Origin of the sequence: Amycolatopsis sp. NPDC026612 (assembly GCF_040638285.1) — a bacterium.
In the GTDB taxonomy this organism is placed as follows: domain Bacteria; phylum Actinomycetota; class Actinomycetes; order Mycobacteriales; family Pseudonocardiaceae; genus Amycolatopsis.
Genome location: NZ_JBEZYB010000035.1, coordinates 1 through 56,621 on the forward strand (window position 1 = coordinate 1; position 56,621 = coordinate 56,621).

At 71.6% G+C, this 56,621-nt stretch carries 52 protein-coding genes (1 of these 52 running past the window's edge); 28 read left to right on the top strand and 24 right to left on the bottom strand.

Annotated features, from left to right (window positions below):
* Positions 1 to 111 precede the first annotated feature (111 nt).
* The 6 genes from AB0F15_RS27320 to AB0F15_RS27345 all read right to left on the bottom strand — a co-directional run bounded on the left by AB0F15_RS27320 (position 112) and on the right by AB0F15_RS27345 (position 5,583).
* Positions 112 to 1,956: a glycosyltransferase family 39 protein gene (locus AB0F15_RS27320; RefSeq protein WP_360275972.1), complete on the bottom strand. Its 1,845-nt coding sequence runs from the start codon at positions 1,954 to 1,956 to the stop codon at positions 112 to 114.
* Positions 1,956 to 3,212, bottom strand: a complete 1,257-nt coding sequence (locus tag AB0F15_RS27325; protein ID WP_360275975.1) for a bifunctional glycosyltransferase family 2/GtrA family protein — start codon at positions 3,210 to 3,212, stop codon at positions 1,956 to 1,958. The genes AB0F15_RS27320 and AB0F15_RS27325 overlap by 1 nt, the downstream gene beginning before the upstream one ends.
* Positions 3,213 to 3,306: 94 nt before the next feature.
* A complete protein-coding gene (locus AB0F15_RS27330; RefSeq protein WP_360275977.1) occupies positions 3,307 to 3,930 on the bottom strand; it encodes a hypothetical protein in 624 nt (207 codons plus the stop codon).
* Positions 3,927 to 4,199: a hypothetical protein gene (locus AB0F15_RS27335; protein ID WP_360275980.1), complete on the bottom strand. Its 273-nt coding sequence runs from the start codon at positions 4,197 to 4,199 to the stop codon at positions 3,927 to 3,929. The genes AB0F15_RS27330 and AB0F15_RS27335 overlap by 4 nt, the downstream gene beginning before the upstream one ends.
* A 79-nt stretch (positions 4,200 to 4,278) precedes the next feature.
* Positions 4,279 to 4,941, bottom strand: coding sequence for a Crp/Fnr family transcriptional regulator (locus AB0F15_RS27340; protein WP_360275982.1), 663 nt, complete (start codon positions 4,939 to 4,941; stop codon positions 4,279 to 4,281).
* Between the two features lie 21 nt (positions 4,942 to 4,962).
* A complete protein-coding gene (locus tag AB0F15_RS27345; RefSeq protein WP_360275985.1) occupies positions 4,963 to 5,583 on the bottom strand; it encodes a hypothetical protein in 621 nt (206 codons plus the stop codon).
* A 234-nt stretch (positions 5,584 to 5,817) separates the two neighbouring features.
* On the opposite strand from AB0F15_RS27345, the gene AB0F15_RS27350 reads away from it, so the two are divergent.
* Together AB0F15_RS27350 and AB0F15_RS27355 are read left to right on the top strand one after the other, a co-directional pair.
* A complete protein-coding gene (locus tag AB0F15_RS27350) occupies positions 5,818 to 6,888 on the top strand; it encodes a helix-turn-helix transcriptional regulator (protein ID WP_360275988.1) in 1,071 nt (356 codons plus the stop codon).
* Entirely contained in the window at positions 6,885 to 8,063 is a 1,179-nt protein-coding gene (locus AB0F15_RS27355; RefSeq protein WP_360275991.1) for a hypothetical protein, read from the top strand. Before AB0F15_RS27350 ends, AB0F15_RS27355 begins: the two co-directional genes overlap by 4 nt.
* On the opposite strand, the gene AB0F15_RS27360 is transcribed toward AB0F15_RS27355, so the two are convergent.
* The 3 genes from AB0F15_RS27360 to AB0F15_RS27370 all read right to left on the bottom strand — a co-directional run bounded on the left by AB0F15_RS27360 (position 8,008) and on the right by AB0F15_RS27370 (position 12,169).
* On the bottom strand, positions 8,008 to 8,565 hold the full coding sequence (locus AB0F15_RS27360; RefSeq protein WP_360275994.1) for a GNAT family N-acetyltransferase: 558 nt from the start codon (positions 8,563 to 8,565) through the stop codon (positions 8,008 to 8,010). The two genes, AB0F15_RS27355 and AB0F15_RS27360, sit on opposite strands and share 56 nt — an antisense overlap.
* 108 nt (positions 8,566 to 8,673) lie before the next feature.
* The gene (locus tag AB0F15_RS27365) at positions 8,674 to 10,527 is read right to left on the bottom strand and encodes a glycosyltransferase family 39 protein (protein WP_360276160.1); all 1,854 of its coding nucleotides are present in this window, start codon (positions 10,525 to 10,527) and stop codon (positions 8,674 to 8,676) included.
* A gap of 106 nt (positions 10,528 to 10,633) precedes the next feature.
* A complete protein-coding gene (locus AB0F15_RS27370; protein WP_360275997.1) occupies positions 10,634 to 12,169 on the bottom strand; it encodes a HAMP domain-containing sensor histidine kinase in 1,536 nt (511 codons plus the stop codon).
* Between the two features lie 186 nt (positions 12,170 to 12,355).
* On the opposite strand from AB0F15_RS27370, the gene AB0F15_RS27375 reads away from it, so the two are divergent.
* Complete coding sequence (locus AB0F15_RS27375) at positions 12,356 to 12,928, top strand: hypothetical protein (protein ID WP_360276000.1); 573 nt, start codon at positions 12,356 to 12,358, stop codon at positions 12,926 to 12,928.
* Positions 12,929 to 13,023: 95 nt separating this feature from the next.
* Here AB0F15_RS27375 and AB0F15_RS27380 read toward each other — a convergent pair whose 3' ends face one another.
* Entirely contained in the window at positions 13,024 to 15,129 is a 2,106-nt protein-coding gene (locus AB0F15_RS27380) for a fatty acid desaturase (RefSeq protein ID WP_360276003.1), read from the bottom strand.
* 138 nt (positions 15,130 to 15,267) lie between these two features.
* On the opposite strand from AB0F15_RS27380, the gene AB0F15_RS27385 reads away from it, so the two are divergent.
* The 7 genes from AB0F15_RS27385 (at position 15,268) to AB0F15_RS27415 (ending at position 21,763) form a co-directional block, all read left to right on the top strand.
* Complete coding sequence (locus tag AB0F15_RS27385; protein WP_360276006.1) at positions 15,268 to 15,858, top strand: TetR family transcriptional regulator; 591 nt, start codon at positions 15,268 to 15,270, stop codon at positions 15,856 to 15,858.
* 129 nt (positions 15,859 to 15,987) lie between these two features.
* Positions 15,988 to 17,379 (top strand): trigger factor, encoded by a 1,392-nt coding sequence (gene tig / locus AB0F15_RS27390; protein WP_360276008.1) that lies wholly within the window; start codon positions 15,988 to 15,990, stop codon positions 17,377 to 17,379.
* A gap of 137 nt (positions 17,380 to 17,516) precedes the next feature.
* Positions 17,517 to 18,122 carry an ATP-dependent Clp protease proteolytic subunit gene (locus AB0F15_RS27395; protein WP_285985190.1) on the top strand — a complete coding sequence of 202 codons (606 nt, stop codon included), beginning with the start codon at positions 17,517 to 17,519 and terminating at the stop codon, positions 18,120 to 18,122.
* 25 nt (positions 18,123 to 18,147) lie between these two features.
* A complete protein-coding gene (locus AB0F15_RS27400) occupies positions 18,148 to 18,804 on the top strand; it encodes an ATP-dependent Clp protease proteolytic subunit (RefSeq protein WP_285985189.1) in 657 nt (218 codons plus the stop codon).
* 229 nt (positions 18,805 to 19,033) lie between these two features.
* Positions 19,034 to 20,329: an ATP-dependent Clp protease ATP-binding subunit ClpX gene (gene clpX, locus AB0F15_RS27405; RefSeq protein WP_360276013.1), complete on the top strand. Its 1,296-nt coding sequence runs from the start codon at positions 19,034 to 19,036 to the stop codon at positions 20,327 to 20,329.
* A 50-nt stretch (positions 20,330 to 20,379) separates the two neighbouring features.
* The gene (locus tag AB0F15_RS27410; RefSeq protein WP_360276016.1) at positions 20,380 to 20,790 is read left to right on the top strand and encodes a hypothetical protein; all 411 of its coding nucleotides are present in this window, start codon (positions 20,380 to 20,382) and stop codon (positions 20,788 to 20,790) included.
* A 52-nt stretch (positions 20,791 to 20,842) separates the two neighbouring features.
* On the top strand, positions 20,843 to 21,763 hold the full coding sequence (locus AB0F15_RS27415) for a sensor histidine kinase (RefSeq protein WP_360276019.1): 921 nt from the start codon (positions 20,843 to 20,845) through the stop codon (positions 21,761 to 21,763).
* Positions 21,764 to 21,804: 41 nt separating this feature from the next.
* On the opposite strand, the gene AB0F15_RS27420 is transcribed toward AB0F15_RS27415, so the two are convergent.
* Both AB0F15_RS27420 and AB0F15_RS27425 read right to left on the bottom strand, forming a co-directional pair.
* On the bottom strand, positions 21,805 to 22,761 hold the full coding sequence (locus AB0F15_RS27420) for an alpha/beta hydrolase-fold protein (protein WP_360276023.1): 957 nt from the start codon (positions 22,759 to 22,761) through the stop codon (positions 21,805 to 21,807).
* Between the two features lie 75 nt (positions 22,762 to 22,836).
* Positions 22,837 to 23,562 (bottom strand): TetR/AcrR family transcriptional regulator, encoded by a 726-nt coding sequence (locus AB0F15_RS27425; RefSeq protein ID WP_360276026.1) that lies wholly within the window; start codon positions 23,560 to 23,562, stop codon positions 22,837 to 22,839.
* A gap of 71 nt (positions 23,563 to 23,633) precedes the next feature.
* Here AB0F15_RS27425 and AB0F15_RS27430 point away from each other — a divergent pair, with 71 nt between their 5' ends.
* Positions 23,634 to 25,073: a carotenoid oxygenase family protein gene (locus AB0F15_RS27430; RefSeq protein ID WP_360276029.1), complete on the top strand. Its 1,440-nt coding sequence runs from the start codon at positions 23,634 to 23,636 to the stop codon at positions 25,071 to 25,073.
* Positions 25,074 to 25,108: 35 nt separating this feature from the next.
* Positions 25,109 to 25,234: a hypothetical protein gene (locus tag AB0F15_RS27435; RefSeq protein WP_360276031.1), complete on the top strand. Its 126-nt coding sequence runs from the start codon at positions 25,109 to 25,111 to the stop codon at positions 25,232 to 25,234.
* A 7-nt stretch (positions 25,235 to 25,241) separates the two neighbouring features.
* On the opposite strand, the gene fdhD is transcribed toward AB0F15_RS27435, so the two are convergent.
* On the bottom strand, positions 25,242 to 26,066 hold the full coding sequence (gene fdhD, locus AB0F15_RS27440) for a formate dehydrogenase accessory sulfurtransferase FdhD (RefSeq protein ID WP_360276034.1): 825 nt from the start codon (positions 26,064 to 26,066) through the stop codon (positions 25,242 to 25,244).
* 102 nt (positions 26,067 to 26,168) lie between these two features.
* Here fdhD and AB0F15_RS27445 point away from each other — a divergent pair, with 102 nt between their 5' ends.
* From AB0F15_RS27445 to AB0F15_RS27465, 5 genes are all read left to right on the top strand, one after another.
* On the top strand, positions 26,169 to 27,518 hold the full coding sequence (locus AB0F15_RS27445) for an OFA family MFS transporter (protein WP_360276036.1): 1,350 nt from the start codon (positions 26,169 to 26,171) through the stop codon (positions 27,516 to 27,518).
* Positions 27,518 to 27,643, top strand: a complete 126-nt coding sequence (locus AB0F15_RS27450) for a hypothetical protein (RefSeq protein ID WP_360276039.1) — start codon at positions 27,518 to 27,520, stop codon at positions 27,641 to 27,643. The genes AB0F15_RS27445 and AB0F15_RS27450 overlap by 1 nt, the downstream gene beginning before the upstream one ends.
* Complete coding sequence (locus AB0F15_RS27455) at positions 27,640 to 28,392, top strand: SDR family oxidoreductase (RefSeq protein ID WP_360276041.1); 753 nt, start codon at positions 27,640 to 27,642, stop codon at positions 28,390 to 28,392. The genes AB0F15_RS27450 and AB0F15_RS27455 overlap by 4 nt, the downstream gene beginning before the upstream one ends.
* A 48-nt stretch (positions 28,393 to 28,440) precedes the next feature.
* On the top strand, positions 28,441 to 29,850 hold the full coding sequence (locus AB0F15_RS27460; RefSeq protein WP_360276044.1) for an LCP family protein: 1,410 nt from the start codon (positions 28,441 to 28,443) through the stop codon (positions 29,848 to 29,850).
* 286 nt (positions 29,851 to 30,136) lie between these two features.
* Positions 30,137 to 30,718 (top strand): hypothetical protein, encoded by a 582-nt coding sequence (locus AB0F15_RS27465; protein ID WP_360276046.1) that lies wholly within the window; start codon positions 30,137 to 30,139, stop codon positions 30,716 to 30,718.
* Here AB0F15_RS27465 and AB0F15_RS27470 read toward each other — a convergent pair.
* The 5 genes from AB0F15_RS27470 to AB0F15_RS27490 all read right to left on the bottom strand — a co-directional run bounded on the left by AB0F15_RS27470 (position 30,709) and on the right by AB0F15_RS27490 (position 36,344).
* The gene (locus AB0F15_RS27470; protein WP_360276049.1) at positions 30,709 to 33,033 is read right to left on the bottom strand and encodes an FdhF/YdeP family oxidoreductase; all 2,325 of its coding nucleotides are present in this window, start codon (positions 33,031 to 33,033) and stop codon (positions 30,709 to 30,711) included. The two genes, AB0F15_RS27465 and AB0F15_RS27470, sit on opposite strands and share 10 nt — an antisense overlap.
* Positions 33,034 to 33,075: 42 nt before the next feature.
* On the bottom strand, positions 33,076 to 34,377 hold the full coding sequence (locus tag AB0F15_RS27475; RefSeq protein ID WP_360276052.1) for an MFS transporter: 1,302 nt from the start codon (positions 34,375 to 34,377) through the stop codon (positions 33,076 to 33,078).
* Between the two features lie 72 nt (positions 34,378 to 34,449).
* Entirely contained in the window at positions 34,450 to 34,887 is a 438-nt protein-coding gene (locus tag AB0F15_RS27480) for a MarR family transcriptional regulator (RefSeq protein ID WP_360276055.1), read from the bottom strand.
* Positions 34,888 to 34,968: 81 nt separating this feature from the next.
* The gene (locus tag AB0F15_RS27485; RefSeq protein WP_360276058.1) at positions 34,969 to 36,000 is read right to left on the bottom strand and encodes a hypothetical protein; all 1,032 of its coding nucleotides are present in this window, start codon (positions 35,998 to 36,000) and stop codon (positions 34,969 to 34,971) included.
* 50 nt (positions 36,001 to 36,050) lie between these two features.
* Complete coding sequence (locus AB0F15_RS27490; RefSeq protein WP_360276061.1) at positions 36,051 to 36,344, bottom strand: hypothetical protein; 294 nt, start codon at positions 36,342 to 36,344, stop codon at positions 36,051 to 36,053.
* A gap of 58 nt (positions 36,345 to 36,402) precedes the next feature.
* Between AB0F15_RS27490 and AB0F15_RS27495 the strand changes: the two genes are divergently transcribed.
* Entirely contained in the window at positions 36,403 to 39,024 is a 2,622-nt protein-coding gene (locus AB0F15_RS27495) for a valine--tRNA ligase (protein ID WP_360276063.1), read from the top strand.
* A 55-nt stretch (positions 39,025 to 39,079) separates the two neighbouring features.
* On the opposite strand, the gene AB0F15_RS27500 is transcribed toward AB0F15_RS27495, so the two are convergent.
* Both AB0F15_RS27500 and AB0F15_RS27505 read right to left on the bottom strand, forming a co-directional pair.
* Positions 39,080 to 39,400: a hypothetical protein gene (locus AB0F15_RS27500; RefSeq protein WP_360276066.1), complete on the bottom strand. Its 321-nt coding sequence runs from the start codon at positions 39,398 to 39,400 to the stop codon at positions 39,080 to 39,082.
* Positions 39,401 to 39,449: 49 nt separating this feature from the next.
* Positions 39,450 to 40,355, bottom strand: coding sequence for a LysR family transcriptional regulator (locus tag AB0F15_RS27505; protein ID WP_360276068.1), 906 nt, complete (start codon positions 40,353 to 40,355; stop codon positions 39,450 to 39,452).
* Positions 40,356 to 40,425: 70 nt separating this feature from the next.
* Here AB0F15_RS27505 and AB0F15_RS27510 point away from each other — a divergent pair, with 70 nt between their 5' ends.
* Positions 40,426 to 41,190, top strand: a complete 765-nt coding sequence (locus AB0F15_RS27510; protein WP_360276071.1) for an alpha/beta hydrolase — start codon at positions 40,426 to 40,428, stop codon at positions 41,188 to 41,190.
* 11 nt (positions 41,191 to 41,201) lie between these two features.
* Entirely contained in the window at positions 41,202 to 41,984 is a 783-nt protein-coding gene (locus AB0F15_RS27515; protein ID WP_360276074.1) for an alpha/beta hydrolase, read from the top strand.
* Here the strand turns inward: AB0F15_RS27515 and AB0F15_RS27520 are convergent.
* Positions 41,968 to 42,828 (bottom strand): SGNH/GDSL hydrolase family protein, encoded by an 861-nt coding sequence (locus AB0F15_RS27520; RefSeq protein WP_360276077.1) that lies wholly within the window; start codon positions 42,826 to 42,828, stop codon positions 41,968 to 41,970. The genes AB0F15_RS27515 and AB0F15_RS27520 overlap by 17 nt on opposite strands.
* A 70-nt stretch (positions 42,829 to 42,898) precedes the next feature.
* Entirely contained in the window at positions 42,899 to 43,534 is a 636-nt protein-coding gene (locus AB0F15_RS27525) for a methyltransferase domain-containing protein (protein WP_360276080.1), read from the bottom strand.
* A 73-nt stretch (positions 43,535 to 43,607) separates the two neighbouring features.
* Between AB0F15_RS27525 and AB0F15_RS27530 the strand changes: the two genes are divergently transcribed.
* Complete coding sequence (locus AB0F15_RS27530) at positions 43,608 to 45,263, top strand: folylpolyglutamate synthase/dihydrofolate synthase family protein (RefSeq protein WP_360276082.1); 1,656 nt, start codon at positions 43,608 to 43,610, stop codon at positions 45,261 to 45,263.
* On the top strand, positions 45,260 to 45,655 hold the full coding sequence (locus tag AB0F15_RS27535; protein WP_360276085.1) for a DUF4233 domain-containing protein: 396 nt from the start codon (positions 45,260 to 45,262) through the stop codon (positions 45,653 to 45,655). The genes AB0F15_RS27530 and AB0F15_RS27535 overlap by 4 nt, the downstream gene beginning before the upstream one ends.
* Positions 45,656 to 45,659: 4 nt before the next feature.
* On the opposite strand, the gene AB0F15_RS27540 is transcribed toward AB0F15_RS27535, so the two are convergent.
* Positions 45,660 to 46,553: an SDR family oxidoreductase gene (locus AB0F15_RS27540; protein ID WP_360276087.1), complete on the bottom strand. Its 894-nt coding sequence runs from the start codon at positions 46,551 to 46,553 to the stop codon at positions 45,660 to 45,662.
* A gap of 88 nt (positions 46,554 to 46,641) precedes the next feature.
* On the opposite strand from AB0F15_RS27540, the gene AB0F15_RS27545 reads away from it, so the two are divergent.
* The gene (locus tag AB0F15_RS27545; protein ID WP_360276090.1) at positions 46,642 to 47,211 is read left to right on the top strand and encodes a TetR family transcriptional regulator; all 570 of its coding nucleotides are present in this window, start codon (positions 46,642 to 46,644) and stop codon (positions 47,209 to 47,211) included.
* A 22-nt stretch (positions 47,212 to 47,233) separates the two neighbouring features.
* On the opposite strand, the gene AB0F15_RS27550 is transcribed toward AB0F15_RS27545, so the two are convergent.
* Entirely contained in the window at positions 47,234 to 49,591 is a 2,358-nt protein-coding gene (locus AB0F15_RS27550) for a penicillin acylase family protein (RefSeq protein ID WP_360276092.1), read from the bottom strand.
* A gap of 124 nt (positions 49,592 to 49,715) precedes the next feature.
* Between AB0F15_RS27550 and AB0F15_RS27555 the strand changes: the two genes are divergently transcribed.
* The 5 genes from AB0F15_RS27555 to AB0F15_RS27575 form a co-directional block, all read left to right on the top strand.
* Positions 49,716 to 51,272 (top strand): alkaline phosphatase D family protein, encoded by a 1,557-nt coding sequence (locus AB0F15_RS27555; RefSeq protein WP_360276095.1) that lies wholly within the window; start codon positions 49,716 to 49,718, stop codon positions 51,270 to 51,272.
* Positions 51,273 to 51,343: 71 nt separating this feature from the next.
* Positions 51,344 to 51,754: a nucleoside-diphosphate kinase gene (gene ndk, locus AB0F15_RS27560; RefSeq protein ID WP_360276098.1), complete on the top strand. Its 411-nt coding sequence runs from the start codon at positions 51,344 to 51,346 to the stop codon at positions 51,752 to 51,754.
* A gap of 52 nt (positions 51,755 to 51,806) precedes the next feature.
* On the top strand, positions 51,807 to 52,520 hold the full coding sequence (locus AB0F15_RS27565) for a maleylpyruvate isomerase family mycothiol-dependent enzyme (protein ID WP_360276101.1): 714 nt from the start codon (positions 51,807 to 51,809) through the stop codon (positions 52,518 to 52,520).
* Positions 52,521 to 52,626: 106 nt separating this feature from the next.
* Complete coding sequence (locus AB0F15_RS27570) at positions 52,627 to 55,926, top strand: phosphodiester glycosidase family protein (protein WP_360276104.1); 3,300 nt, start codon at positions 52,627 to 52,629, stop codon at positions 55,924 to 55,926.
* A 30-nt stretch (positions 55,927 to 55,956) separates the two neighbouring features.
* Positions 55,957 to 56,621, top strand: the 5' portion of a protein-coding gene (locus AB0F15_RS27575; RefSeq protein ID WP_360276106.1) for an ABC transporter ATP-binding protein. 292 nt of this gene lie beyond the right edge of the window; the window shows 665 of its 957 coding nt (coding positions 1-665); the start codon lies at positions 55,957 to 55,959; its stop codon lies beyond the right edge, outside the window.

The following is a 56,621-nucleotide window of genomic DNA, read 5'->3' on the forward strand; positions in this document are numbered from 1 at the left end:
GTCGGTTCCGGTGCTCATCGCGGTGACGGGACTGGTCATCAAGTCCCCCACGGTCTTGCCCGCGGACGCGGCTTCGTGGTGCTCGTGGGCATGCCCGGGGTGCGCGATCTTTCAGCTCTGCAGGTCGTACACCGTCTGGCCGTCGACCGTGGTGGCGGTGAAGTTCGCCGTGACCCAGTCCGTGATCTCCGACGATCCGCCGCCCGGGCCGCCGCCGCGGCCGCCCTCGACGTAGTACTCGACCTCGCCCGCGGCGACGTACGCCTTGAACTCCGCGAGCGTCGGTGCCGGGTCGGAGCCGCTCCAGCCGCCGATGCCGATCACCGCCTTGCCGCTCGCCAGCTCCAGCGAAGCCGCGCTCTGCGAACCCGTCGTCGCCGCGGCCCACTTCGTCGTCGTCTTCGCCAGCAGGGCGCCGATCGCGCCGGACGCCGAATCGCCGCCGCCGCCGAAGCCGCCGCCCATCGCGCTCGACGTCGGGCCGGACGTCGGGATCGACCCGCTGTGCGCCACCGACGCCGTCTCGACGCCGTACGCCGCCGTCGACACGCCGATCGTCAGCACCAGCGCCGCCGCGATCACCGCGGCCGCCCGGCGGACACGGGGGACGCCCATCACCAGCACCGTGCCGACCAGCACGCCGAGCACCGCGACGATCCAGCGCAACGCCGGGAACCACTCCGGCGTCCGGTCCAGCAGGATGAACGACCACACCGCCGTCGCCACGACCATCCCGGCCAGCACCGCCCGCGGCGCCGGGTGGGCCCGGCCCTGCCACAGCGCGCGGCCCGAAATCGCGACCAGCGCGGCGATCGCCGGGGCGAGCGCGACCGAGTAGTACGGGTGCACGGTCCCGCTCATGAAGCTGAACACCAGCGCCGTCACGACCAGCCAGCCACCCCACAGCACCAGCGCGAGCCGCGTCCGGTCGGTGCGCGGCGCCCGGCGCGTGAACCACAGCCCGGCGACCAGGCCGATCAGCGCGGCGGGCAGCAGCCAGGAAATCTCCGTGCCGAAGCTGGCGCCGAACATCCGGAACAGGCCCGTGGACCCGCCGAACCCGGTGTTGCCGCCCATGCCGCTGCCACCCATGCCGCCGCCGTTGCCCTCGCCGCCGAAGATGCGGCCCAAGCCGTTGTAGCCCAACGCCAGTTCGAGCAGGCTGTCCCCTTCGGACCCGCCGATGTAGGGCCGCGACGACGCCGGCCACAGGCCCACCAGCGCGATGAACCAGCCCGCGGAGACGACCAGCGCCACGACCGCGCCGCCGAGGTGCAGCAGCCGCTTGCCCAGCGACGTCGGCGCCGCGAGCAGGTACGCCAGGCCGAACGCCGGCAGCACCAGGAACGCCTGCATCATCTTCGTCAGGAAGGCGAACCCGATCGCGACGCCGGCCAGCGCCAGCCACCCCGGGCCGGCCTTTTCCGTGGCGCGAACGACGAAGTAGGCACCGGCGACCATGAGCAGAACCAGCAGCGCGTCCGGGTTGTTGAACCGGAACATCAGCGCCGCGACCGGTGTCACGGCCAGCATCGCCCCGGCCAGCAGCCCGGTGACCGGGCCGGAAGTCCGCTTCACGGTCAGGTACAGGATCCCGACGGACGCGACGCCCATGAGCGCCTGCGGGGCCAGCACGGTGAAGCTGGAGAACCCGAAGATCCGGGCGAACGCCGTGCCGGCCCACAGTGCGGCGGGCGGCTTGTCGACGGTCAGCACGTTCCCCGAGTCCAGCGACCCGAACAGCCACGCCTTCCAGCTCTGCGTCCCGGACTGGACGGCGGCGGCGTAGAAGGAGTTGCCGTAGCCGGACGCGGTGAGGTTCCAGAAGTACAGCACGGCGGTCGCGGCGAGCAGCCCGAACACCGCCGGGCGGACCCAGCGTGGCGGCGCGTGCGCACCGGGCTCCTTGCGGTGCTTCGACGTCTCCGTGACCGGAGTGGACAGGACGGCGGTCATCAGTACTCCTTCTTCAGCGTGGCCTGGCGGCGCGGGTTGAACACCCAGCCGCGCAGGAGCAGGAACCGGAGCACCGTGGCGGCGAGGTTCGCCAGCACCAGCACGGAGAGCTCCAGGACCAGGCCGGGGGTGGTGGATCCGTTGAGCAGGGCCAGCGATCCGCTCGTGAGGGCGAGCCCGAGGCCGAACACGATCAGCCCTTCGAACTGGTGCCGCCCGGCGCCGGCGCGGCCACGGATGCCGAACGTCAGCCGCCGGTTCAGCGCGGTGTTGCCGATCGCCGTCACGAGCAGCGCGGCGAAGTTCGCCGGCTGCGCGCCGACGACCGTGCGCAGCACCAGGAACAGCACCAAGTAGGCGAGGGTGCTGCTGACGCCGATCGCGGCGAACCGCACCAGCTGCGTCACCAGCCGCGGCGGGACACCTGGCGCGTCGACGCCGATCGGCTGCCTGCCGAGTTGCTCGCGCAGCCTGCTGATCGGGATCTCCCCGGTGAACGTGGCTCTGGTGACGCGGGCGATGCCCTTGAGGTCCGCGGTGGCGGTCTTGACGATGTTGACCGACGAGTCCGGGTCGTCGACCCAGTCGACCGGCACCTCGTGGATCCGCAGCCCGGCCCGCTGGGCCAGGACGAGCAGTTCGGTGTCGAAGAACCAGCCGGTGTCCTCGACGTGCGGCAGCAGTTCGCGGGCGACGTCGGCGCGGATGGCCTTGAAGCCGCACTGCGCGTCACTGAACTTCGCGGCGAGCGTCGAGCGGAGGATCAGGTTGTAGCACCGGGAAATGAACTCCCGCTTCGGACCCCGCACCACCCGCGCGCCCCGGGCGAGCCTGCTGCCGATGGCGAGGTCGGAGTGCCCGGACAGCAACGGCGCGACGAGCGGTCCGAGCGCGGCGAGATCCGTGGAGAGATCGACGTCCATGTAGGCGAGCACGGCGGCGTCGGAGGCCTGCCACACGGCGTTGAGCGCGCGGCCGCGGCCCTTCTCGTCGAGGTGGTGGACGGCCACCTCCGGGAATTCCCGGGCGAGTCTCTCGGCCACCTGCAGCGTCGCATCGGTGCTGGCGTTGTCGGCGACGGTGATCCGGTAGGGGTAGGAGACGTGCGCGGCCAGGTGGGCGTGCAGCCGGCGGATGCACGGTTCGAGGTCGGCCTCTTCGTTGTAGACCGGGATGACGACGTCGAGGACGGGCTGCGGGCCGGCCAGGTCGACCGGGAGGGTCCCGGGCCGCGATGCGGAGGCGGTGGCTGTCATGCCCCTACGGTCGCGGCCGCCGCTTTGGTGATCGTGTGTTCTGTCTGTGCGGTTGCTGTGTGGTGCCCGGCGCTCGGGCCGGGCACCGGCGGACTCAGCTGTGGGCGCGCAGCGGGACCACGTTGCTCGGCAGGGACGCACGACCCGGTTCGCGCTTCGGGGCGGTCGGGCTGATCGTCAGCGTCACCAGGCTCGGGTACCTCGGGTGGCGGTCCACGTACACCTCCGGCACCGAGCAGGCGGCGGCCAGGACCGTGCGGCGGCGGTGCAGGTGCTCGAAGGCCTCGCGGCCGTACAGCGACACCACGATGTCGCCGCCGCGGGGACGGCTCCACAGGATCGCCGGGAGACGACCGCCGGGCAGGCGCAGCTGCGGGAACACCGCCCGCAGCCGGTGCTGCAGCCGGATCGCGTGGATCCGGGCCTGCACCTGGCGGCGGCGCAGCACCGCCAAGCCGAGCGCGGCGGCGAAGACCGCCGACGCCCACAGCGGACCGGCCCACAGCGCGAACACCACCACGCCGTAGGGGAGCAGCGTCACGGCCAGGATTTCCCACCGCCAGTGGTAGATCCGCAGCGGGAACGTCGGTTGCGTGCTGGTCATTTCCGTGGTCCTTCCGGTCGGACGGCGGCGCAGGGCGCTGCCGAGGTGGCGCAGGAGACGTCCGGTGCCGGCGGCCAGCACGAGGGCGGCGACGATCACCGGCCCGGACGTCATGTCGGGATCCGGGTCTTGGGGGCGGGCTCGGGTTTGACGTCGCGGTCGCGGCCGAGCCGCCAGGTCCAGCGCCAGCCGGCCCAGATCGCGGCGGCGGACCCGAGCAGGACGAGGACGAAGGCCTGCCCCACCAGCCCGTCCAGCGGGGCGAGCCGCAGCAGGACGAGCAGCGCCCACAGCTGGGAAGCGGTGAAGGGGATGACGAGTCCGGCCGCGTAGACGCCACGGCGCCAGCGGCTCCGGTGCGGCGCGGTGGTGTACGGGTCCATGAAAGCCCTCCTCTGCCGTGGATCCAGGAAACCTCCGGCCCGCCGTGTCCTGTGTGTCAGCTGACACACAGCGCGGGATTCAGCTCGCCAGTCGGCGAAGTTCAGCCAGGCGGTGGATCGTCACCTGTCTTCTGCCGGTGCTGATCACCCCTCGCCGCCGCAGGTCGCGGGTCGCGCGCGCCCACGACTCGCGGGAGATCGCCGCCGTCATCGCCAGCTCGGCCTGCGTGGCCGGGACCGTGATCCGGATGTCGTCCCCGAGCCGCACGCCGTGCTGGACGGCCAGTTGCATGAGCTGCGCCGCCACCCGCCGCGCCGCGGCCCCGCCGCCGAGGTCCAGCCACTGCCTGCCGACGGACCGCAGGCGGGTCGAGAGCACGAGCAGCAGCGCCCAGGAGATGCGCGACCGCGTCCGGCACAGCGAGGCGAACCGGTCACCGGGGATTTCGAGCACGTCGAGGTCGTCCAGCGCCTCGACGGTCGCCGAGCGCGGCAGCTCGTCGATCGCGGCCAGCTCGCCGATGACGTCACCCGCACCCCGCACCCCGACGACGACCTCGCGCCCGTCCGGCGTGCCGTGGACGATCCGCACGTGCCCGGACAGCAGCACCAGCACGACACTGGAGGGGTCGCCTTCCCGGCACACGGTTTCGCCGCGCCGGTAGGAGCGCCGCGTGGCGGAAGCCGTCAGCTCCCGGTGATCGGCCGGGGCCAGATCGGCCCAGAATCCCGTCGGTTCCACTGTCCCCACCTCATTCCGGTGCTACGCGGTCATGTCCTCCTGGCGCCGGGCGGCTTCGGGGGTGTGCACCCACCCGCGCAGCCGCTGAGTGCCGACTCTGATGGGCACCGTCTGGAAGTACGTGTCGTGATCGATCCCCGGGTAGCCGTGCCGGACGACCGAACGGTGCATCTCCGGTGAAATGACGAGCACGAGGGGAGCGGCGGTGATACTCAGCTGCCGCCGGAGTTCCCGCGCGTCGACGAAGCGGCAGGCGATGTCGACGTCTTCGCCGTACGGGCCACGGCTGTCGTAGTGCACTTCGCCGGCGTGCACGGCGACCCGGAGCCGGAAGGCCAGGTCGGGGTGGCTTTCGGCGTGCCGGGTGAGCAGTTCGGCCAGTGCGGGGACGACGGTCGCGAGCAGCACCGGCTTCGGTGCCTGGTCGACGGGCCGGATCAGGCACAGCGCGCCGTCGCCGCGGTCGACGAACCCGTCGCGGTACTTCTTGGTGATCCCGCCGGCCAGGAAGGCTTGGTCCAGCAGCTCGAAGAGGACAGTGCGGAGGTGAGCCTTGGCCGGGTTCGTCCGCCTCGTCGAGCCTTCGACGTCGACCGCCACGATGGCTCTGTGGTGGGGGAGGTCCCGTGCTGGAGTACTCATGGCCCGCTCCTGCCTTCAGGTTGAACTGAAGTTCAGTCAAGGAGACTGTAAGGCGTGAAGTACCCCGGATCAACTGAGATGAATCGGTGTTATCTGTTCGGTGCGCGGCTGTTCTGCCTGGCGTAACGTTTCAGTCCCAGCTTCGGCAGGGTGCCGACAGGCGCACTAGTGACGGGGAGTAGTATCGGGGCCCTCATCGGGAGTACTGAAATTTCCTGAAGGGTGGCCCGAGTCGTGTCCCCAGCCCAGTCGCCGCGGTCGGCGCTGGCCCACCGCCTGCGTGCGCTGCGCGAGACGCAGTGGCCCGAGGCCGGGCTCACCCAATCCCAGCTCGCCCAGGCACTCGGCGGGAGCAAGCCGCTCAGCATTTCGCTGATCTCGTCTTGGGAGAACACGGACAAGCCGGTCGCGCCGCCGAACAGGCGGCTCGAGGCCTACGCCACGCTCTTCGCGACCCGGCGGTCCCTTGACGGCGGCACCCTGCGTCTTCTCCCTGTCGACAAACTGACGGACGACGAGCGGGCCCGGCGCAAGGAGCTCTTGGAAGAGCTGCTGTGGCTTCGGGAAGGCAAGGATTTCGTCGCGCCGACGGGCCCGGGGGCCGACATCTGGACCTTCGAGCAGAACCAGAACATCACGATCGTCTGCGCGCCGCTGCCGGAGAGGTACCGGCGGCACCTGTCCTATGCGGACCCGGAGAGCGCCGACTTCGTCTCGCTGTACACCTACGCCGACCCGGACGCGCTGATCGAACTGTTCGGGCACATCCGCTCGCGCAACCCCGACAGCAACGTCAAGTTCTGCACCAGCGAGGAACTGGCGGCGGACGACTACACGAGCCACCTCGTCCTGCTCGGCGGGGTCGACTGGAACTCGGTGACCCGGGACGTGATCCAGCGGCTGGACGTCCCCGTGGAGCAGGTCGGCCGGGAGGACGACGCCGAGCACGGCGGGTTCCGCGTCCCGCAGGACGGCCGGTCGAAGATGTTCGAGCCGCGGCTCGACAGCCGAGAGCATCTGCTGGAAGACGTCGCCCACTTCTACCGCGGGAAAAGTCCGTTCAACCAAAAGCGCACCGTAACCGTGTGCAATGGTATGTACGGTCGCGGCACCCTCGGAGCGGTTCGCGCGCTGACGGACGCGCGCTTCCGCGACCGGAACGCGGACTACGTGCGTGGGCGATTCGAAGGCGTGGAATCCTTCAGCATCATCAGCCGGGTTCCTGTCGTCGGTGGACAGGGCATGACCCCCGACTGGACCCTCGAGGAGAACCGGTTGCACGAGTGGCCCGAGGCTGCCGGGTGAGCCCGCGGCAGCACGAGTCGCACCAGGACCTCCTGGCGCACTTCGACGCGGAGGACGTCTCCGGTGCGGCGATGGACGCGATCATCGTGCCCACCGCGCGCCCCGCCCCCTACCTGCGGCAGGCCATCGCCGTGGCCCGGGATCGCGGTGTCCTCCTGCTCTTCCTGTGCAGCAAGCGGTCGACCATCTCCGGCGCGGTCCTGGAGGCGAAGAACGCCGGAGTCCGCGCGCTCGCCATCGACACCGATCTGCTGGACCCGGCGCTCGTGCCGGACTTCGCCACCGACCAGGTCGTGCGGTTGACCCGGTTCCGGCGGCCGACCGACACGAGCTTCAAGCGGAACCTGGCGCTGCTCATCGCGGTGCTCGCCGGCTGGAAGCGGATCCTCTTCCTGGACGACGACATCGCGCTGCCCCACCCCGCGGACCTCGGCGTCGCGGCCGGGCTGCTCGACGAGTACGCGGTGGTCGGCCTGGCCAACGCCGGCATGCCGGACAACTCCGTCGTGTGCCACGCGATCCGGGACGCCGGGAAGAAGCAGGACACCTTCATCGGCGGCGGCGCGCTGGCGGTCGGCGAAGCCGCGTTCAGCTCGTTCTTCCCGAACATCTACAACGAAGACTGGTTCTTCCTGCTGGACGGCATGAAACTGCGTCCGTCGGCGACCACCGGAACGGCGGTCCAGAAGGACTACGACCCTTACCGCGATGTCCGTCGCGCCCGCGGTGAGGAATTGGGCGACACCCTGGCCGAAGGCGTCTTCGGGCTGTTCGACAGCCACCTCGGCCTGGCCCAGGCCGACGCGGCGTACTGGGGGGACTTCCTCGCCGACCGCCGCCGGATCATCCGGGACACGATCAAGCTGGTGCAGGCGTCGCCGATCGACGCGGGTCAGCAGGTGCGGATGGCCGACTCCCTCCGGGCGGCGATCGGCCGCAGCGAACTGATCAAGCCCGAGCTGTGCGTGCAGTACCTCCGCGCCTGGCAGGAGGACTGCGTGCGCTGGCGGCAGCGGATCACCGGCCTGCGGCGCGACCACCACGGCGGTTCGGGTGTCGGGCACGCCGTCGAAGCGCTGGGCATCCCGTTGCTGGCGACGGCCGCTTTCGACGTCCCGCTCAGCACGGGTGCGAAGCGGCGATCGGCCACGCTTCCGTCCGCGGCGCGGGTGTGACCGGCAGCAGGTCCTTGACCCGCACGAAACACTGTTCCGGCTCGATCAGGACCGTGCCGTCCGGCAGGGTCGTCCGCGCGTAGCAGATCACCTCGCCGAAACCCCAGTCGCGGTAGAGGAGCTTCTTGTACAGGCGGTCGGCGTCGTGGTTGTCCGTCCGCACGGCGAGCGCGACCCGGTCCTTGCCCTGCTCGACGAGGTGGCGCTCGACCGTGCCGACCAGCGCCGTGCCGACGCCGAGCCGCCGGAGGTCCGGGTGGACCTCCAGGTGCGTGATCAGCGGGACGCCGGGCAGGTGCTCGTGGATGAGCTCCTCCTCGGCTTTCTCGAGCCACAGGTAGACGGCGCCCGCCGGCGCGGTGCCCAGCCAGGCCAGGAACAGCTCGCCGAAACCTTTCTGCTGTCGTTCGAAGCGATCGACGAAGAACCCGCGGTCACCGAGGGCCGAGGCGAACGATTCCAGGTCTGCGGAGGCGGCCGGCCGCACGGATGGCTCGGTCATCAGCAGGAACTCCTGTTCGCCTGGGCACCACCAGTGTGCCGGAGTGAGCCGGTCCTTGACCAGGTTGCCCGGGTCCGGACCGGCGTCACACCCTGCTTTGGTCGGGTCTCAGGCGGTGGCGGTGAGGTCGTAGACGGTCACGCCGTCCACAGTGGACGCCGCAAAGTGCGCAGCGACCCACTCGGCGATCTGCTGGGCCGCGTCCGAGCCGCTGGTGCCCTGCATCGTCATGCCTTCGCCCAGGAAGTAGTGGATCCGCCCGCTCGCCGCGTACTGCTGGAACTGCTCCAGCGTCGGGTACGGGTCCGTCCCGTTGAAGCCGCCCACCGCCAGCACCGGGGCGCCGCTCGCCAGCTGGTACCCCGCCGCCGTGTTCGACAGGACCGTGGCCGCTGTCCAGGTGTAGTGAGACGCGTCCTGCCGGAGCAACGCCGTGAGCGCAGCACCGGGCAGTGTCGTGCTCAGCAGCGACCCCGGGCCGCCGCCGCGACCGCCGCCGAAGCCGCCCGGGCCGCCGAAACCGCCGGGACCGCGGCCGCCGAAGCCCGAGGACGGACCCGCCGACGGGATCGCTCCGCTGTGCGTCGTGGCCGCCGTGGCCAGCGTGTATGCGCCCGTTCCGGACAACAACACCACCAGGGCGAACGCCGCGACGGACGAAGCCGCCCAGCGCGTCAAGTGGGCCGCGAAGAACATCGCCACCGCCGCCAGCAGGCCGCCGACCAGGATCGCCGGGGCGAGCCACGGCTGCCACGATGATCCCGACAGCACCAGGTACGCCGTCAGCGCCGTCAGTGCCACGCCGCCGCTGAGCAGGCCGGATGCCGCCGGGTGCGCGCGCAGGCGCCACAGCTGGACGGCCCCGGTTCCCACCAGTGCCGCCACCGCCGGGGCCAGTGCCACCGTGTAGTACGGGTGGATGATCCCGCCCATGTAGCTGAACACCAGCGCCGTCACCAGCAGCCAGCCGCCCCACAGCAGCAGGGCCGCGCGGGAAGCGTCCGTGCGGGGGGCCCGGCGCGTGAACCACAGGCCCGCGCCCAGCGCCAGCACGGCCGCCGGCAGCAGCCAGGCGATTCCGCCCGCCATCTCGCTGCCGAACAGGCGGGTCAGGCCCGTCGAACCCCAGCCGCGGCCGGCGCCGCCGCCGACGCTGCCGACCTCGTCGCCGGTGATGCGGCCGAAGCCGTTGTAGCCGAACACCAGCTCCCACAGCGAGTTCGTCTGCGAGCCACCGATGTACGGCCGGTCCGCCACCGGCCAGAGGGCGACGACCAGCAGGTACCAGCCCGCCGCGGCCACCGTCGCCGCCAACGCGCCGAGCAGGTGCAGCAGCCGCTTGCCGAGCGGGACCGGTGCGGCCACCAGGTACGCCACCGCGAACGCGGGGAGCACGAGGAACGCTTGCAGCATCTTCGCGAGGAAACCGAAGCCGACCGCGACGCCGGCCAGCGCCAGCCAGCGCGGGCTCGCCTTTTCGCACGCCCGCACCACGCAGTACGCGCCGGCCACCAGCAGCAGCACGAGGAGGGCGTCGGGGTTGTTGAACCGGAACATCAGCGCCGCGACCGGCGTCAGGGCCAGCACCAGGCCCGCGACCAGCCCGGCCGCGGGACCGGCGGACCGGCGGACGGTCGCGTGCAGCAGCCAGACCGAGCCCACGCCCATCAGCGCCTGCGGCACCAAGACGCTCCACGCGGTGACGCCGAACAGCCGCGCCGACAAGCCCATCACCCACAGCGCGGCCGGGGTCTTGTCGACGGTGATCGCGTTGGCCGCGTCGCTGGAACCGAAGAACAGCGCCTTCCAGCTCTGCGAGCCCGCCTGCGCGGCCGCGGAGTAGAAGGCGTTCGCCCAGCCGGACGCGCCGAGGCCCCACAGGTAGAGGACGGCCGTGCCGAGCAGGAGGGCGGCCAACGCGGGCCGGTGCCAGGTGCGGCGAGCCGGTGCTGGATGCGGCATGGTGGTTTCGGTTTCGCGGGAGGCGATGGCGCCTTCTTCCCGGGGGCTCGGGGTGGCGGAGCCCCCGGCCCCTGGCGAAGCCCCGGATGTCAAAGCGGTCATGAGCTCAGCGTCCGGTGCCGAGCTGGGGCCGGGTTGTGCCGATGCTGTGCACTCGCTGTGCGGGCACGGCCACGGGGAGGCGCACCGCGAACTCCGTGCGGCCGGGACGGCTGTGCGCCTCGATCGTGCCGTGGTGGGCGACGACGACGGCGGACGCGATCGCCATCCCGAGCCCGGTGCTGCCGGCGTTGCGGGAGCGTGACGAGTCGCCGCGGGCGAACCGCTCGAAGACGTCCGGCAGCAGGTCCGGCGCGATGCCCGGACCGTCGTCGGTCACCGTGAGCACAGCGCTGCCGTCTGCCGAGCGGGTCAGCGCCGTCACCACCGTGGTGCCCGGCGGGGTGTGCGTGCGGGCGTTCGCCAGCAGGTTCGCCAGCACCTGGTGCAGGCGCTGGACGTCGCCGAACACGAGCACCGGCTCCGGCGGCAGCTCCAGGAGCCAGCGGTGCCCGCGTCCGGCGACCTGGGCGTCGCCGACGGCGTCGGCGACGAGCCGGGTGAGGTCGATGTCGCGCAAGTCCAGGGGGCGGCCCGCGTCGAGCCGGGCGAGCAGCAGCAGGTCCTCGACCAGCGCCGTCATCCGGACGGCCTCGGACTGGATGCGGCCCATCGAATGTGCGACGTCCGGCGGCACCAGCGCGCTGCCGCGGGCGGCCAGCTCGGCGTACCCGCGGATCGCGGCCAGTGGCGTGCGGAGCTCGTGGCTGGCGTCGGCGACGAACTGCCGGACCCGGATTTCGCTTTCCTGCCGTGCTTCCAGCGCCTGGGCGACGTGGCCGAGCATCAGGTTCAGCGCCGAGCCGACCTGACCGACCTCGGTGCGCGGATCGGTGTCACCCTCGGGAACCCGGATGGACAACGCCACCTGGCCGCGGTCGAGTGGCAGTTCGGTGACGCGTCCGGCGGTGGCTGCGACGCGCTCGAGCGGGCGCAGCGTGCGGCGGACCGCGAACGCGCCCAGGAAGGCTGCGCCGAGCACACCCGCGGCGGCCACGCCGAACAGGATCAGCCCGACGGTGAGCAGCGTGTCGTTGACCGGCTTCATCGGCAGGCCGGTGACCACGACGTCGGACGTCCCGGCGACCGGCAGCGCCAGCAGGCGGTACTCGCCGAGGTCGTCGAAGGAGACGGTGTGCGGCTTGCCGTCGGTGGGCACCGACAGCATGACCGACTGCTGCTCGGCGGTCAGCTGAAGCCGGCCGCCGTGCTCGGAGATGCTGTCGTCGCGGACGAGCCCCTGACCCGAGAAGGTGGCGCTCACCGTGCCGACGTTCTGCCCGAGCGGGTGCTGGCCCTGGTTCTGCGGCGGCGGACCGCCGTCCGGCGGCCGGGCGTTGCTCGCGAACACCAGTGAGCGGTTCGCCGCGGCCGAGAGCTGCTGGTCGACCTGGCGGGTGAGGAACATGTCGAGCGCGAACTCGCTGACGACCCCGACGATCAGGCACACCACGGTGAGCAGCACGACCATCGAGCCGGTCAGTTTCGCGCGCAGCGAAAGCTGCCCCCGGCGGGGGCGGTGCGGGATGGTTCGCGCGGCCATGGAGCCAGCGTCCGTCGGCGCCGTGTGTGCGGGTTGTGTGCTGCCTGTGAGGCGGCTGTGCGGTGACCGGCCCGTCGCGGGGCCGCCGTTCCTCCGGTCACAGGAATGGCTGACGACAGGCACAGTCCGCGCACAGCGAGCGCCGTCACCGTTGGTCGCACCGAAGGATCTCGTGAAGGAGCAACCATGACCACACCACCGGCACCGTCCACTCCGGACCAGACTTGGGGCGCGGCGCCCGCACCGGGCCCGGACCCGCGGCCGGCCCGGTCGCCGGGCAAGAAGATCGCGGCGGGCGTCGTCGCGGCGGTGATCGTGGCCGGCGGGGGCGCGGCGATCTGGGCTGCCTCGTCGTCGTCGGCGGCCACCGATGCCCAGAGCGGCCCGGGCGGCCTGACGGGTGGCCCCGGCGGCATGCGGGCCGGCGGCCTGGGCGCGGCGCTGCACGGGGAGTACGTGTCCTCCGACGGCAACGGCGGCTACGTCACGAAGATCATGCAGACGGGTGAGGTGACGGAGCTGAGCGCGACGTCGCTGACCGCGAAGAGCGACGACGGCTTCTCGAAGACCTACACGATCACGTCGGCCCAGGCGACCGGCCTGGCGACGGGCGACACGGTCACGGTGGTGGCCACGGAGTCCGGCAGCACGGCAACGGCGACATCGGTGACGGACGGCGAGTCGGCCGGCGCCCAGGGCCGGGCACCGGGCGGCGGCCAGGGAACGCCGCCCTCGGGCGCGCCGGCCGGAACCGGCTGACCGCGCTCATCGGCGAACGCCGCGAATGGCGCATTCGAGACCTCCCCCGTCCCGGATGAGCCGTTCGCGGCACGGGCGGAGCGGACAGCGGGTGGTCAGCGGTGGTCGTAGTCGACCGCGACCTCCGGGGTCGTCGCCCGGCTGCGGCACGTCAGGATCCGGCCCGCCGCGACGTCGTCCTCCGTCAGCGCGTAGCGGACGTCCATGTCGACCTGGCCGTGCCGCAGCGTCGCCCGGCACGTGCCGCACGCGCCGCCCGTGCACGAGTACGGCACCTCGAACCCGGCCCGCAAAGCCGCGTCCAGGACCGTCTCCCCGGCTTGGGCGGCGACGCACGTCGTCGTGCCGCCCAGCGTCACCGCGACCTTCGCCGCCGTGCCCGCCGGGTCGCGCAGGGGCGCCGCGCCGCGGAACAGTTCGAAGTGGACGTTCTCCTCCGGGACGTCGGCCTCGGCGAGGGTGCGGCGGGCCAGCTCCGTCAGGCCGCGCGGCCCGCACAGGAACCACTCGTCGACCTTCGCCGGGTGCAGCCGGTTCTGCAGCAGCGCGCGCAGCCGCGTCCCGTCGAGCCGCCCGCGCTGGTACCGCTCGTGCGAGATGGCGAGCGCCTCGCCGACGGTGTCGAAGTGCCGGGGCCGGTGCGCGTGCAGGTCCGGGTCGCGCTCGTCGGTGCGGTAGTGGACGACGTGCAGCCGCCCGCCGAACCCCTCGGCGAGCGCGCTCAGCTCGGCCGCGAACAACGTCGTCGCGCCCGAAGTGTTGACGTACAGCAGCGTCGCCCGGCTGTGCGGCTCCGCGGTGAGCGTGCTGACCAGGATGGACAGCACCGGCGTGATGCCGCTGCCCGCGGCCAGCGCCACGTAGTGCGCGGTCCGCGCCGGGTCCGGGACGAGCGTGAACGCGCCCGACGGCGGCAGCACGTCGAGGAAGTCGCCCGCGGCCAGCGTGGTGGTCGCGAAACCGGAGAACGCGCCACCGGGCCGCCGCTTCACCGCGATCCGCAGCTCGCCGGAGCCCGCCGGCGCGCAGATCGAGTACGTCCGCCGCACGGGACGGCCGTCGACCAGCGTGCGGACCGCCACGTGCTGGCCGGGGGTGAACCGGAAGTCCGCCGCCAGGTGCGGCGGGACGTCGAAGGTGATCGCGACGGCGTCCGCGGTCAGCGGCCGGACCTCCCGCACCCGCAGCCGGTGGAACCGGCTCGGCCCGAGCGGCGGTGGCTCCGGGCCGGGCTCCTCGCCGAGGTCGTCGGCCAGCCGCCGCCACGCGCGGTACTCCGCCGGGGTCAGCTCGCGGCCCCACGCCGTGATGATCGGGACGTCGCGGGCCAGGTACGCGTCCCGGTTGTCCTTCCACGCCCGCAGGTAGCGGTAGAACGGCACGGCGGGGTGGAGGTGGTGCACGAGGTGGTAGTTCTGGAACAGCATCATCGGCGTCACCAGCCACTCCAGCCCCACCCGCACCCGCGTGGTGCCGAACTTGTCGCGCGGCTTCGCGGCGGGCAGCCCGTGGTGCGGGAGCCAGTCGAACCACCACGCCAGCAGGGCGAGCCCGAGCCGCTGCGGCAGCACGTACCCCAGCAGCAGTTCACGGCCGTGGCCGCAGGCGATCAGCGTCGCGGCGGCGACGAACGCCAGGGACAGCACCACGATCGTCTCCGCCCGTTCCGGTGCCGGGCGGCTCCGGACGCGGTCCGTGTAGAACCGCGCGTACCAGAAGTCGATGGTGAGCCAGCGGAACGGCAGCGACCACCAGGCTCCCTGTGACGTCCACGCATCGGGATCGGTGTGGGAGTCCGCATTCGTGTTGCGGTGGTGTTCACTGTGGATGAACCGGAGCAGCGGGAACGACGCGTACGCAGCGACGAACGGCATCGCCAGCCTGCCGAGCACCTCGTTGACCCATGTCAGCTTTCCTGCGGCGTGGTGGACCGATTCGTGCACCACGGTGAACATCGTGAAAGTGACGATCGCGTGCAGCGGAACGGTGAACACCGGTGGCGCGATCCCGGCCAGCAGCAGCCAGGTCGCGGTGCCCCACAGCGCGGCGCCACCGGCGAACAACAGCAGCGTGGGCACCGAAACGCGGGGCAGCGGGATGCGGGGCGAGGGCACCGAGCGCGGGGCGGGTACGCCGGACGCGGGCGACGGGGGCGCTCCGGACGTCCGGGAGCCACGCGGCGGGGTATCGACGACGGGCATCGAGCGGTCTCCTCGGTCGAGAAGCTCCTGGCGAGGCGGGAGTCACCGTAGACAACCCGCCGGGGTTTGTAAACGTCGCGACACGCTTCGAAAAAAGGTCTCGTCCAGCGGAACGCAAGCGGGAGGTAAGCTGCGCATGTGAAGGCCGTCACCCATCTCGCCCCGCCGCGCACCCGGGACAGGCTGCTGGACGCGGCCGCCGACCTCATCGCCGGCGACGGCTGGACCGCGGTGACGATGGGCAAGCTGGCCGCGCACGTCGGCGTCAGCAGGCAGACCGTCTACAACGAACTCGGCTCCAAGGCCGAGCTCGCGGAGGCGTTGGTGCTGCGCGAAACCGAGCGGTTCGCCGAGCGGGTGAGCGAAGTCGCCGCCGCCCACCCGGGCCGTCCCGTCGACGGCGTCACCGCCGCGTTCCGCCGGACCCTCGAAGCCGCCAAGGTCAACCCGCTGCTGCTGATCGCGCTCGGGTGCCCGAAGGGCGGCAGCGAAGACTTCCTCCCGCTGCTGACCACCCGGCCCGAGGGCGTGCTCGAGCGCTCGGTCGACACAGTGGCGGCCTTGTTCGCGCGGAGCTACCCGGAGGCCGGGCTGACCCTTTCGGAGTGGACGGTCGCGGTCGAGGCGATCGTCCGGCTGCTCCTCTCCCACCTGGTGCAGCCCAGCGGGTCGGTGGCGCACGCGACCGGTCAGATGCGCTGGGTGATCGGCCGGATGCTCGGGCAGTGACGCCGCAGGTGGCCCCCGGCCCGGCCGCGCGGACCACTGGCCTAGACTCGGACCTCCCGGTCTGCAGGTGAGGCGGGGCCATTTCCGCAGGATTGTCCACCACAATCGTTACCGCTCGAGGAGAAGACCTTGAAGAGCACCGTCGAGCAGCTGAGCCCGACGCGAGTCAAGATCAATGTCGAGGTGCCGTTCGACGAGTTGAAGCCGAACTTCGACCGCGCCTACCGCAAGATCGCCCAGCAGGTGCGCATCCCGGGCTTCCGGCCCGGCAAGGCGCCCGCTCGCGTCCTGGAAAGCCGGATCGGGCGTGGCCCGGTGCTCGACGAGGTCGTCAACGAGGCCATCCCGGCCAAGTACATCGAGGCCGTCCGCGCCAACGAGGTCCGCACGCTCGGCAACCCCGAGTTCGACGTGACCAAGCTCGAGGACCGCGACGTGCTCGAGTTCACCGCCGAGGTGGACGTGCGCCCGGAGATCGAGCTTCCCGACATGGACGGCTTCGCCGTCACTGTCGACGACGTCGAGCTGACCGACGCGGAGGTCGACGAGCAGCTCGACGAGCTGCGCGCCCGCTTCGGCACGTTGACCGGCGTCGAGCGCCCGGCCGAGACCGGCGACTTCGTTTCGATCGACCTGGCCGCGACCGTCGACGGCGAGGTCGTCGAGGAGGCCAGCACCACCGGGCTGTCCTACGAGATCGGCTCCGGCCAGCTCGTCGACGGCATCGACGAGGCGATCGTCGGGGCCGCCGCCGGCGACACGAAGACGTTCACCACCCAGCTCGTCGCCGGCGACCACGCCGGCAAGGACGCCGAGGTGACCGTGACCGTCCAGTCGGTCAAGACCCGCGAGCTGCCCGAGGCCGACGACGAGTTCGCCCAGATGGCGAGCGAGTTCGACACCATCGACGAGCTCAAGAACGACCTTCGCGAGCGGCTCGCCCGCGTCAAGAAGATGCAGCAGGGCGTCCAGGCCCGGGACAAGGTGCTCGACGAGCTCCTGGAGCGCACCGAGGTGCCGATCCCGGAGAAGGTGCTCGACGCCGAGATCGAGAACCGCAAGCACGACGCGATTCACCCGTTCGACCACGACGAGGCCCAGTTCGCGCAGGCCCTCGAGGCCGAGGGCCGCACGCTCGAGGAGTTCGACGCGGAGACCCGCACCGAGTCGGAGAAGGCCGTCCGCACGCAGCTGCTGCTGGACACCATCGCCGACAAGGAAGAGGTCTCGGTCAACGACGGCGAGCTCACCGAGCGGATCATCTACCAGGCCCAGCGCTTCGGGATCAGCCCGGACGAGTACGTCCAGCGCGCCCAGCAGTCGGGTCAGCTGACCGCGATCTACGCCGACGTGCGGCGCGGCAAGGCCCTCGCCTCCGTGGTGCGGAAGGCGACCGTGACCGACGGTTCGGGCGCCGAGGTCGACCTCTCGGAGCTGTTCGGCAGCGACGAGCCGGCCGTCGACGCGGCAACCGAAGAGACGCAGGTCACCGACGAGGCGGCGAAGACTCCGGCGGAGTGAAGCTGTGAGCGAACTTGGGCGGTGTCAGGCATTCTGCACCGCCCAAGTTCGTTAGGGTCGGATACAAGATCTCAAGCATCTGAAACGACAGCGGCGGCCGTCAGCACGGGCCGCCGCCGGCGAAAAGGCAGGCAGACGTGACGCAGCACACGCCCGAGGCGCGGACCGGCACCGCAGGGCTCACCCTCACCGACTCGGTGTTCGAGCGATTGCTCCAGGAGCGCATCGTCGTCCTCGGTTCCGAGGTCAACGACGAGATCGCCAACCGCATCACCGCGCAGCTGTTGCTGCTCGACGCCGACGACGCCGAATCCGACATCCGCTTCTACATCAACTCGCCGGGCGGCTCGGTCACCGCCGGGTTCGCCATCTACGACACCATGCAGCTGATCCGCCCGGACGTCGCGACCTACGCGATGGGCATGGCGGCCTCGATGGGGCAGTTCCTGCTCTCCTCGGGCACGCCGGGCAAGCGCTATTCGCTGCCGCACGCCCGCATCCTGATGCACCAGCCGTCGGCCGGTGTCGGTGGCACGGCGTCGGACATCGCGATCCAGGCGGACCTGTTCAACAAGTGGAAGCGCGAACTGGCCCAGATCACCGCGGAGCAGACCGGGCAGACGGTCGAGCAGATCATCGCGGACGGCGACCGGGACCGCTGGTTCACCGCGCAGGAGGCGAAGGACTACGGGTTCGTGGACCACGTCCTCACCGCCGACATCGCCCGTCCGGGCTCCCGCTGAGCCCGAAGCACCAAGGAGACTTTCGATGAGCAACTTCAGGCTCCCGGGTGACGACTTCCGGGCCCCGAACATCCCCCAGTCGCGGTACATCCTGCCGTCCTACGTCGAGCGCACCAGCTACGGCGTCAAGGAGTCGAACCCGTACAACAAGCTGTACGAAGAGCGGGTCATCTTCCTCGGCGTGCAGGTGGACGACGCGTCGGCCAACGACGTGATGGCCCAGCTGCTGCACCTCGAGCACGAGGACCCGGACCGCGACATCCTGATCTACATCAACTCGCCGGGTGGGTCGTTCACCTCGCTGATGGCGATCTACGACACCATGCAGTTCGTCCGCCCGGACATCCAGACGTACTGCCTCGGCCAGGCCGCCTCGGCCGCCGCGGTGCTGCTGTCGGCCGGCACGCCGGGCAAGCGCTACGCGCTGCCGAACTCGCGCGTGCTGATCCACCAGCCGGCCACCGAGGGCACCTACGGCCAGGTCTCGGACCTGGAGATCCAGGCGAACGAGATCCAGCGGGTGCGGCGCCAGATGGAGGTCATCCTGGCTCACCACACCGGCAAGGACGCGGACCAGATCCGCAAGGACATCGAGCGGGACAAGATCCTGACCGCCGAAGAGGCCAAGTCGTACGGCATCATCGACGAGGTACTGCCGTACCGCAAGGCGTCGGCTCTGTAGTTCCGCCAGGCCGGTGTGTGTCGAGAAGACGACACACACCGGCATCCTGGTTTAGGGTCGTCCTCTGACGTGCTCCCGGAGTTCGTGGGTGTTCCCGCTCGCGGCATCGGACGGGTACCGTCAGTGGCAATGCGTGAGGCTCGGCTCGGTCACCCCTGACCGCGGGTCGCACCGTCGCAACACACGTCAGGCGCGGAAACCCGCGCCGGAGGGGACGAGGTCAACGGCCATGGCACGGATCGGTGACGGCGGAGACCTGCTGAAGTGTTCTTTCTGCGGGAAGAGCCAAAAGCAGGTGAAGAAGCTCATTGCCGGCCCCGGGGTCTACATCTGCGATGAGTGCATCGACCTCTGCAATGAGATCATCGAGGAGGAGCTGGCCGAGGCCGGCGACGTGAAGCTCGACGAGCTGCCCAAGCCCGCCGACATCCACGAGTTCCTCGAGCAGTACATCATCGGCCAGGAAGACGCCAAGCGGACCCTCGCGGTAGCGGTCTACAACCACTACAAGCGGATCCAGGCGGACGACAAGGCCGGCCCGAAGGACTCCAAGGAGGAGTCGGTCGAGCTCGCCAAGTCGAACATCCTGATGCTCGGCCCCACCGGGTGCGGCAAGACCTACCTCGCGCAGACACTGGCGAAGCTGCTGAACGTCCCGTTCGCCATCGCGGACGCCACGGCGCTCACCGAGGCCGGGTACGTCGGCGAAGACGTCGAGAACATCCTGCTCAAGCTCATCCAGGCGGCGGATTACGACGTCAAGCGGGCCGAGACCGGGATCATCTACATCGACGAGGTCGACAAGATCGCCCGCAAGAGCGAAAACCCCTCGATCACCCGGGACGTCTCCGGTGAGGGTGTCCAGCAGGCGCTGCTGAAGATCCTCGAAGGCACCACCGCGTCGGTCCCGCCGCAGGGCGGCCGCAAGCACCCGCACCAGGAGTTCATCCAGATCGACACGACGAACGTGCTGTTCATCGTGGCCGGCGCGTTCGCCGGGCTGGAGAAGATCATCAACGAGCGGGTCGGCAAGCGCGGCCTCGGCTTCGGTGCGGAGATCCGCACCAAGTCCGAGATCGAGGAGAGCGACGTCTTCTCCGACACCATGCCCGAGGACCTGATCAAGTTCGGGCTGATCCCGGAGTTCATCGGCCGGCTCCCGGTCGTGGCGACGGTCAACCACCTGGACAAGGAATCGCTGGTCAGCATCCTCACCCAGCCGCGCAACGCCCTGGTGAAGCAGTACAAGAAGCTCTTCGAGATGGACAACGTCGAGCTCGAGTTCACCAAGACCGCGCTCGAGGCCATCGCCGACCAGGCGGTCCTGCGGGGCACGGGTGCCCGCGGGCTGCGCGCCATCATGGAAGAGGTGCTGCAGCCGGTCATGTACGACATCCCGAGCCGCGACGACGTGGCGAAGGTCGTCATCACCGAGCAGACCGTCCGGGAGAACGTGAACCCGACGATCGTCGCCCGGCAGCCGACGCGGCGCACGCGCAGCGAGCGCGGCGAGAAGTCGGCCTGAGGCCGGGCGTCTCCGGGTCACCCGGCCCGGAGACCCGACAGGAAAGCTGAATGACTGCTGACTCTTTCCCGGGTTCCGGGGCCGCTCCCGGTGGTGGCGTGCAAGCGCCGCCACCGCCGGCCCCGGAACCCGCCGGGATCGCCCCGGCCGGGCCGGTTCTGGGGTTCCGCGAGCTGAGCGAACGCGTGATCGCGTCCGTCGCCGACCGGTACCCCTGGCTGAACCGCGTGCTGATGGGCATGCTGGCCGTGTTCACCGGCACGTGCGTCGTGGCCGTGGTGGCACGGCTGTCGCCGTTGCCGCTGATCCCCGTGCCGCTGTTCGTCGTCGCCGCGTACGGGCTGCGGCAGGCCCGCGGCGCGACCGAGCGGCGTCAGCTGTTCAACTGGGTGCTGGTGTTCGCGCTCGCCACCATCGTCGGCTTCTGGCTGATCGCCGTCGTCGGCCGTTGGGTCGAATGAAATTCCGGCGTCCGGACCGTTTGAACCGCCCGGAGCTGGGTAAGCCAGTTCCGTGGTAGATGCCCTCAGCCCGTTCCGGCATCCGGCACTTTTCTATCGCGGTGACACCGAGTACCTGGACGGTGTCATTCCGTTCCTGCTCGAAGGTCTCGACCGGGGCGAGCCCGCGGCTGTCGCCGTTCCCGGCCGCAACCTGCTGCTGATCGAAAAGGCCCTGGAAGGCCGCGCGGACGAAGTCCGGCTGATCGACATGGAGCGGGCCGGTCGCAATCCCGGTGCCATCCTGCCGTCGGTGCTGCACGCCTTCGCCGGTGAGCACGCCGGCCCGGTGCGCATCGTGGGAGAGCCGATCTGGGCCGGCCGTACCGACACGGAGTACCCGGCGTGCGTGGAGCACGAAGCGCTCATCAACAACGCCTTCGCCGGGCGTGACCTGGCGGTGCTCTGCCCCTACGACGTCGGGGCCCTGCCGTCGCCGGTCCTGGCCGACGCCGAGCGCACGCACCCGGAGCTGTGGGGCCTGGCCGGGCCGTTCATCAGTTCGCGCTTCGACCCCGACGGTGTCCGCGCGGACTTCACCCGTCCCCTGGAGCCGCCGTCCGGTGCCGTCGAGCGCGGGTTCGACCTCGGGCAGCTGGCGTCGCTGCGCGGCTTCGCGGAGATCTGGGCGGCCCGGCACGGCCTGCGCCGGCCCCGCCGTGACGACTTCGCGCTGGCGATCGCCGAACTGACGGCGAACAGCGTCCTCTACGGCGGCGGCACCGGCGTGCTGCGGCTGTGGGCGGAGCCGTCGCACGTCGTCGGCGAGGTCAGCGACGGCGGCACGATCCCCGAGCCGCTGGCCGGCCGCATCCCCCCGCCGGCAACGACGCTGGGCGGCCGTGGCCTGCTGCTGGTGCACCGCGTGGCCGACCTGGTCCGCACGTACTGGGTCCCGGGCCGCACCACGACCCGCGTCCACTTCACCCGCTGACCCACCCGGCCGGCCCGCGTACCCACCCAGGTGGGGTTGGTTCAGTCGGCGCGGGGGACGTGTTTGCCGAGGAAGCTGATCAGGCTGGGGACCGCCGTGCGGTTGAACGAGTCGCCGTGCTTGCCGTGCGCGGTGTGGGCGACCGCCGGGTGGGCGGCCTCGATGTAGCGGCGGACCCCGGTGATGAAGGAGTCCTCGGTGCCGCACCAGATGCCGTTGGCCACGCCCTTGGTCTCGTCGATGTGGCGGAGCGGGTCGAGGGCCGTCCAGTCCTGGATGCCGGTGAAGATGTGGCGTTTGGCCATCTCTGGCCACGCCGTGATCAGCGCCGGGGCCAGCGTCGCGACGGCGGCGGGCGGCTGGCGCCGCTCGACCCGGCGGCGCGTGTACACCAGCGCGCCGAACCCGCCCATCGACATGCCCGTGCAGGCGAACGGCTGCCCCGTCGGGCCGGCGAAGCCGCGGGCCCGCAGCCACTGCGGGACCTCCTCGAGCAGCATGGCCATCGGGTCGTCGCCGGGGTGCACCTGGTGCCAGTAGTTGTCGCCGCCGTCGACGGCCACGAAGCCGAACGCCGGGACCGCCTTGCGGGCGACGTCGCTGGCGAGCTGCTTGAGCGTGCCGGTGGGCACGGCGCTGCGGGCGTTGCCGTGGAGGCCGTGCAGCGCGAGCGACATCGGCAGCCCCTTCGGCGGGGTCTTCGAGGGCAGGATGAAGACGAGGTCGACCATCCGCCCGCGGGCCGCGGAGTAGACGCGCTCGACGCGGGTGCTGCCCAGCTGGGTCGTCGGGTTCGACGACGTCACGCCCAGCGTCCGCTGCAGGGCCTGGCTGAACGGCAGCTTGCCGGTCGCGGTGCCGGCGGCCAGGCCGGTCACGGCCAGCCCGGACGCGCCCGCGATCAGCACCGAACGGCGGCTGAGCCACCGCCGGGCGCCCTGGACCGCCTCCGCGACCGCCCCGGAGGGCTCCGCGTTCCCGCCGTTTTCCTCGTTCACCTGTCTCCGTCCCCCTGCCCCTTACCAGGACGCCGCGCACCCGCTCCGCGTTCCCCTCGCGCCCCTCTCGCCGGGTTAGTCGTTCTCACCCTGCCCAGCGTTTCCGGTCTTCGCTCGCCGGGCCGTCCAAGCCCGCCAAGCCGCCCTCGCCGCCTCGGCCGAGCGTCCGGCCTGCTCCACAGTGTCCCCGAGACCGACCGCCAGCGTGATCCCGAGGGGGATCAGGATGTGGTCTATGCCCTGCTCGCCGGGGCCGAAGTGGCCCGACGCCTCCAGTGTGACGAATCCGTGCAGCGCACTCCACAGCTGGGCGGCCGCCTGGTACTCGTCCGCGGGCCGGAACCGGCCGGTCCGGATGGCCCGCTCGGTCGCCCGGACGATGTGGGCGAACGCCTCCAGGCCCTCCTGAGCGGCCTCACGGCCTTCCTCGGTGGTCAAGTCGGACAGCGTCGCCCGCTTGCCGCCGGGCGCGGACTGGCCGAACGTCACCGCGAACAGCTGCGGCTGCTCGGCGACCGCCTGCCGGTAGGCGCGGGCCAGGCTGAAGATGTCCGCCACCGGGTCGCCGGTCTCGCCGACCTCGGCCAGCCACGCGCTGAGGGTCACGAACCCGGCGCGCGCGACCTCGTCTACCAGCGCCGCCATACCGCCGAAGTGCGTGTACACCGCCATCGTCGAGACGCCGACCTCCGCGGCCAGCTTGCGGGCCTGCAGGGCTTCGGGGCCGTTCTCGTCGAGCAGCCGGATGGCCGCCTCGACGAGCCGGGCTCTGACGTCGGTCGCACGCGGTTTCGGGCTCATGCTTGCCAGTATTTCATAACCCTGTTATACCTAGTTCTATAACCGAGTTATGTAATCCGTGGAGTGGTCACATGGGCAACAAGTTCCTCGAAGGAAACTTCGCCCCGGTCAGCCGGGAGCACACGATCACCGACCTGGCGGTCACCGGGCGGATCCCGGACTTCCTCGACGGCCGGTACCTGCGCAACGGCCCCAATCCGCTCTCCGAAGTGGACCCCGAGGCCTACCACTGGTTCATGGGCGACGGCATGGTCCACGGCGTGCGCCTGCGCGACGGCCAGGCCGAGTGGTACCGCAACCGGTGGGTGCGCAATCCCTCCGTCGCGGCGACGCTGAACGGCGAGGACGCGAGCCGGTTCTGCGGGCTGGACGCGCTCGGGGCCAACACCAACGTCATCGGTCACGCGGGCAAGACCCTCGCCCTGGTCGAGGCGGGCGCGCCGATCTACGAGCTGACCGACGAGCTCGACACCGCCGGCCGCTGCGACTTCGACGGCACGCTCCCCGGCGGCTACACCGCCCACCCGAAACGCGACCCGCGCACCGGCGAGCTGCACGCCGTCTCGTACTTCTTCGGCATGGGCAGCAAGGTCCAGTACTCGGTCATCGACGCCGGAGGCCACGTCCGCCGCACCGTCGACGTCGAGGTCACCGGATCGCCGATGATGCACGACTTCTCGCTGACCGAGAACCACGTCGTCTTCTACGACCTGCCCGTGACGTTCAACGCCGAGATGGCGGTCGCCGCGAGCGTGCCGGCTGCGCTGCGGACGCCGGCGAAGCTGGTGGTGTCGGCCATGGTCGGCAAGGTCCGCGTGCCCGACCCGGTGACCGCGATGATGGCCCGCAAGCTCGGCGCGAACGGCGGCCTCCCGTACCGCTGGGACCCGAAGTACCCGGCGCGGATCGGGGTCATGCCGCGCGACGGCGGCAGCCGGGACGTCCGGTGGTTCGACGTCGAGCCGTGCTACGTCTTCCACCCGCTCAACGCCTACGACGACGGGGACAGCGTCGTGCTCGACGTCGTCCGGCACCCGAAGATGTTCGACACCGAGCTGCACGGCCCGGACGAGGGCGGCCCGACCCTGGACCGCTGGACGGTCGACCTGGCCGCGGGCAAGGTGCTGGAGGAACGGCTCGACGACCGCGGCCAGGAGTTCCCGCGCGTGGACGAGCGGCTCGTCGGCCGCCGCCACCGCTACGGCTACGCGATGTCGGCCGACGGCGGCGCGGATCCCGGCGGCTCGCTGTTCAAGCACGACTTCCACACCGGTGCGCGGGACGAGCGCGCGTTCGGCGGGGGACGGCAGCCCGGCGAGTTCGTCTTCGTGCCGTGCCACGAGGACGCGGCGGAGGACGAGGGCGTCCTGATGGGCTTCGTCTTCGACCCGGCGACGCAGCGCAGCGACCTGACGATCCTGGACGCGGGCACGCTGGAGACCGTGGCCGCGATCCACCTGCCCGACCGCGTGCCGCACGGGTTCCACGGCAACTGGGTGGCTTCGGCGTAGGAGCCGCCCGGCTGGGGCGTGACTAGGGTGACGGCATGCGCAAACGCGACGGGATCGGCGGCTGCGTGGTGCTGCTCGTCCTGATCGCGATGATCGTGGTGGTGCTGGCCGCTGTCGTCTTCGGGATCATGGCCGCGACGAAGTACCTGCCCCGGCATTGAGGAGTGGCTAGGTCAGGATGCGGTGGTCGCCGGTGTAGAGGTTCATCGAGTCGCCGCGGAGGAAGCCGACGAGCGTCATGCCGTTCTCCTCGGCCAGCTCGACGGCCAGTGACGACGGCGCGGACACCGCGGCCAGCAGCCCGATGCCGGCCATCGCGGCCTTCTGCACCAGCTCGAACGACGCGCGCCCCGACACCAGCAGGCCGTACCCGGGCGCCGGCACGCGTCCTTCGAGCACCGCCCAGCCGAGCACCTTGTCGACCGCGTTGTGCCGCCCGACGTCCTCGCGGACGACGCCGAGTTCACCGTCCGGGGTGAACAGCGCCGCCGCGTGGAGGCCGCCCGTGCTGGCGAACACCTTCTGGCGGGTGCGCAGCGCGTCCGGCAGGCCGGACAGGATCTCGGTCTTCACCGCGAAGGCGGCTTCGGCGGGGGAGAAGCGGGTGCGGAGCTTGACCGCATCGAGCGCGGCCTTCCCGCAGACCCCGCACGACGAGGTGGTGTAGAAGTTGCGCTCGACCCCGGTGTCCGGCGGCGGGACGCCGTCGGCCAGCGCGATGTCCAGCACGTTGTAGGTGTTGCGGCCCTGGTCGTCGACGCCGTCGCAGTAGCGGGCGACCGCGATGTCCTCGCGGCCGCCGATCACCCCCTCGGACAGCAGGAAGCCGTGGGCCAGTTCGACGTCGTTCCCGGGCGTGCGCATGGTGACGGCCAGCGCCTTGCCGCCGACCCGCAGCTCCAGGGGCTCCTCGGCCGCCAGCGCGTCGGGGCGGCGCCGGTCCCCGGTCGCGGAAATCCGCCGCACCGGCCTGCGCACGGTCACCCTGCCCATCGGCACACCTTTCCCTGCCCGAAAGTTTGACACTCGTATGGTGCAACACCGGGTTTTTGGTAATACATTCCCTCCATCATCCTCAGAATACGGAGGGAACCGATGGCTCCCGGCTTCCTGGACCGCTCCCGGATCGTGGCACCGCCGGGCTGGACGCGCTGGCTGGTGCCGCCGGCGGCCCTCTCGGTACACCTGTCGATCGGGCAGGCCTACGCGTGGAGTGTCTTCAAGACCCCGCTCGAGAAGACCCTGCACCTCAACGGTACGCAGAGCTCGCTGCCGTTCCAGCTCGGCATCGTCATGCTCGGGCTGTCGGCCGCGTTCGGCGGCACGCTCGTCGAGAAGAACGGCCCGCGCTGGGCGATGTTCGTGTCGATGTGCTGCTTCGCCAGCGGATTCCTCGTCTCCGCGCTCGGCGTGGCGACCGGGCAGTTCTGGCTGGTCGTGCTCGGCTACGGCGGTATCGGCGGCGTGGGCCTGGGCATCGGCTACATCTCCCCGGTCTCGACGCTGATCAAGTGGTTCCCGGACCGGCCGGGCATGGCCACCGGGATCGCGATCATGGGCTTCGGCGGCGGCGCGCTGATCGCCTCGCCGTGGTCGTCGTCGATGCTGGGCACGGCGCCGACCACCGGCACCATCGCGACGGCGTTCCTCGTGCACGGCGTCGTCTACGCGGTGTTCATGTCGCTCGGCTGGCTGCTCGTGCGGGTCCCGGCCGACGACTGGAAGCCCGCGGGCTGGGAGCCGAAGACCGACCACGGTGCCGCCATGATCACGACGGCGAACGTGTCGGCGGCCAACGCCCTCAAGACCCCGCAGTTCTGGTGCCTCTGGGTCGTCCTGTGCTTCAACGTGACCGCGGGCATCGGCATCCTGGAAAAGGCCTCGCCGATGATCCAGGACTTCTTCAAGGGGACGTCGACGCCGGTGGGCGTGGCCTCGGCGGCCGGGTTCGTCGCGCTGCTGTCGCTGTGCAACATGCTCGGCCGGTTCGTCTGGTCGTCCACATCGGACCTGGTCGGCCGCAAGAACATCTACCGCACCTACCTCGGGGTCGGTGCGCTGCTGTACCTGGTGATCGCACTGACGCAGAACTCGTCGAAGCTCGTGTTCATCCTGTGCGCGATGGTGATCCTGTCGTTCTACGGCGGTGGGTTCGCGACGGTCCCGGCGTACCTGAAGGACCTCTTCGGCACCTACCAGGTCGGCGCGATCCACGGCAGGCTGCTCACCGCGTGGTCGGCGGCCGGGGTGCTCGGCCCGCTGATCGTCAACCGGATCGCCGACAGCGAGAAGGCGGCCGGCAAGTCCGGCCCCGACCTGTACACGACGTCGTTCTACATCATGATCGGCCTGCTCGTCGTCGGTTTCGTGGCCAACGAACTGGTGCGGCCGGTCAAGGAGAAGTACCACGAGCCGGTCGCCGCGGCCGCGAGGAGTGAGGTCTGATGAGCGAGCCCACGACGAAGCCCAACCGGGTGCCGCTGATCGTGCTGGCCTGGGCGTGGGTGGTGCTGCCCTTCGGGTACGGCGTCTACCAGTTGTTCCTGAAGCTGGTCCAGCTGTTCGGATGAGCGGGGGAGTCCTGGTCACCGGCGCGTCCCGGGGCATCGGGCGCGCGGTGGCCACGGCGTTCGCGGCGCGGGGCCACCGCGTGGCCGTCCACTATGGACACCGGGCTGCGGACGCCGAGGCGACCCTGGAAGCGTTGCCCGGCGAAGGGCACGTGCTGGTCGGCGGCGACCTCGCCGACCCCGAAGCCGTGCGGCGCATCGCGGACGCCGCCGAGGCCGGGCTGGGTGGCGTCGACGTGCTGGTCAACAACGCCGCCGTCGCGCCGTCGGCCGGGACCGCGCACCCGGTCGACTCGGTGTCGTACGCGGACTGGCAGCGGATCTGGCGGCGCACCCTCGACGTCAACCTCGTGGGCGCGGCCAACCTGAGCTACTGCGTCGCCCGGCACCTCATCGGCCGCGGGGTGCCGGGCCGGATCGTCAACATCGGGTCGCGCGGGGCGTTCAAGGGCGAGCCCGACCACCCCGCGTACGGCGCCGGCAAGGCCGCGCTGCACGCACTCGGCCAGTCGCTGGCCGTCTCCCTCGCACCCCACGGGATCTCCGTGACGTCGGTGGCTCCCGGCTTCACCGCCACCGAGCGCGTGGCGGACCGGATCGACGACGCCGTCCGCGCGCAGAGCCCGTTCGGCCGGGTCGGCACGCCCGAGGAGGTCGCCGCGGCCGTGGTGTACCTGGCCTCGGCCGAAGCGACCTGGGCGTCCGGGACGATCCTCGATCTCAACGGCGCCTCGCACCTGCGGATGTGACTCCGCTCACGCGTGCAGCGGATGCCGGTCCGCAAGCGTCGAGGAGGCGTGCATCCACTGGGGAAGATCGTCGTCGCGGGGCTGGCCCTCGCCGTGTTCGGCGGTACGGCATACGGCTACTCGAACCTCCACGCTCTCGACGAGGTGACGCGCGACAGCGTGATCGACGCCGAGGGCGAGACGAAGCCGGGGGAACAGCCCGCCGACGGCTCGCTCGACATCCTCCTCGTCGGCCGGGACTCCCGGAGCGACAACCAGGGCAAGCCGCTGGCGCCGGAGGTGCTGCGCGAGCTGCGGGCCGGCGCCAACGGCGACGACCTCACCGACACCCTGATCGTGCTGCGGATCCCGAACGGCAGCAAAGAGGTGAAAGCGTTCTCCGTCCCCCGGGACAGCTACGTGTCGATGCCGGGCGGGAAGGGGAAGATCAACGCCGCGTTCGGGCGGGCGAAGGCGGCCGAAGCGCGGCGGCTGCGCACCGCGGGCGAGTCCGACAAGGCGAAGATCGACCAGGGCGCGCTCACCGCCGCCCGGCGCGCGACGCGCCAGGCGGTCGAGGACCTCACCGGCGTGAAGATCGACCACTTCGCCGAGGTCAACCTGCTCAGCTTCTCCGAGATCAGCAAGGCTGTCGGCGGCGTCGACGTCTGTCTGAAGGCCGCCACCAAGGACAAGAACTCGGGCGCCGACTTCCCTGCCGGGCCGCAGCGGATCTCCGGCGCGGACGCGCTCGCCTTCGTCCGGCAGCGCGACAACCTCCGGGGCGGCGACTTCGACCGCGTGCGGCGTCAGCAGGTGTTCCTCGCCGGGCTGGCCAGGCAGGTGCTGTCGGCGGGCACGCTGGCCGATCCGGGAAAGCTCTCGGACCTGATCGACGCGGTTAAGCGCTCGGTGGTGCTGGACGCCTCGTGGAACCTGCTCGACTTCGTCGGGCAGATGCGCGGGGTCAGCGGCGGCGGCATCCAGTTCGCGACGATCCCCGTCGTCAACGTCGACTACCGGTACGACCCGGCGAACCCCAAGGCGACGGCGGTGCAGGTCGACCCGGCCGCGGTGAAGGCCTTCGCGGCGAGCCTGATCGGGAGCGCGGCTCCGGCGCCGCCGGCGGCCGCCCCGGTCACCGTCGACGTCTCCAACGCGAGCCCGAAGGGCGGTCTCGCGGCCCGCGTGGCGGGGATCCTGCGGGACAAGGGGTTCACGGCGGACGCGACCGGCAACACGGAGTCCCGGCGAACCTCGCTGGTCCGGTTCGGTCCTGGCCTCGCCGAGCGCGGCGCCGAGGTGGCGAAGCTGCTGGGCGGGCTGACGACGCAGCAGTCCGCGTCGGTCCCGGCCGGGCACATCGAGGTGGTGCTCGGGACGGTGTACTCCGGCCCCGGCGTTTCGGCGGGCGGTGGCGCTCCCGCGGGGGATGGCGACGAGCCGATCACTTCGAGCGGGGTCGTCTGCGTGAATTGATCGACGGGCGAAGTACCGGCTTTTCCGCTGATTTCCGGAAATGCGCACGGAATTCCGCAAAGGCCTGAAGGTCACGCCGCCCCACCGGACCACGGTGGACCACGCGGGGCACTGGTCTTGACGCTGCCGCACTGGTGAGGCATCGTGCGGTGACCGTTGACGAGGCTGGACCACGTGACGGGCCGGAAAGTTCACCCGATCGGGTGGGCGATCCGGAAAGTCAATTTCCAGGAATACGGAAAGTCCGGAATTTATGCGCAGCAGCGTTGCCCGCGGTGGGTGGATCTTGCCGATCCTCGCTTCCGCCGTTCTCAGTGCCGGGTGCCAGTCGGCGTCCGCTTCGGCGCACTACCCGGGCGCGATCGACGCCTGCCGGCTGCCCGGGCCGAACGCACAGGCGCAGCTGGCTCCCGGGACCGTCGAAATCGCGGCCGACTCGGTGAAGGCCGCCGAGACCAAGGTCATCCCCGAGGACCGCGCCAGCGAAGGCAACGAGGTCACCGACTGCCGCCGCCTGTTCGCCCGCGACCTCGGCGGCGGGAAGCCCGACCTGCAGGACTACCGGCTCGTCACGATCGCCGTCGTGCGGTTCACGCAGTCCGACGCGGACGAGGCCGCCGCCAAGGCCAGCCAGCTGATGACCGACGCGCTCGGCGACCACTCGGGCGTCCGGCTCGCCACCGGTGTCGGCGACGAGTCCGGGTTCTCCGAGCAGTGGGCCGCCGTGCGCAGCGGGAACGTCGTGCTGGGCCTGGCCATCGCCGACGGCGGCACGGAGGCCGCGCTGATCCCGCCCGCGACGCTGGACAGCGTGCAGGCCGTGGTCACGGACATGACCGGCACCCTGCAGCGGGACTTTCAGGGCTGAGGTTCGGCCCGGACCGGTTCGAGCCGCACCACGATCGCCTTCGACACCGGCGTGTTCGACTTGTCCGCCACCGAGTCCAGCGGCACCAGGGCGTTCGCCTCCGGGAAGTACGCCGCCGCGCAGCCGCGCGCGGTCGGGTACGCGATGACCCGGAACGCCGGCGCGCGCCGGTCCGGGTCGTCGCGCCATTCGGAGACCAGGTCGACCACGGCCCCGTCGGCCAGGCCGAGTGCCGCGATGTCGTCCGGGTTGACCAGGACCACGCGGCGGGCGTTCTCGATCCCGCGGTACCGGTCCGAGAGCCCGTAGATGGTGGTGTTGTACTGGTCGTGGCTGCGCATCGTCTGCAGCAGCAGCCGGCCCTCGGGCACCTTCGGGTACTCCAGTTCCGACACCGTGAAGTTGCCCTTGCCGTTCGCGGTGCCGGTGAACTCGCGGGAGTCCCGCGGTGCGTGCGGCAGCACGAAGCCGTCCGGCTCGCGGACGCGGCGGTTGTAGTCCTGGCAGCCGGGCACGACCCGCGAGATCCGGTCACGGATCAGGTCGTAGTCGGTCTCGAACGTCCGCCACGGCACGGCGTGACCCGCGCCGAACAGCTTTTCGGCCAGCCGGCAGACGATGGCGACCTCCGAGAGCAGGTGCTCGCTCGCCGGCTTCAGGCGCCCACGCGAGGTGTGGACCTGCGACATCGAGTCCTCGACCGTGACGAACTGCTCGCCGCCCGCCTGGACGTCGCGTTCGGTGCGGCCCAGCGTCGGCAGGACCAGCGCGGTGCGGCCGTGCACGACGTGCGACCGGTTCAGCTTCGTGGACACGTGCACGGTCAGCGAACACGAGCGCAGCGCCTTCTCGGTCAACGCCGAATCCGGCGTCGCCGACGCGAAGTTGCCGCCGACGGCGAAGAACACCTTGCCGCGGCCGTCGCGCATCGCCCGGATCGCGTCGACGGTGTCGAAGCCGTGCTCGCGCGGGACCTCGATGCCGAACTCGGCGGCGAGGGCGTCCATGAACGACTGCGGCATCTTCTCCCAGATGCCCATCGTCCGGTCGCCCTGGACGTTGGAGTGCCCGCGCACCGGGCACAGGCCCGCGCCCGGCTTGCCGATCATCCCGCGCATCAGGGCGAGGTTCGCGATCTCGGAGATCGTCGGCACCGCGTGCTTGTGCTGCGTGAGGCCCATCGCCCAGCAGTAGATGGTGCGCTCGGAGGAGGCGATCATCCGCGCGACGCGCTCGATCTGCGCGCGCGGGAGGCCGGTCGCGCGCTCGATCTCCGGCCAGTCGACCTCCTGGAGGTGCTTCGCGTAGCCGTCGAAGCCCTCGGTGACGCGGTCGACGAAGTCGCGGTCGACGATCGCGCCGGGCGCCTCGGCGTCCCAGGCCAGCAGCAGGTGCCCGACGGCCTGGAACAGCGCCAGGTCGCCGCCGAGGCGGATCTGGGCGAACTCGTCGGCCAGCGGCGTGCCCTTGCCGACGACGCCGCGGACGTTCTGCGGGTTCTTGAACCGCATCAGCCCGGCCTCGGGCAGCGGGTTGACGGCGATGATCTTCGCCCCGTTGCCCTTGGCCTCTTCAAGCGCCGAGAGCATCCGCGGGTGGTTGGTGCCAGGGTTCTGCCCGACGACGACGATCAGGTCGGCCCGGTGGATGTCGGCGAGGCTCACCGAGCCCTTGCCGATACCGGTGGTGGCCGCCAGCGCCGCGCCGGAGGACTCGTGGCACATGTTGGAGCAGTCCGGCAGGTTGTTGGTGCCGAAGGAGCGCACCAGCAGCTGGTAGAGGAACGCGGCCTCGTTGCTGGTGCGGCCGGAGGTGTAGAAGATGGCCTCGTCCGGGTCGGTCAGCGCCTTGAGCTCGCCCGCGACCAGCTCGAACGCGTCGTCCCAGGAGATCGGCTCGTAGTGCGTGGCGCCCTCGCGCAGCACGAACGGTTCGGTGATCCGGCCCTGCTGGCCCAGCCAGTAGTCGGTCTTGGTTTCCAGGTCGCCGATCGGGTGCTTCGCGAAGAACTCGCGGTCCACCCGGCGTTTCGTGGCCTCTTCCGCGACGGCCTTGGCGCCGTTCTCGCAGAACTCGGCCAGCTTGCGCTTTTCGCCGTCGACCTCGCGGGGTTCGGGCCACGCGCAGCCCGGGCAGTCGAAGCCTTCGCGCTGGTTGAGCAGCCGCAACGCCTTGATCGTCCGGCCGGTGCCCATCTGCTCGACACTGCGCGCGAGCGACACGGCGACGCCCGGTATCCCGGCCGCCCAGCCCTTCGGCTTGCCCACTTCGAGGCGGGTTTCGTCCACGTCCTGCGCCGGCGCTTCACGGGTCATGTGTTCATCGTGCGCCTGGATGATCGCTCGCGGCCACCAGGGTCACGGGTTTTCGGCGCGCAGACCCCGGTCGGCGACGGTGACCACCAGCAGGAGCCCGCTGATCACGACCAGGACGATCGCCAGCCGGTGCAGGCCCGCGGAGTCCGCGTGCGGCCCGTAGCAGAGCGCGATGAGGGTCGAGGCCACGATCGCGCCGAGGTACTGGGCCGTGCGGAACAGGCCGCTCGCGGTGCCCATCTGCCCGGCGGGTGCCTCGCGGTAGAGCGTCGTCTGGTTCGCGACGCTGGTCAGGCCCTGGGCCAGGCCGAACAACGCGGCCAGCGCGAGCAGCGCGCCGACCCAGGTGCCGTCGTGGACGAACAGGAGCAGCGCCGAGCCGCCCGCCAGCGCCACCGCGACGATGACCAGCCGCGCCTTGATGGCGGACGCCCTCCCCGAGAACGCCGCGGCGCATACCGCCGTGCCCGACATCGGCAGCAGCATCAGCCCGGCGGCTTCCTCCGACAGCCGCCGCGTGGTCTCCAGCCACTGGACGTAGCCGAACATGATCGCGTAGATGGCCATGAAGCTCAGCGCCTGCCGCAGGTACGTGCGCAGGATGGCGCCGTTGGCCGCGAGCATCCGCAGGTCGAGGAACGGCGTGTCGCGCCGCAGTTCGACCAGCGTGAACGCGGCCCCGAACGCGGCGACGACGGCGAGCAGCCAGACCTCGGCGCCGGGGTCCATCAGGAAGAACAGGAGCGCGAGCAGGGTCGCGGAGAACAGCGCGATGCCGAGCACGTCGATCCGGGTGGCGGTGCGCTCGCCCCGGTCGTCCTTCGGCACCCACAGCAGCGCCAGCACCAGCGACAGCCCGGCGAGCGGGATGTTCACCGCGAAGATCGCGGGCCAGCCGAAGAGCCCGATCAGCAGCCCGCCCAGCGTCGGCCCGATCACCATCACCGTCTGCGCGGACATCGACAGCAGCGACAGCACCCGGGCGGGCACGCCCTGGCCGCTCGCTTCGGCGTGGTGGCGCAGCACGGCCATCGCGGCCGGGAACCCGGCGCACGTGCCGAGGCCGAGCACGACGCGCACCCCGGTCAGCCAGCCGACGGAGAGCGGGACCATGCCCGCGATCCCGGCGACGATCACGAGGCTCGCGCCGCCGAGCAGGACGCGGCGGGCGCCGTGGCGGTCCACCAGCAGCCCGACCACCGGCTGCCCGACCGCCGTGGCCAGGTAGAGCGCGGAGATCAGCCAGGCGGTCTGGCCGGGGCCGGCACCGAAGCTCTGCCCGATCGGCACGAGCGCGACGGCGATGAGCGTCGAGTTGATCGGGTTGAGCACCGCGCCGGCCACCAGCGGGGTGACCAGGCGGGCGCCGAACTTGGCGGGAGCGGTGACGGTGCTCGTGAGGAACTCCTTCGGCTTTCAGTGCTGCGCGATGCGCTGCAGCAGCGGGAGCGCACGGGTGACGGCGTCGAGCTCGGCGGGGGACAGCTCGTCCAGCAGGGCCTGGGCCAGCCACTCGTCGCGGTGCTGCTGGATCCCGCGCACGGTGTCGCGGCCGGCGTCGGACAGGCTGATCACCACGCGGCGCCGGTCGGCCGGATGGGGCGTGCGGGCGAGGTAGCCGAGCTCGTCGAGGACGCCGAGGGTGGCGGCCATCGACTGCTGCCGCACGTGCTCCGCGGCGGCGAGCTCACCTTGCGTGGCCGGGCCTTCGCGGTGGAGCCGGTTCAGCACGGCGGACTGCGACGGCGTCAGGATCCCGGCGTTGTCGACCTGGCGCAGCCGCCGGTGCAGCTGCCCGACGACCCCGCGGATCCAGCCGGCGCTCTCGGCCACGTGCGGAGGTACTTCGCCCATGTACACAGTTTAACTGTGCAGTCCAGACTGTGTATCTCGGCTGTGACCTATTCCTCTGGGACGTGTTCCGCTGCGACGGAGTCAGTTCGAGCAGTCGTCGAGGGTGGGGACCGGGTACTTCGGGTCGTAGTAGCCGGGGGCGTCCTGGTCGACTGCGCCCGGGGCGCCGGTGGGCGGGTTCGCGTAACCGGGGGCCAGGTAGCCCTCCTTGGCGGCGGCGCAGCCCACCGACCAGAGCGCGCTCTGCCCGCCGTCGATCCACAGCCCGCGGCTGGACTTCGCGAGCCCGGAGCCGGTGGCGACCACGTAGGTCTCGTCAACGCGCAGGAAGCTGACGATCTCGTTGGGGCTGGTCAGCGCCTGCGGCTGGGCGTTGTCGAAGGCGTAGGCGACGACGTACTTCGCGTCCACGGCCAGTTCGCCGGGCTTGTCGCCGGCGTGCGCGGTGAGGGTGCCGAACGTACGGGGACCGGCGTCGAGGAGGTGGTAGCCGTCGGCGATCTCGGTCACGTAGGCGTCGAAGCCTTCGTCGCCCTTGCTCGGCTTCTTGGTCAGCCGCGGCGCCAGCTGGGCGCGGTCGTCCGGCGCGAACTGGGCGAGGAAGCCGGCCGGATCGTGCCGGTAGAGCAGCGCGGGGTCCAGGTTGGCGGCGGCGATGGCCTGCCGGACCTTCGCGTAGGCGTCCGCGACCGCCGCGGCCTTGAACGCGCCGACCGCGGCCGCGGCGGGCGAGGTGATGCCGTCCATGCCTTTCGGCCAGATGTCGGCGGGGGTGTGCGCGTACGGCCGGGCCAGGTCGACGGGCGCGACGGCCGCCACCGAGGTCGGGTTCGGCGCCGCGACGGCCGGCACCGGGGCCGGGTCCGGCGCCGCGGTGTCCTGGGCGGGCCGGCGGCCGGCCAGCACGATCAGCGTGGTCGTCACGGCCAGGACGGCCAGGAAGGCGGCGAACCCCCACCAGCGCCCGCGGGGCTGCCGGCCGCCGCGTCTCTGCTGCTTGCGGAACTTCTTGCGGTCCTTCTCCGTGCCCAGCCACGCGTCGGTCTGCGCGTGTTTGCGCCACTCCGGGTCCATCAGGTCCGGGTGCGAACCGAACAGGTCGTCCTCGTCCACGTGCGTCCCCCCAAGGTCGTCGACTGATCATCGACGGCGGGGGACGGGCGTTACCCGAAGTACGCGAATTCGTTGACGCCGACGCCCTGGATCTGGTGCACGATGATCGCCGCCGCAACCAGGCCGACCACGAGGAGCAGGGCCAGCACGCCCGGCCAGCGGCTGTGGCCCGGCTGCTGGAAGCCGCCCGTGCGGCGCTCGCGTTTGCGGCGCTTCCGGAGGTCCTTCTTCGCGCCCAGCCAGGCGTCCCGTTCGGCGTGTTTCCGCCAGTCCGGGTTCATCAGGTCCGGGTGCGTCTCGAGGCGCTGGTCGTCCGGATCCTGCGGCTGCTGAGGCTCTGCCATCGTCCGAGTGCCTTCCCCCTGGGTGACCCGCCGTGACGAGTTCGTAGACTTGTCCATTGTGACCGAGAACGCTCCGCAGCAGACCACCGACCTTCCGGGTGCCTGGGACCCGGCCGCCGAGGAAGCACCGATGTACGACCGCTGGGTAGCGGCCGGGTACTTCACGGCCGACGCCTCGTCGGGGAAGCCGCCGTTCTCGATCGTACTGCCGCCGCCGAACGTCACCGGCAGCCTGCACATGGGCCACGCCCTCAACCACACCTTGATGGACGCGATGAGCCGCCGCCGTCGCATGCAGGGCTACGAGGTGCTGTGGCTGCCGGGCATGGACCACGCCGGCATCGCCACGCAGAACGTGGTCGAGCGTCAGCTGGCCGGCGAGGGCCTTTCGCGCCACGACCTGGGCCGCGAGAAGTTCGTCGAGCGCGTGTGGGAGTGGAAGGCCGAGTACGGCGGCCGGATCCTCGGCCAGATGAAGCGCCTCGGCGACGGCGTCGACTGGTCGCGCGAGCGGTTCACCATGGACGAGAACCTGTCCAAGGCCGTCCAGACGGTGTTCAAGAACTTCTACGACGAAGGCCTGATCTACCGGGCCGAGCGGATCATCAACTGGTGCCCGCGCTGCCAGACGGCGCTGTCGGACATCGAGGTCGACCACAACGACGACGACGGCGAGCTCGTGTCGATCCGCTACGGCGACGGCGATGGCGCGATCGTGGTGGCCACCACCCGCGCGGAGACGATGCTGGGCGACACCGCCGTCGCCGTCCACCCGGACGACGAGCGGTACGCGCACCTGGTCGGCACCGAGGTCGAGCTGCCGCTCACCGGCCGTCGCATCCCGATCGTGGCCGACAAGCACGTCGACCCGGCGTTCGGCACCGGTGCGGTGAAGGTCACCCCGGCGCACGACCCGAACGACTTCGAAATCGGCCGCCGGCACGACCTGCCGATGCTGACGATCATGAACGAGCGCGCCGAAATCACCGCGCCCGGGCCGTTCGAGGGTCTCGACCGGTTCGAGGCTCGTCCGGCGGTCGTCGCCGCGTTGCGCGAGGCCGGCCGGATCGTCGCCGAGAAGCGGCCGTACGTGCACGCGGTCGGGCACTGCTCGCGCTGCGACACGGTGGTCGAGCCGCGGCTGTCGCTGCAGTGGTGGGTCAAGGTCGACGAGCTGGCCAAGCTGGCCGGCGACGCGGTCCGCGACGGCCGGACCAAGATCCACCCGCCGGAGCTGGGCAAGCGCTATTTCGACTGGGTCGACAACATGCACGACTGGACGATCTCGCGCCAGCTGTGGTGGGGCCACCGCATCCCGGTGTACTACGGCCCGGACGGTGCCGTGGTGTGCGTCGGCCCGGACGAGCAGCCGCCGTCCGGCGAGGGCTGGACCCAGGACCCGGACGTGCTGGACACGTGGTTCTCTTCGGGCCTGTGGCCGATGTCGACGCTCGGGTGGCCTTCGTCTTCGGAAGACCTGGATCGCTTCTACCCGACCAGTGTCCTGTCGACCGGCTACGACATCCTGTTCTTCTGGGTCGTCCGGATGATGATGTTCGGCGTGCACCAGATGGACGGCAAGCAGCCGTTCGACCACGTGTACCTGCACGGCCTGATCCGGGACGCGCAGGGCAAGAAGATGTCGAAGTCGCGCGGCAACGTGATCGACCCGCTGGAGTGGATGGACGCGTACGGCGCGGACGCCACCCGCTTCACCCTGGCCCGCGGCGCGAACCCGGGCGCGGACATGGCACTGGCCGACGAATGGGCGGCGGGTTCCCGCAACTTCTGCACGAAGCTGTGGAACGCGACGAAGTTCGCGATGATGAACGGGGCTTCGGTCGCTGCCCCGCTGCCCGCGCCGGGTGACCTCACGGAGGCGGACCGCTGGATCCTGGGGCGTCTCGGCGCGCTGGTGTCCGAAGTGGACGGTCTGTTCGAGGACTTCCAGTTCGCGAAGGTCGCGGGCGCGCTCTACCAGTTCACCTGGAACGAGCTGTGCGACTGGTACCTCGAACTGGCCAAGGTCCAGCTGTACCAAGGGGATGCCGAGCGCATCGCCGCGACGCAGGCCGTCCTGGGGCACGTGCTGGACACGGTGCTGAGGCTGCTGCACCCGTTCATCCCGTTCATCACCGAGAAGCTCTGGACGGCGCTGACGGGCGGCGAGTCGCTGGTCGTCGCCTCGTGGCCGTCCGCACCGTCCGGTTACGCCGACGCGGTGGCCGACGCCCGGATCGCGGACGTCCAGAAGCTGGTGACGGAGATCCGCCGGTTCCGCGCGGACCAGGGCCTGAAGCCGGGCCAGAAGGTGGCGTCCCGCCTGGCGGGCTACACGGGCGGCCACGAGGAGGCGGTCCGGTCACTGGTGCGCCTGACGGCCCCGTCCCCGGAGTTCGCGGCCAGTGCGTCCCTGGAGGTGGCCCTGGCGGACGGCGTGGTGACGGTGGAGCTGGACCTGTCCGGCACGGTCGACGTCGCCGCGGAGCGCAAGAGGCTGGAGAAGGACCTGGCGGCGGCCCGCAAGGAGCTGACCCAGACCGACGCGAAGCTCGGCAACGAGGCATTCATCGCGAAGGCCCCGGAGCACGTGGTCGAGAAGATCAAAACCCGCAAGCAAACAGCGGCGGCGGACATCGACCGCATCACGGCTCGGCTGGCGGCGCTCCCGGCTGCCTGAGGTTTCGACGACGAAGCCCGGCACTCGGTGGTGAGTGCCGGGCTTCGCCGTGGGTTCAGGCGGAGTGAGCGGCGTCGTAGCACCGGCGTCGTTCCCGGGCCCACATCTCGTGGTCCTCGAAACGCGCGTATTCGTCGCGAAGACGCCGGGCGAGAACATAGAACCCGCTGCTCGGCAGACCGCTGCCCTTCGACACCACGAGCGCACTCCACAGCGGTTCGTCCCGATCGGCTGCGCGTTCGGACACCTGCTCGAGAAAGCCGCCCAGGTGGTTCGGCTGCACACCGACGCGCCTGCCGAGAGGGGCGTACCCGATCAGGCCTTCTCCCGACGCGACGCCGTACAAGATGTCGGCGATGCGGTCTACGCGGTCCATCTGAAAAGTTTCCGGCACGCGGTAAGGGTCGTCGGTGACGTTCCGCCCGTTACGGGGTCGCCTCGACGGTCCGCGCGGCTTCGATCAACGCCACCAGTTCCGGCGTCAGCCGCCGGTCCGCCGGGGTCGCCAAGGACGTCTGCATCCGAGGCGAAGGGTTCTTCAACGGCCGGAACGCCACGCCCGGCACCGGCAGCAGGTTCGCGTGGGCCCGGTAGAACACCGTCCAGTGTGGACGGCCGAAGCCCAGCGTCCCCAGCGTGTCCTGCGCCGTGGTGAACTCCTTGCCCAGTACCGGCTCGAAGCCCGCCTCGCGGCAGGAAGACACCACCAGGTCGTACAACGGCCGATTGCGCGAAGGCGGGCTCAACCGCGCCGGAAGCGAGGCCAGCGAAGCGAACTCGACGGAAGGCGAAGAAGCCAACGGGTGGGAGGCCGGCAGCGCCACCACGACCTCGTCCGTCCACAACGGAGTGAAGTCGAGGCCCGCACCGGGCCAGGAACCCCGCACGATGGTCGCGTCCAGGGAACCGTCGCGCACCCGCTGGAGCCGCTGCGGAGTCGGCGCGTGGACCAGCTCCAAGGATGCCGAAGGCGCCAGCCGCGTGAAGGCTCCCAGCAGCACCTCCAGCCGATCGCCGAGGCCTTCGCTGGTCCCCAGGCGGACCAGGGCCCCCGCGGGACGGAACTCCGCCACCGAGTCGACCGCCCGGACTGCCGCCGCCAGCACGGCTCGCGCCCGCGGCAGGAACCGTTGCCCGGCCTCCGTCAGTGACACGCTTCGCGTCGTTCGCACGAAGAGGGACACCGCCAGCTCCCGCTCCAGCCGCCGGACCTGCTGGCTCACCGCCGGCTGGACGATGTGCAGCCGCTCCGCCGCGCGGCCGAAGTGCAGCTCCTCGGCCACCGTCACGAAGTACCTCAGCTGACGCAGCTCCACGACGCCCCCATTCATCAGTCCTCGTGATCAGTGTACGAGCGGGATGGTCATCGGAAAGCGCCGCCGGACGCGGTTGGCTCATGGCATGCCCACCATGGAAGTCAACGGAACCCGCCTCCACTACGAAGACGCCGGCACCGGCCCGGCCCTGCTGCTCGTGCACGGCTGGGGCACCAGCGGCCGGGTCTGGCAGTCGTGCCTGCCGGACCTCGTGCGCGACCACCGCGTCATCACGCTCGACTGGCGCGGGTGCGGCCGCTCGGACCACCCGGCCGACGGCACCACCATCGACGGCATCACCGCCGACCTCGCCGCGGTGATCGACCGGCTGGGCGTGAAACCCACCGTCGTCGGGTCGAGCATCGGCGGCGTCTTCGCCACCGAGCTGGCCCTCGCCCGGCCCGAGCTCGTCGAGCGCGTCGTCGCGGTCGACGGTCCCGGGTACTGGCCCGGCACCGGCATGCTCGCCACCGTGCACACCCTGCTGGACCAGCTCGTCGACGACCGGCCCGGCACCCTCGCCGGCTGGGTGCCCGGCTGGTTCGGTCCCCAGGCGGCGCCCGAGCTCATCGACTGGACCGTCCGCCAGCTGCTCGACTCCGGGGTCTACATCGATGCCCTGTTCACGGAGGCCACCACCTACGACCCACGGCCGCGGCTGGGATCGCTGACCGTGCCGATCGACTACCTGCACGGCGAGCTCGACGCCCAGATCCCGCTCGAAGTGCCGCGCAGCTGCGCCGCGGAAACACCCGGTGCCCGCGTGCACGTCATCGACGGGTGCGGGCACGTGCCCCACCAGGAAAACCCGCGCGCGTTCACCGCCGCGTTCCGGACCATCACCGCCTGAAGGAGCCGGCCATGCCGAAAGTGACCCTCGAAGACGCCGTCGTCCACTACGACCGGACCGGCGGCGGCCCCGCCCTGCTCCTGCTGCACGGCACCGCCGCGTCCCGCGAACAGTGGGGGCCGCTGATCGCGGAAGCCGGCGGGTTCACCGTCCTGGCCCCGGACTTCCCCGGCTCCGGCCTGACCACCGACCGCGGCGGCCCGCTCACCGTGGAGACCCTTGCCGCCCAGGCCGCGGCCGTGCTGGACCACGCCGGGGTCGATGCGGCCCACGTCGTCGGGCACTCCCTCGGCGGCGTGGTGGCGGCCCACCTGGCCGGGACCCGCCCGGACCGGGTGCGCTCGGCGGTGCTGCACGCCGCCTGGCCGGTCACCGACGTCCGGCAGGACGCCGAGTTCCGCTACTGGCTCGACCTGCTCGCCCACGGCCATGCGACGTTCGCCCGGATGCTCCCGCTGATGGCGTTCGGCCCGCGCTACTGGGAGCAGGCCACCGCCGAGAGCAACGAACAGCTCGTCAAGGTGCTCGAGACGGTGATCGAGCCCGGCGCCGACCGGCAGATCGAAGCGGACCGCGGCGTCGACCTGCGACCCGTGCTCGGGCAGATCACCGCGCCGGTGCTGGTGCTCGGCAGCGCGCACGACCGGATTGTCACGGCGGACCAGCAGCGGGAGCTGGTCGCCGCGATCCCCGGGGCGCGCGCCGCCGAAATCGACGCCGGGCACGGAGCTCCGGCCGAGCGGCCGGACGAGTTCGTCCGGCTCGTGCTGGACTTCGTCAGCGCAGCGCTTTGAGCACCACCGCCGCCACACCGGCCATCCCGGCCTTCACCGGGTGGTAGGCGGCCGCCTCGAAGATGTTCTGGTCCTTGCCGTTGATCCACGCCGAGCCGCCGCGCGCACACGCGTCGTGGCCGCCGGACGGGCCGAAGGTGTCGACGAACTCGGCCTTCCCGTCCGCGTCCGCGGTGTCGGCCAGCATCCGGTTCAGCGCTTCCTCGACGCTGTTCAGCCACGCGTAGTCGCCGTCGGCGAACGGCAGCACGTTCGGGCAGTAGCCCTGCTCCGGCGCGATCCGCGGGTAGCCGACCAGCAGGACCCGCGCGCGGGGCGACCGCTCGTGGATCGCGGCGAGCACCGCCGCCACCCGCGGGCCGATGGTGTCGATCGCCGAGGTGACGGAGCCGTCGAAGTGCTCCTCGCAGGGGTTGCCCGTCGGGTCACCCGCCCGCAGGCCGGGGCACGTCGAGACGAGGCTGCCGAAGAGGTCGAAGTCGTTGCCGCCGATACCGAGCGTGACCAGGTCGGTGTCGAGGCGCAGCGCGTCCAGCTGCGGGGCGTTGGTGCCGTTGAGCGGCACCTTCTGCGGCCGGGTCATCGAGCCCGTGTCGGCGCCGGCGCAGCTGACGTCGGTGAACCGGCCGACGTGCAGCGCGGCCGACACGACCGACGGGTAGTTCGCCGTCGAACGTCCGCAGCCGAGCGGATCGAGCCGCTGGACCGGGACGAACGGCCCGGAGGTGTACGAGTCGCCGAGGGCGACGTAGTGGTGGAACTCCGCGGCCGGCGCGGCGGCCGCGGTGGTGGGGAGCAGGATGGCTGCCGAGAAGACGGCGACGAGCAGCCGGGTGGTGCGCATGAAGACCCCGTTCTGTTCCGGAAACACTCCTTCCACATGTAGCGAGCGCCGGCCGCCGACGGGACGGACTTCACCCGCCAGTCGGGTCCCCGTCACCCGGCTCACGGTAAGTGATCAACGTGCGCCAGAAGAGCAGCGGCCGGACCGTGCTCCCGGGCAGCAGCCGGGCCGACTCGCGGCGCAGCTCGGCCATCGTCGGGTAGTCGTCGACGACGGGGGCCTTCGGACCGTCTTCGGGGCCGCCGTTCAGCCGCTCGCCGGCGTAGACGACCAGCCGCGCGAGCGCGTTGACCGGGATCGCAGCGAGGGTCAGCGCCCAGTCCGCGGGCGTGCTCGGTTTCGCCAGGCCGAGCACCACGAGCACGCCGCCCGGCACCAGCGCGCGGCGCAGCTTGGTGACCGTCTCGAACGGCATGTGGTGCAGCGACGCCAGGCACGAGATGTAGTCGTAGTGAGCCTCGGGCAGGGCGTCGGTGGTGACGTCGGCCTGCCGGTAGACGATCTCGCCGGGTCCCGGCGAACCCAGCCCGGCCGCCGCCTCCACCATCGCCGCCGAGACGTCGACCGCCTCCACCGCCATCCCGGTCGCGGCCAGCCGCCGGGCGAACCGGCCGGTGCCGCACCCGACGTCCAGCGCGATCCCCGGGCCCGGCGGCAGCAGGTCCAGCAGCAGCGGGTGGTAGTGGTGGTTGTGGTTGAACGGCATGCGTCGAGAGTGCCACCAGTCACGCACGTAGACTCGGACCGCAAGTGCGAAACCCCAGGCCGGAGGAGATTCAGTGCCGCAGGATGAGACAGGTCGCAGGCCGGACCTGTCGGATCTGGACAGCTTCGCGGGCGTCGACGAACTGGGGACGTCGGGGTACGAGGAGTCCGACGACCACGACCCGGAGCTGGACGCCCACGACGCCGCCTTCGACGCGGGCGGTGGCTCCCGCGGCGGTATCGGCGGGGTCGGCCAGCTCGGCGACAACCTCGCCACCGGACCCGTGCCCGACCTCACCGTGCCCGAGGACGCCGAGCTGCACGAGCTCGACGACCAGGGCGAACCCGAGGTGTACGGCAGCCCGGACGGGCCGGAGGCCCGGCGTGAGCTGATGGCCGTCGAAGCCGAGCTGAACCAGCGCTGGCCGGAAACCAAGATCGAGCCGTCGCTGACCCGGATCTCCGCGCTGACGCAGCTGCTGGGCGAGCCGAACCGCGGCTACCCGGTGCTGCACGTCGCCGGTACGAACGGCAAGGGTTCCACCGCGCGGATGATCGACGCGCTGCTGACCCGGATGGGCCTGCGTGTAGGCCGCTACACCAGCCCGCACCTGCAGCTGGTCACCGAGCGGATCGCGCTCGACGGCCGGCCGATCTCCGCCGCGCGCTACGCGGAGCTGTGGCACGACATCGCGCCGTACGTGTCCATGGTGGACGGTGCGGCCGCGGACGGCGTCGCGATGAGCAAGTTCGAAATCCTCACCGGGATGGCCTTCGCCGCGTTCGCCGACGCCCCGGTGGAGGCCGCGGTGCTCGAAGCGGGCTTGGGCGGCGCCTGGGACGCGACGAACGTCGCCGACGCCGAAGTCGCCGTCATCACCCCGATCGGGCTCGACCACGTCGAGTACCTCGGCCCGGACGTCCTCGGCGCGGCCCGCGAGAAGGCCGGGATCATCAAGGCGGGCTCGGTCGCGGTCATCGGCGAGCAGGACCCCGAGGTGCTGAAGGTGCTGCTGGACCGCGCCGTCGAGGTCGACGCCGCGGTCGCCCGCGCGGGCAGCGAGTTCGGCGTGCTGGAGCGCGAGATCGCCGTCGGCGGGCAGCTGCTGAAGCTGCAGGGCCTCGGCGGGGTCTACGACGAGATCTTCCTGCCGCTGCACGGCGCCCACCAGGCCGCGAACGCCGCGCTCGCGCTGGCCGCGGTCGAGGCGTTCTTCGGCGCGGGCAAGGACAGGCAGCTGGTCGCCGAGGCCGTGCGCGAGGCGTTCGCCGAGGTCGAGACGCCGGGACGGCTCGAGCGCGTCCGCTCGGCGCCCACCGTGCTGCTCGACGCGGCGCACAACCCGCACGGCGCCCGCGCGCTCGCCGCCGGCGTCTCCGAGGAGTTCGCCTTCCGCCGCCTCGTCGCGGTGGTCGGCGTGATGGCCGAGAAGGACGCCCACGGCATCCTCGACGCGCTCGAGCCGGTGGTTTCGGACATCGTCGTGACGCGCAACTCCTCGCCCCGCTCGATGCCGCTGGAAGAGCTCAACGAGCTGGCCATCTCGGTGTTCGGCGAGGATCGCGTCGTCGCCGAGACGGACCTGGAGACGGCGATCGAGACGGCGATCGCGCTGGTGGAGACCAGCGACGACCCCGAGGAGCCGCTCGCCGGCGGTGGCGTGCTGGTCACCGGCTCGGTGGTCACCGCGGGCGAGGCGCGCACGCTGTTCGGGAAGGAGCCTGCGTGACCTCGCAGGAGGTCCCCAAGCCGAAGGACCCGATGAAGGGCTTCCGCGGCGTGATGTCGGGGACGCTGATCATGGAGGCGATCACGGTCGCCCTCGCCCTGCCGGTGGTGAACAAGCTCGGCGGCGGCCTGTCCACCGGCACCGGCTGGACGGTCATCGCGGTGGCCGTGGTGCTGCTGCTGACCTGCGGGTTCGTCAAGCGCCCGTGGGCGGTGCCGGTGATCCTCGCGCTGCAGGGGGTCCTGATCGCGCTGGTGTTCTGGCTGCCCGCGATCGCCGTGCTGGGCGTGCTCTTCCTGGCGGTCTGGCTGTGGCTGCTGTGGCTGCGCCGTGACGTCGCCCGCCGCATGGCGGCCGGCACGCTGGCCAGCCAGCAGCCGCCCCGGGCCTGATCCCTCAGAAGTAGTCGCCCCGCACCACGTCGTCGAGCAGTGACGGGTGGCGGGGTGACCAGCCGAGCAGATCTTGTGTGAACGTGCTGGAGACCGGCGCGTCGAAGCCGTACACGATGGCCATGAACGGGCTCGCGTAGTGCGTGGCGGCCTCCTCCGGCGTCAGTGACACCGCGGGCAGGTCCAGGCCCCGGGCGATCGTCTCGGCGATGCTCCGGAACCGGACGTTTTCCGCTGCTCCGTGCAGCACGCTGCCGGCCGGCGCCTCCTCCAGAGCCAGGCGGAACAGGACCGCCGCGTCGAGCCGGTGCACCGCGGGCCACCGGTTGCCGCCGTCTCCGACGTACGCCGACTTCCCGGTCTTGCGCGCGGTGTCGACGAGCATGCCGATGAAGCCGTGGTCCCGGGGGCCGTGGACGGTCGGGGCGAGCCGGACGACGCTCGCGCGCACGCCGCGATCGGCGAAGTCCAGGCAAGCCCGCTCGCCCGCGATCCGGAACGCGGCGATCCCGGCGGTGTCGGGCTCGTCCTGCTCGGTGCTTTTGCGCCCGGCCGGCATGACCAGCGTGCCGGACGTGCTGACGAACGGCTTGCCGGAGCCTTCCACCGCTCGGCCGAGCGTCTCGATCGCGGTCCGGTCGCGGCGCATCATGTCGTCCGGGTCGGCGAAGTCGCCGCCGAAGGCCATGTGCAGGACACCATCGGCGGCTTCGGCGCCGCGGCTCAAGCTGTCGAGGTCGTCCAGGGAGCCGCGGTGCGGGGTGGCGCCCAGCGACTCCAGCCGGGTGGCGGCCGCGGCCGAGCGCGCCAGGCCGGTGACGGTGTGACCGGCTTCGATCAGCTCGGCGACGACGGTGGGGCCGGTCAGGCCGGAACCGCCGGTGACGAAGACGTGCATGGGGACCTTCTTAGGGTAGTGACAGTGACTGACGCTACAAACCCTACCGCGTAGTGTCAGTCACTGGCGTTACGGGTAGCCTGACGGGGTGCCACGCAGCGGAGAAGATGCGCGTCGCCGCCTCCAGCAGGCGGCTTTGGAGCTGTACGCCGAGCGTGGTTTCGACCGGACCACCACGGCCGAGATCGCCGCCAGGGCCGGCGTCACCGAGCGCACGTTCTTCCGGCACTTCCCGGACAAGCGCGAAGTGCTGTTCGACGGCGAAGCCGCCCTGCGGGCGGACCTGACCCGGTCGGTGGCCGACGCGCCCGTGGACCTGGCGCCGCTCGAAGTCTTGATCCGCGCCTTCCGGGCGGCCGGGCGGACCCTGGCGGAGAACCGGCCGTTCGCCGAACCGCGGCTGGCGGTCATCGCCGCGACCCCGGCGCTGCGGGAGCGCGATCTGGCCAAGGCCGCGGCGATGGCCGATGCCCTGGCGGCGGCGCTGCGCGGGCGGGGAGTCGGCGACCGGCTCGCCGCGTTGGCCGCCCACGTCGGCTGGATCACTTTCCACCACGCGGCCGGAGCGTGGATCCGGGAATCCGCGCGCAGCCTGGACGCGCACCTCGACGAGGCCTTCGCCGATCTGCGTGCGCTGTCGGCGGAGGCGGGCGGCTGAGCGCCCGCCTCCGCCTGGGCGGTCAGCGCAGCACGACCACCCGCAGCGCGGGGGAGCGCAGGATGTCGGCCTCGCAGAAGCGTTCCTGCACCCATTCCCCGCGGCTGTAGAGCTTCGTCTGGTCGCTGAAGTACGGCGACTTCGGGTTGGCCGACTGCGAATACGTCAGCAACGTCGAGGAGTCCGGGCACGCGCGCCCGCTGAAGCCGACGACCTGGATGTAGCTGGAGCCGTGCACGACCTCGGTGTTCCCGCGCGCCGGGTCCCACCGGGGGGTCATCACGTTGAGCACGCCGAGGAAGCCCTGCGCGCCGTGGATGGGGATCTGCTCGCCGTTGCGGGTGACGGACTGGCCGTCACGCAGCCGCGCGTCCGGCGCGAGGCCCGCCGCGCGAAGCTCCGCGATCGCGTCACCGAACGCCTTCCGGACGCCGGCGTCCCCGACGTTGAGCGTGTTCGGCGTGGTCAGCGGGGCCTTCGGGTCGAACGGCACGGTGAACCGGGCAACGTCGCCCAGCCGCGTGGCGAACCGCTGGAACAACAACGAGCCGCGGCTGTCGAGCGTGTAGCTGTGGTCCCAGCTCGCCAGTGCCGTGCAGGCCGGGCCGACCGGAACCGGGCCGGCCGACGAAGGAGCCTGCCCGTCCGGGAACGACGCGCACAGCTTCGCCAGGTCCCCCGCCGCCAGATCGGCGAACAGGCTGTGGTCGGCGAAGAGCATCTTCTTCATCGAGTCCGTGGTGAACCCGCCCGCTTCGGCGGTGAGCAGCGCCTCCCGGGTGCGCGGGTTGCGCTCGGTGCCCTGGTCGCCGACGATCCGCGGGTAACCGGTGATCGGGGCGCGGGCGTTCGCGAGCCAGGCGCTGTCGTTGGTGTTCAGCTCGTAGTCCCGGCGCTGCTGCTGTGGCAGCCGCGCCGGCGCGAAGATCCCAGGCTCCAGCGCGCCCGGGTCCGAACCCCACCGGCACGACGACTTCCCACCGTCCAAAATGGGCAGTCCGTCGGCGGCGAACGTCTCCTGGCCCACCGGAGTGCTGCAGGCCTTCGCCAGTTCGTCGGTGACGTGCGGGACGACCTGGACGTCGGCGTAGAGCGCGTTGCCCGCCCGGTCGGTGGCGATGGTGTTGACCCACGGCACACCCTGCGTGCGGCCGAGTGCGCCGGCGACGTCCGCGGTGCTGCGGGCCTGGTCGAGTTCGAACCACGTGTTGAGGCCGCGCAGGTTCGTGGCGTTGGCGTCACGCAGCGTGTACGCCGACTTTGCCGTCCACGGCACCGGGAACCCGCCGACGTCGTCCAGGACCGGGCCGTACCGCGTCGACCAGAAGGTCCGGCGGACCGGCTTCGGCGTGCCGTCGGCCTGCCGCACCTGGACCGTGACCTCGCGGGAGGTCATCTTCTCGGCCTTGCCGTCGACCAGGTAGGTCGTCGGGTCGGCGGGCGTCAGCGGCACCTCGAACAGGCCGAACGTGACCGGGGTCGAGACCGTGTGCGTCCAGGCCGCGTCCGCGGTGTGCCCGATCATCACGAACGGCATGCCGAGCAGGCTCGCCCCGGCGACGTCGAACCGGCCCGGGATGGTCAGCTGGCTCTGCCAGAACCGCCGTCCGTCCTGCCACGGGTAGTGCGGGTTGCCGAGCAGCACGCTGCCCCGGCCCGCCGCGGTTCCGTCGGCGCCGATGGCGATGCCGTTGCTGCCGAGCCCGCCCTTGCCGAGCCCGTCGCGCAGGCTCGCGGACAGCTGCGCGGCCGTGCCCGGGCTCGCGGCCGCCGTGCCGGACGGCGGCGTCGCGAACAGGCCCTCGGTGACGAAGCCCAGGCCACCGGTGACCGCGATGGCGTAGAAGTGCCGGTAGAAGTCCTGTTCGGTGATCGGCCGGACCCAGCCGGCGCCGCGGCAGGCCGGGTCGGTGATGCCGGACCGGCCGGTGCGGGCCAGGAAAGCGTTGAACCCCTTGACGTAGCCCGAAACGATCTGCCGGACCTCGGGCCGCGGCCCTTGCGGCGCGGGTTGCGCGGCCAGCCGGTCGACCACGCCGGAGTCGTTGATCTGCTGGAAGAACAGGTCGCTGTGCAGGTTGTTCTTCGCCTCGGACAGCGACGGATAGCCTTCGCCGTCCGGGCCGAAGTACCGCGACCGCTGCGCGCTCACCGTGACGTAGATCTTCGCGAGCTCGCAGACGTTGTCGGTCGCCGCCGCGTAGCCGTACCCGTAGCCGAGGCCACCGAAGTCCTCGGCGACGATGTGCGGGACGCCGTGTTCGGTGTAGCGCAGGACGGCTTTCGCGGTGGCTTCCCCCGCCGTCGCGACCCCGGTCCCGAGTGCGGTGACGGAGAGCGCCGCCGCGAAAACGGCCAGCGCCTTGCGGATGTGCGTCATTCGTACCCCCTTGTCGTGATCGCCACGCTACCGACGGCGACGACCGCCGCCCATGGGGGAAACCCCCGGTCTTCGTTCACCCGCGCGCAAACCGGCGTTGGCCGCGGCGGGATAGAAACCGCGCATGACCGAACCGACCCCCCACTCCCGCCGCACGCTGCTCAAGGCCGGGCTCACCGGCGCCACCGCGGTCGCCGCCGGCCTCGTCGTGCCGTCCACGGCCTTCGCCGCGGTCCCGCTCGTCCGCCGCGACCGGCCGGTGCTCACCCACGGCGTCCAGTCGGGCGACGTCACGCCGGGCTCGGCGATCGTCTGGTCGCGCGCCGACCGGCCGTCGCGCCTGGTCGTCGAAATCGCCCGGGACCCGTCGTTCCGGCACGCCCGCCGCGTGCCCGGCCCGCTCGTGGGTCCCGGCAGCGGCGGCACCGGCCGCGTGCGCGTCGCGGCGCTGCGGCCCGGCACCGGGTACCACTACCGCGTGACCGCCGAAGCACTCGACGGGCGCACCACGAGCGAGCCGCTGACCGGCCGGTTCGCCACCGCACCGGTCGGCCGCCGCGACACCCGGATCGTTTGGTCGGGCGACGTCGTCGGCCAGAACTGGGGGATCAACCCCGAGCTGGGCGGCATGACGATCTTCTCGGCGATGGCCGCCCGCTGCCCGGACCTGTTCCTGCACAGCGGCGACACGGTGTATTCGGACGGCCCGCTGACCGAGACCGTCACCCTGCCCGGCGGCCGGACCTGGCGCAACGTCGTCACCCCGGAGAAGTCGAAGGTCGCCGAGACCCTCGACGAGTTCCGCGGCCAGCACGCGTACAACCGCCTGGACGACCACTTCAAGAGCTTCGCCGCGCAGGTGCCGGCCTATGTCCAGTGGGATGATCATGAAGTCCTGAACAACTGGTACCCGGGCAAGATCCTCGACAACCCGGCCTACACCGAGAAGCGCGTCGACGTCCTCGCGCCGCGGGCGTACCAGGCGTTCCACGAATGGCACCCGATCGACTCGCGCCAGGCCGTCGACGGCCGCGTCTACCGCAGCTTCCCCTACGGCTCGCGCGTCGAGATCTTCGTGCTGGACATGCGGACCTACCGCAACGCCAACACCGCGGACCGGACGAAGCCGGGTTACATCCTGGGCGACGCGCAAGCCCGCTGGCTGGCCGACGCGCTCGGCCGCAGCACGGCGACGTGGAAGATCGTCCAAGCCGACATGCCGCTGGGCCTTGTCGTCCCGGACGGCACCGCGATCGAAGCGGTGGCGAACAACCTGCCGGGCGCGCCGGGCGGGCGGGAGACCGAGCTCGCGTGGGTGCTGCGGGAGATCCAGCGCCGCCGCGTCCGCAACGTCGTCTGGCTGACCGCGGACGTCCACTACACCGCGGCGCACCACTATTCGCCGGACCGGGCGGCCGTCCAGGACTTCGACCCCTTCTGGGAGTTCGTGTCGGGGCCGCTGAACGCGGGCGCGTTCGGGCCGAACACGCTGGACCCGACGTTCGGCCCGGAAGCGGTGTTCGTGCACGCCCCGCCGTCGGCGAACACGGCCCCGATCGACGGCTTCCAGCACTTCGGCGAGCTGAACGTCGACGGCGCGAGCGGCGACCTCACGGTCGATCTCCGTGACGCCACCGGGACCTCGCTGTGGTCGAAGACACTGCACCCGGCGGGCCGCTGAACAGGGTCGGCTAGGCTCGCGCGCACCGAAACCACGGCACCGAACCCACCGCACCAAGGAGAAATACCGTCGTGACTGAACGCACGCTGGTCCTGGTCAAGCCCGATGGCGTCGCGCGCGGCCTCGTCGGCGAAGTGATCTCGCGGATCGAGCGCAAGGGCCTGAAGCTCGCCGCCCTCGAGCTGCGGACCGTTCCGCGCGCCCTGGCCGAGGAGCACTACGTCGAGCACAAGGAGCGTTCGTTCTTCGGCGAGCTGCTGGAGTTCATCACGTCGGGCCCGCTGGTCGCGCTCGCCGTCGAGGGCCCGCGCGCCATCGCGGCGTTCCGCCAGCTCGCCGGCGGCACCGACCCGGTCGAGAAGGCCACCCCGGGCACCATTCGCGGCGACTTCGCGCTGGAGACCCAGTACAACCTGGTCCACGGCTCGGACTCGCCGGAGTCGGCCGAGCGCGAGCTGAAGCTCTGGTTCCCCGACCTGTGATCCGCTCCCGGGGCCACGCGCTCGCGTGGCCCCGGACCGCCCCGGAGACCCCATGACGACGATGCCGCTCCCGCCCCGCACCTACGTGCCGGTGCTGGCCGAGCTGACCGGCGCGTTCACCGACGCGCTGCGCACCGCCGACCCGGCCGCGGCGGTGCCCGACTGCGCCGGCTGGACCGTCACCGACCTCGCGACGCACCTGGGCAACGTGCACCGCTGGGCCGCGACGATCGTCCGCACCGGTGAGGTGCACCCGCAGGACTTCGCCACCGGCGCGAGCGACGACCTCGTGGCGTGGTACTCCGAAAGCGCGCAGCTCCTGCTCGGCGAGCTCGAGGCCGCCGACCCCGGAGACCCGTGCTGGCACTTCGGCGGCACCGGGAAGACGAAGGCGTTCTGGTACCGCCGCCAGGTGCACGAGACCGCCATCCACCTCGCCGACCTCGGCAGCGACCACGTGCTCGACCCGGCCGTGGCCGCGGACGGCGTCGACGAGGTCCTCGGCGCGATGCTGCCGCGCGTGACGCGGTGGCACGCCGTGCCGCGGCTGTCCGGGCCCGTCACCCTGCGCGCCACCGACACCGGCGACGTTTGGACCGTCCACCCCGGCGAGCCGCCCGCGCTGGGTTCGGCCGCCGCCGACGCGGCGAGCGTCGAAGCCCCCGCGCGCGATCTCCTGCTGCGCCTGTGGAAGCGCACCGGCCCGGTCCCTCGGATCGACGGCGACGCCGCGACCGCGCTGCTCGAGGCGCCCCTCACCCCCTGATGGTGTTCTAGACCATTCAGGCGGCGTTCACCCGGAAGCCTTCCCCTGGCCGTGCTGCTGCGCTGAGCTGATCCCGGCTCACTCTCACTCGATACCGGGGTAGCTGGTGAAGAAGTCACGCGTAGCGCTGCCGTTCGTCGCCCTGTTCGCGACGGTGTTCGTCGTCCCCGCCCACGCCGACCCCCTGGCCGCGCCGCTCGGCACGCCGCCGGTCGAGGCCGCGCCCGCCGCGTCGTCGGCCCACGAGGGCCCGGCAGGCTTCGCCACCGCGGACCCCGACGACGGGCTCGTCACCGGCAGCGCGACCACCGAGGTCGCGCCCGGGCTGAAGCTCACCCAGTTCGACCGGTTCGACCCGGCAGGCTGGATCCGCGGCGACACCCTCGCCGTCGACCTGGACAGCAAGGTGCTGAAGCCGGCGTACCTGAGTCCCGGCACGGTTTCCGCGCGCACGCCGCTGTCGCAGCAGGTCGCGCGGGCGGGCGCGGTGGCCGGCGTCAACGGCGACTTCTTCGACATCACCGCCACCGGCGCGCCGATCGGCGTCGGCATCGACCGCGGGCAGCTGCAGACCGCCCCCGCCGCCGGGCACAACCTCACCGCGTCGATCACCGAAGAAGGCAAGGCGCGGCTGGCTTCGGTCTTCCTCGAAGCCACCGTGACGCTGCCCGGCGGTGCCGTGCAGGCGACCAACTTCAACAGCCCCGTCCTCGGTACGGACGCGATCGGCGTCTACACGCCGTTGTGGGGCGCCTCGGGACGTCGGACGTCGGTGGCCGGGGCGTCCCGGGTGCGCGAAGCGGAGCTGCGCGACGGCGTCGTCGCCGCCGTGCGCGAGCAGCCTGCCGACGGGCCGATCGCGGCGGGGACGACCGTGCTGCTGGCCCGCGAAGCCGGGGCGGACGCGCTCGCCGCGCTCAAGCCGGGCGACCCGGTCGGCGTCACGTACGCGCCGCGCACGGACGCCGGGAAGATCGCGGTCGCGGTGGGCGGCAACGAAGTCCTGGTCCGCGCCGGCGTCGTCCAGCCGGTCGACGCCGTGGCCATGCACCCGCGGACCGCAGTCGGCTTCTCCGCCGACGGCCGGAAGATGTGGCTGGCCACCGTGGACGGCAGGCAGGCTGACAGCCGCGGGATGACCGAGCTCGAACTGGCCCGCCACCTGAAAAGCCTCGGTGCCGACGACGCCGTCAACCTCGACGGCGGCGGATCGTCGACGCTCCTGGCGCGCAACGAAGGCGAAGCGGCGCCGAGCGTCCGGAACGCACCTTCCGACGGCGGGGAACGCCTGGTACCCAACGGGATCGGCTTCACGACCGTGCCGGGCAGCGGCAAGCTCACCGGATTCGCGCCGGCACCGGCGGTCGCGGCGGACGGCGCGAACCGCGTGCTGTCCGGCTCGACCCGGCACCTGGTCGCCGACGGCCACGACGAGACGGGCGCCGCGGTGGCCGCCGACCCGCGCTGGAGCACCTCCGACCCGCGGCGGGCGACCGTGACGCGCGGCGTCGTCACCGGCCACGGCGCGGGCGGCGTCGACGTCGTCGCGCGCTCCGGCCGGGCGTCCGGGAAGACGGCGGTTTCGGTGCTGGGCGAGCCGGTCCGGCTGGGCACCAGCACCGAGCAGGTCGCGCTGTCGGCTGTGGGGGCGCGAAGCACGTTCAAGGTCTACGGCTACGACGCCGACGGCTACGGCACCTGGCTGGAGCCCGGCGACGTCAAGCTCGGCTACGACCACTCCGTCGTGCGGGTCGAGCCGTCGGGCGACGGGTACGCGGTCACCGCGCTGACCGCGTCCGGCGCGACCGCGATCACCGCGGCGGCCGCGGGCCTGACCACGCACCTGGCCGCGTCGGTCGGCACCGTGCCCCGGATCGCCTCCTCTTTGGACGATCCGGCGGGGTGGACGGCGACGGTGTTCCCGGCGGTCGCCGGCGCGGCGCTGTCGGCCGCGCCCGGCCGCGACGGCGGCGCCGGGCTCGCCCTCGACTACCGGCTCACCGGGACGACGGCGACGCGCGCGGCCTACGTGACACCGTCGTCCCCGCTCGCGGTCCCCGACGGCACGCAGAAGATCGGGCTCTGGGTGCACGGCGACGGCAAGGGCGCGTGGCTGCGAGCGGAACTGCGGGACGCCGCGAATGTTCCATCCATTGTGGACATTGCGCTGAGCGTCGACTGGACGGGCTGGCGGTACGTCACCGCCGCGATCCCGGCCGGGCTGCCCTCCGGCCAGCGGCTGGCGCGCTTCTACGCCGTCGAGAACGTGCCGGACCAGCAGTACGAGGGCCGGCTGGTGTTCGACGACCTGACCTTCGAAGTGGCGCCGGTGACGGCCGTGCCCGCCGACCCGGCCCCGCGCGACCCCGCGCTGGTCGCGGACGGCACGCTCGCGGGCGGCCTGCGGGTCGCGGTGGTCAGCGACGCCCAGTTCACCGCGGACGACCCGGCGGGGCCGCTGGTCGCCCAAGCGCGGCGGGCGCTGCGCGAAGCCGTCGCGGCGAAACCGGACCTGGTGCTGATCAACGGCGACTTCGTCGACCGCGGCACCGCGCCCGACTTCGTGCTGGCCCGGCAGGTGATCGCCGACGAGCTCGACGGCAAGGTGCCCTGGTACTACGTCCCGGGCAACCACGAAGCCGAAGGCGGCAACGGCCTCGCGAACTTCCAGGCCGCCTTCGGCGTGACGCACCAGGTCGTCGACGTCCACGGCATCCGGCTGGTGCTCCTGGACTCCTCCCGCGGCTCGCTGCGGGCGGGTGGGTTCGACCAGGTCCGGATGCTGCGGTCGGCGCTCGGCTCGGCGGCTTCCGACCGGTCCGTGCGCGGGGTCGTCGTGGCCATGCACCACCCCGTGCAGGATCCGAGCCCGACCGGGAACTCCCAGCTCGGCGACCGGAAGGAAGCGACCTTGCTGACCCAGTGGCTGACCGGGTTCGAGCAGCGCTCCGGCAAACCGGCCGCCGCCGTGGCCTCGCACGCGGGCGTGTTCTCGCTGTCGCGGGTCGACGGGGTGCCGTACCTGGTGAACGGCAACTCCGGCAAGGCACCCGCGGCCGCGCCCGGCGACGGCGGGTTCGTCGGCTGGACGCTGCTGCGCGTGGACCCGGCCGACCGCGCGCAGCCGGTGCGGTTCGAGACGCGGCCGAACGTCGACTCGCTTTCCCTGACCGGGCCGTCGGAGCTGGCGCCCGGTGCGCGCGCGGACGTGCGCGCGACCCTGCGGCAGGGGACCCGCGACGTGCCCGTGTCGTACCCGGTGAGCGCGGACTGGAAGGTCGGCCGGGGCGTGGTTTCCTTCGATCCTTCGACGGGCGTGCTGACGGCGGTCCGGCCGGGTGTCGCGCGCCTGTCGGTGACGGTCAACGGGGTGACCCGGACGCTGGTCGTGACCGTCCGCGGCTAATCCGTTCGGTTTTTGTCGGTGGTGGGCCCTATGGTGCGAAGCGTGGACGATTCGGAGGACCGGGAACCGGCACTGGTGCAGGCGAAGGCACTGATGAAGCGCTTCGGCGAGTTCGAAGCCGTGCGCGGGATCGACGTCGAGGTGCGGCGCGGGGAGTCGTTCGGCTTCCTCGGCCCGAACGGCGCCGGCAAGTCGTCGACCATGCGGATGATCGCGTGCGTGTCGCCCCGCACCGACGGCGACCTCCGCGTGCTGGGGCTGGACCCGGAGGCCGCCGGGCCGCGGATCCGCGCGCGCCTCGGCGTGGTGCCGCAGCAGGACAACCTGGACGTCGAGCTGACGGTCCGGGAGAACCTGCTGATCTACGGCCGCTACTTCGGCCTGTCCCGAGCCGCGGCCCGGCGCAAGGCCGAGGAGCTGCTGGAGTTCGCTCAGCTGGGTGACCGGGCCGACGACAAGGTCGACCCGCTGTCGGGCGGCATGAAACGGCGGCTGACGATCGCCCGCTCGCTGGTCAACGACCCGGAACTGCTGCTGCTCGACGAGCCGACGACCGGGCTCGACCCCCAGGCCCGCCACCTGCTCTGGGATCGGCTGTTCCGGCTCAAGGCCCAGGGCACGACGCTGATCGTCACGACGCACTACATGGACGAAGCCGAGCAGCTGTGCGACAGGCTGGTGGTGATGGACCACGG

Coding starts and splice junctions, on each gene's coding strand:
- AB0F15_RS27320 (WP_360275972.1), bottom strand. CDS start 1,956: ATGACCGCCGTCCTGTCCACTCCGGTCACGGAGACGTCGAAGCACCGC.
- AB0F15_RS27325 (WP_360275975.1), bottom strand. CDS start 3,212: ATGACAGCCACCGCCTCCGCATCGCGGCCCGGGACCCTCCCGGTCGAC.
- AB0F15_RS27330 (WP_360275977.1), bottom strand. CDS start 3,930: ATGACGTCCGGGCCGGTGATCGTCGCCGCCCTCGTGCTGGCCGCCGGC.
- AB0F15_RS27335 (WP_360275980.1), bottom strand. CDS start 4,199: ATGGACCCGTACACCACCGCGCCGCACCGGAGCCGCTGGCGCCGTGGC.
- AB0F15_RS27345 (WP_360275985.1), bottom strand. CDS start 5,583: ATGAGTACTCCAGCACGGGACCTCCCCCACCACAGAGCCATCGTGGCG.
- AB0F15_RS27360 (WP_360275994.1), bottom strand. CDS start 8,565: ATGACCGAGCCATCCGTGCGGCCGGCCGCCTCCGCAGACCTGGAATCG.
- AB0F15_RS27365 (WP_360276160.1), bottom strand. CDS start 10,527: ATGCCGCATCCAGCACCGGCTCGCCGCACCTGGCACCGGCCCGCGTTG.
- AB0F15_RS27370 (WP_360275997.1), bottom strand. CDS start 12,169: ATGGCCGCGCGAACCATCCCGCACCGCCCCCGCCGGGGGCAGCTTTCG.
- AB0F15_RS27375 (WP_360276000.1), top strand. CDS start 12,356: ATGACCACACCACCGGCACCGTCCACTCCGGACCAGACTTGGGGCGCG.
- AB0F15_RS27380 (WP_360276003.1), bottom strand. CDS start 15,129: ATGCCCGTCGTCGATACCCCGCCGCGTGGCTCCCGGACGTCCGGAGCG.
- AB0F15_RS27400 (WP_285985189.1), top strand. CDS start 18,148: ATGAGCAACTTCAGGCTCCCGGGTGACGACTTCCGGGCCCCGAACATC.
- clpX (WP_360276013.1), top strand. CDS start 19,034: ATGGCACGGATCGGTGACGGCGGAGACCTGCTGAAGTGTTCTTTCTGC.
- AB0F15_RS27410 (WP_360276016.1), top strand. CDS start 20,380: ATGACTGCTGACTCTTTCCCGGGTTCCGGGGCCGCTCCCGGTGGTGGC.
- AB0F15_RS27425 (WP_360276026.1), bottom strand. CDS start 23,562: ATGAGCCCGAAACCGCGTGCGACCGACGTCAGAGCCCGGCTCGTCGAG.
- AB0F15_RS27430 (WP_360276029.1), top strand. CDS start 23,634: ATGGGCAACAAGTTCCTCGAAGGAAACTTCGCCCCGGTCAGCCGGGAG.
- AB0F15_RS27435 (WP_360276031.1), top strand. CDS start 25,109: ATGCGCAAACGCGACGGGATCGGCGGCTGCGTGGTGCTGCTCGTCCTG.
- fdhD (WP_360276034.1), bottom strand. CDS start 26,066: ATGGGCAGGGTGACCGTGCGCAGGCCGGTGCGGCGGATTTCCGCGACC.
- AB0F15_RS27445 (WP_360276036.1), top strand. CDS start 26,169: ATGGCTCCCGGCTTCCTGGACCGCTCCCGGATCGTGGCACCGCCGGGC.
- AB0F15_RS27450 (WP_360276039.1), top strand. CDS start 27,518: ATGAGCGAGCCCACGACGAAGCCCAACCGGGTGCCGCTGATCGTGCTG.
- AB0F15_RS27455 (WP_360276041.1), top strand. CDS start 27,640: ATGAGCGGGGGAGTCCTGGTCACCGGCGCGTCCCGGGGCATCGGGCGC.
- AB0F15_RS27470 (WP_360276049.1), bottom strand. CDS start 33,033: ATGACCCGTGAAGCGCCGGCGCAGGACGTGGACGAAACCCGCCTCGAA.
- AB0F15_RS27480 (WP_360276055.1), bottom strand. CDS start 34,887: ATGGGCGAAGTACCTCCGCACGTGGCCGAGAGCGCCGGCTGGATCCGC.
- AB0F15_RS27490 (WP_360276061.1), bottom strand. CDS start 36,344: ATGGCAGAGCCTCAGCAGCCGCAGGATCCGGACGACCAGCGCCTCGAG.
- AB0F15_RS27500 (WP_360276066.1), bottom strand. CDS start 39,400: ATGGACCGCGTAGACCGCATCGCCGACATCTTGTACGGCGTCGCGTCG.
- AB0F15_RS27505 (WP_360276068.1), bottom strand. CDS start 40,355: ATGAATGGGGGCGTCGTGGAGCTGCGTCAGCTGAGGTACTTCGTGACG.
- AB0F15_RS27510 (WP_360276071.1), top strand. CDS start 40,426: ATGCCCACCATGGAAGTCAACGGAACCCGCCTCCACTACGAAGACGCC.
- AB0F15_RS27515 (WP_360276074.1), top strand. CDS start 41,202: ATGCCGAAAGTGACCCTCGAAGACGCCGTCGTCCACTACGACCGGACC.
- AB0F15_RS27520 (WP_360276077.1), bottom strand. CDS start 42,828: ATGCGCACCACCCGGCTGCTCGTCGCCGTCTTCTCGGCAGCCATCCTG.
- AB0F15_RS27525 (WP_360276080.1), bottom strand. CDS start 43,534: ATGCCGTTCAACCACAACCACCACTACCACCCGCTGCTGCTGGACCTG.
- AB0F15_RS27540 (WP_360276087.1), bottom strand. CDS start 46,553: ATGCACGTCTTCGTCACCGGCGGTTCCGGCCTGACCGGCCCCACCGTC.
- AB0F15_RS27550 (WP_360276092.1), bottom strand. CDS start 49,591: ATGACGCACATCCGCAAGGCGCTGGCCGTTTTCGCGGCGGCGCTCTCC.
- AB0F15_RS27555 (WP_360276095.1), top strand. CDS start 49,716: ATGACCGAACCGACCCCCCACTCCCGCCGCACGCTGCTCAAGGCCGGG.
- AB0F15_RS27565 (WP_360276101.1), top strand. CDS start 51,807: ATGACGACGATGCCGCTCCCGCCCCGCACCTACGTGCCGGTGCTGGCC.